We start from the raw sequence: 57,266 nt of genomic DNA on the forward strand, positions 1-57,266 counted from the left end.
TCGCTGGGCAGCTTCCCCTTGCGGGCGGCGCGGTCAACCCAGGCCGCCGCGACGCGGTCGGCCACCGGGCGCGACGCGAGGACCAGGTCGATGCGCATCCCGAGATCCTGGTGGAACATGCCGGCGCGGTAGTCCCAGTACGAGAACAACCGCTCATGTTCCGGCCAACGCGTTCGGACGACGTCGACCAGCCCGAAGGCGGCGAGCCGCTCCCGCTCCGGCGCGGTGACGTGGGTGTGCCCGATGTAGGCGGCAGGGTCGAAGACGTCAGCGTCGGCGGGGGCGACGTTCATGTCCCCGCAGAGAGCGACGTCGGCGGGGCCCTGCGCGACGGCGTCGGCGAGCGCGTCCAGCCAGTGGAGTTTGTAGTCGTAGTGGTCGGAGGACACCTCGCGGCCGTTGGGCACATAGAGGCTGTGCACCCGCACTCCCCCGCACGTGGCGCTGATCGCCCGAGCCTCGGTGGCCCCACGGTAGTCGGGCTGCCCGGCGAAGTTGCGCTCCACGTCGGCCAGGCCGGCGCGCGACAGCAGCGCGACGCCGTTGAACCCGCCCTGCCCGTGGTGGGCCGCCTCGTACCCGAGTTCGGCCAGCGGTCCGTCGAAGAGATCGGCGAACCCGGCGTCGGTGAGCTTGGTCTCCTGGAGGCAGACGACGTCGGGCTGACGTTCCGCAAGCCACGGCAACAGCCGGGGCATCCGCTGCTTGGCGGAGTTCACGTTCCAGGTGGCAATCCTCACAACTGCGAGGCTACCCCGGAGGGGGCGTCAGCGCTCGGCGAGCGCCCGGGCGGGACCGATGAGAAGACGAGCGTCTCCTCGACGTCCGGCGCCTCGGCGGGAAGGTCGGCCGGTACGTCGACTGCCACCCCGGAACCAGCGAGCAACTCCCCCACCGTCGCCGGGTCGGCGTTGGCCTGGCGGATGTGCAGGTCGAGCAGCTGCCCGGCCCGGACGGTGTGCGTGACCCCCGCGTCGTCGAACGTGAACTCACGCTCGGCACGCCGGTACAGGTGCCCGACGATCGGCTCGAGCCTCAGGGTCTCGTGGAGGATCGCGTACCGCTCCGCCTCATCGGCCTGCACGTAACGGGCACGCAGCGCGCCGTCGCGCAGGAGGTGCAGCGCCGCCATCGATCGGCTGGTCGGCCATCGTGCCGCCGGGAATGGACTCGGAGTTGAAGCCCGCCTGCGCGGTGGCGTCACGCTGTCGCAGGATCTGGCGCACCGCCTCGGTCGAGCGCACGCGCCAGACGCCGTCGTGACTCTCAATTCTCGGGGAGGTGGCCTCCCCTGGTTTGACGGAGATCCGTCGGCAAGCGCCCTCGCTCATGCCAACCAGCGTACTCCTCGCCCCACACCCGCCAGGCGAGTCAGGAGTCCTCGACGACCGGCAGACTGCTGAGCGCCGGGCTGAGTGAGAGCTGCGCAGACGCGGCGATGATCCCCGCCAGATAACGGCCCTCGACGTCGTCGAACTCCGCGTTGTGGACCTGGTTCATCAGGGCGGTGACATCCTCACGGACCCGCTCCGCCAGCTCCGCGGTCGGGGTTACGATCACATCGGCGAGGCCGGCGAAGGCCGTGGCTGTGGCCCGGCGCAGCTGGTGGTTGAGCACCCGGTAGTCGTCGCGCTGCACGTCCTGGAGGACGACGCCGACGTCCTGCACCATGAACGCGATGTGCGCCAGCGACCGCGCCCGGTCCTGGAGGGAACGGCGGACGCCCTCGTAGCGGACCGCCCGGGGGTTGCCCTCGGTGGACCGCTTGACCTTCTCCAGCGCCTGCCGCAGCCGATCGCGCTCATTGTCGATCTCGTCGAAGACCGCCTCCAACTGCTCTGCTTCTGGCTCGTCGTGCTCGCGCAGCAACTCCGCGACCCGGCGCAGCTGCACCACAAGCTCCGCCCGCAGCCCCTCAGTCGCATCGCTGAGCGACGTGAGGTTCATCTTCGGCAGCGCCGCGTTGACGCCCAGCCCGATCAGCGCACCGGTCAGGATCTGCCCCACGTAGATGAGGATGTAGTCCTGCGGGGGGTCGCCGGAGAAGATCAGCACGAACAGCGCCGCCGTCGCGACCCAGTGCCGCTGCTCCCCCAGGAAGCGCAGACCCCCCAGGGCGGTGCCGATCACCACCACCGGCGCCACGGTCAACGCGTTGGGCCACGAGATGACCTGCATCAGGGCGGCGACCAGCGCGCCCAGAATAATGGCAGCGGTGGCTCGGAACGCCTCGCGGACCGAGTCGCTGACGGCCGGGTAGATGACCGAGATGCCGCCCAGCGAGGCGTAGTAGGCGTACTCCGCCATCTCGCCGGGGAACCGCGCCCCCACCGCCCAGCCGAGCCCGGCGGCGAGCCCGGACTTGAGCGCCAGCAGGGCGCGCTCGTGCAGCATCACCCGGCGCAGCCGGGCAATCAGTTTCACTGGTGGGGCTGCTCGGCCGCCTCCAGCGCCGCGCGGGCCGCAGACTTGGGATCAACCCCCTCGAAGGACAGGTCCGCGAATCGATCGGCGTTCGACATGATTACTCCTTCGCAGTGGGCTTGGCGGTGGGGAACCGTTCCCAGACCCTATGGGTGGCGAGCAGCTTTGCCAGCCCGGCAACGGCGGCCTCCGGCTCTTCCGTGACGACGCCGATTGCGTCCGCCGGGACACCGGCGGCCTCCAGCACCGCGGTCGCCCCCGGGGCAACGGCGATCGCCTTGCAGTGGCGGAACATTTCGCCGACCATCTTCACCACCCGCGGGTCGAGGGGCTTCCCCGCCGTCGAGTGGCCGGCCTTGGCATCGAACGTGGGCTCGGCGTCCGGCGCGGGCGCAGGGGCCTCCACAACCAGGGCCGCGTCAAACTCGATCGACGCCGCAGTGAGGAACGTGCGATCGACGACGACGTCACCCAGCTTGCCGCCATGGGGCGCGGTGACGAACGGCAGCATGCCCGCGGCCATGACGGCATCCTTAGCCGCCGCGATGGCGGCGGGATCGGTGTCGGCGTCGACGATGAGCGCGATCTTGCGGCCGGTTACCGGCCACGTGCCCCGGATCTGGGACAGCGCCGGGCTCGGCTCGACGTCTGCGGCCGGCGGCACCGTCGGCTCCGGTGCGGGCAGGCCGAGTGCCTTGGCGACCTCGGCGCAGAGGTCGGCGTCGATGTTGGCCAGGCACTGCAGCTGCCGGACGCGGATCGATTCCTCGTAGCACTTGCCGAGCTCGAAGACGTAGGCCCTCGTCAGATGCTGGCGCTCCACGTCGGTCAGCGAGCGGACGAACAGCGTGGCCTGGCTGAAGTGGTCGTCGAAGCTCTCGGACAACTCCCGCACCTTCGCGCCCTCGACGCGCTGCGGGACGTCGATGAACGCGCCGCTCTCGTCGTCGGCGACGGCCGGGTTGCCGCCGTCGAGCGAGTTCGGGCGGTATGGCGCCACCCCGCCGTGGACGGCGTGCTGGTGGAAGCCGTCGCGGAACATGTCGTTGACCGGACAGTGGGCGCGGTTGATGGGGATCTGGCTGAAGTTCGGCCCGCCCAGGCGGGTGATCTGGGTGTCGATGTAGGAGAACAGCCGCACCTGCAGCAGCGGGTCGTTCGTGATGTCGATGCCGGGCACCAGGTTGCCGGGGTTGAACATCACCTGCTCCACCTCGGCGAAGAAGTTGGTGGGGCGGCGGTTGAGCGTCATCGTGCCGATGATCTCGACTGGGCAGAGCTCCTCGGGGACGATCTTGGTGGGGTCGAGCAGGTCGATGCCCTCGAAGGTTTCGTCGTCGCTGTCCGGCATCACCTGCACGCCGAGGTCGTAGGACGGGAAGGCGCCGGCGTCGATCGCGTCGTACAGGTCGCGACGGTGGAAGTCGGGGTCGTTGCCCGCCGTCATCTGGGTCTCTTCCCAGACCTGGCTGTGGATGCCCTGCTTCGGCTTCCAGTGGAACTTCACCAGGCTGGTCTCGCCCGCCTCGTTGATGAGCCGGAAGGTGTGGATGCCGAAGCCCTCCATCATCCGGTACGACAGGGGGATGGCCCGGTCGGACATGCTCCAGGCCACGTGCGCCTGGGCCTCCGTGTGGAGGGAGACGAAGTCCCAGAACGTGTCGTGCGCGCTCTGCGCCTGCGGGATCTCCCGGTCGGGTTCGGGCTTGACCGCGTGCACGATGTCAGGGAACTTGATGCCCTCCTGGATGAAGAAGACGGGGATGTTGTTGCCGACGAGGTCGTAGTTGCCCTCGGAGGTGTAGAACTTCGTCGCGAACCCGCGGGTGTCGCGGACGGTGTCGGAGGAGCCGCGGAACCCGGCGACCGTCGAGAAGCGGACGAAGACGTCGGTCTCGACTCCCTTCTTCAGGAAGGCGGCACGGCAGATCTTCTCCGCCCGGCCGTTCGCGACAAACACGCCGTGCGCTCCGGTGCCCCGGGCGTGCACGACGCGCTCGGGGATGCGTTCGTGGTCGAAGTGCGTGATCTTCTCGCGTAGGTGGTGATCCTGCAGCAGCACCGGGCCGCGGGGGCCGGCCTTGAGGGCGTGGTCGGTGCTGCGCAGCCGCGCGCCCTGCGCGGTGGTGAGGTACTCGGCCTGCTGCGCCTTGGACTCCGGCGAGGCGCCGGTGGGAGCCCCGGTCGGGGTGACCGTCTCGGGTGAACCCTGCGACGGCTTGGGCGGCGGCGGCGCGACGGGAGACGTCGGCTCCTCCACCGGCGGATTCTCGATGCCGGGGCCGGGCGGCGGAGCGGAGAGGGCCGCGTCGTCGGCAGCGGTGACCTTCTTGGCAGCGGGCTTCTTCAAGGGCGACTTCTTCGTGGCCATGCGCGGTTCTCCTTCGTCAGGCCCCCGGACCGCTCTCGATCCGGATGCATCGGGCCTTTCGAGTCTAGGCAGCAGCCCGGCCCATCCGGGGGTACTTGCCGAAGCCGGAGCCCACCCCAAGGGGTGTGTGACGTGGGCCCTCACTTCCGACGGACTCAGGCGTAGCATCGTCAGTACCGGTGGCACCGAGCAGCATCGACGCCCGCCCCAGCGCACGCCGCGCAGCCCTCCCCCCGCCATCGGCAACCACGGGAGGAATCATGAGAAAGCTGTTGACCGTCCTCATCACGGGGGTGCTGGCCGCAGCCTCGCTCCAACCCTTGCCGGCCGCCGCGGCCCCGGTCCCCCAACTCCCAATGGCACGCCCACCTCGACCCGGACACCGGGCTACCGACCTTCACCCCACCCCGACACATCGACCCAACCCACAAACCCAGGCAACACCCCAGATATCTGCTGCGGCAGATTTGTCCCGCGTCAAGTAGTTGGCAGGATTTCTTCTTGTTCAAAGGTGGGGACGGTCGTGCTGGCTCGCCCGAGGTGGACCTCGAGGGGCCGGTTCCAGGCGATCGCCTCGTGAGGGCGCTCGGTGTTGTACTCGATGCGGTAGTCTTCCGCTCGTTCGACCAAGGTCAACGCGTCGGGGATCTCGTCGAGGAACAAGCGTTCGTACTTCAACGTGCCGAACCCGCGTTCGCGTGAGCCGTTCTGCCCGGGGCTCTTGACCCAGGTCCGGACGTGTTGGAGTTCGGGGTGCGAGGTGATGAACAACTCGAAGTCGATCGAGCGGAACGGGCCACCGTTGTCGGTCACGATCGTGACCACGGGCAGCACCTCACCAGTGATCTCATTGATCGGGCAGGCATCGGCCAACGGGTGACCGAACAGGGCCTCGTAGTCAGCCAAGGCGAGCTCGACCGCGGCGATCGCGTCGTGCTTGTTCCCGGTGGGTGAGACATGCCAGGGATGCTCATACTTCGAGTACCAGTCCCGGCATCCTGCGATCCGCCACGTGCCGCCCGTGGTGGTCTCGAACTCGGAGAAGTCCAGTTGCCACACCTGGTTCGGGCCATCAGGCATCTTTGCGAACGCGGCTCTACGGTCGGCGGCGAGTTCACGGCGCTGCTTCTGGTACTGCGACGCCAGCAGTAGCCAATGGCTGAGTGGAGCCGGCCGGTGTTGTACCAGTCGACCCACATCAGCGTGGCCAGTTCGACCTCGTCGACGGTCTTGAACGGTCCGTCGAGCTTGATGCACTCGGTCTTGTAGAGCCCGATCACCGACTCGGCCATCGCATTGTCGTAGCTGTCTCCGACGCTGCCGATGGAGGCCAGCGCCCCGGCCTCGCAGAGGCGTTGGTGGTAGCGGATGGCTGTGTACTGACGCCCGGCATCGGAGTGATGAATCAGCCCATCGACGTGGTGGCCGGCACGGCCGCGGACCCACAGCGCCATCTCCAAGGCGTCGAGCGGCAGTTCGGTCGGCATCCGGTGATGGGTGCGCCAGCCGACGATCCGACGGGAGAACACGTCGGTGACGAACGCGGTGAACACCATCCCCGACCACGTCGGCACATAGGTGAAATCGACGATCCACAACCGGTTCGGAGCCGCAGCGGTGAAGTTGCGTCCCACCAGGTCAGCCGGCCGCGAAGCGGTCTCATCCGGCTGGGTGGTGATGACCTTCTTCCGGCCTCTGACAACGCCTTGCATCCCGTGTTCGCGCATCAGCCGGGCCACCGTGCAGCGCGCCACGTCGACGCCGTCGCGTTTGAGCAGGTGCCACATCTTGCGGTATCCGGCCACGCCTCGGCCCTTCGCCCGATCCGCTTGCACCGCCTCGATGTGTTCCCACACCACCGCATCCGAAACAGTCCGCGCCGACGGCGTCCTGGCTCGGGCGGCGTAATAGGTTGACGGGGCGATCTTGCAACCGTGCTGGGTCAGCACGCGGCAGATCGGCTCGACCCCGAACCGAGCCCTGTGGTCGTCGATGAACTCGACTACCACGGCAGTCGCGGGTCGAGCTCCCGCTGCGCATGAAACTCGACGCCGCCATCAGTATCTCGTTGGCGCGCTTGAGCTCACGCACTTCCTGCTCAAGCTGCTTGATCCGGGCCGCGTCACTGGTGGTCGTCCCCGAGGCCTCGCCCGCGTCGATGCGGGCTTGCTTCGTCCACCCGCGCAGCGTGTCTGGATTGACCCCGACACGCTGCCCGATCCTGATCACCGCCTGGTTCATCGACAACGAAGGCTCCTCCTTCATCGCTTCGCGAACCAGACGGATCGAGCGGTCCCGCAACTCTGGCGGATACTTCCTCGGTGCTGGCATGGTCATCATCCTTTCGTGGAATCAAACCCTCCACCAGACCCGGGGCGGTTCACTGCCTCTGACTGGTGCCCTGCTGGGCTACCGACAAACTGATCACGCCCGGCGGCGGTTCAGACTGCCCTCAGAAGAGGAACTTCCCAGCAGACTCATGACCAGGGCCAGTCCAACCCCCGCACCACCTCTGACGGCATCGGCACACGTAACACGTCGTTCGGGCCCGTCAGGCGAAGCAGGGCTCTCTCCCGGCTGAGTTCCCGAGAAACACCGCCACGTCTGAGTTCAGGAAGTGGCCGCCAGCAGAGCTCAGAACGCCCCCGCACTATGAGCACAGGGACCCAACTCTCCCAGAACGGCAACAGCGGATCGCCCGACCACGCCCACCCGACAGCTACGATCCTGTCGAAACGAACGAACCCCCGACGCGTCAGGATCCCCTTCCGAGTGACGACAACCGCGAACGGCCAGCCACCCACCCACGCTCCACACACGAATAGCAAGGCGAGAGCGGCTGTAAACCATTGGAGACCTTCCAGCCCCAGAAGGACCGCTGCACACCCGAGCGCCCCCCAACCCATCACTTGAGCGGATCCAAAGCTGAACATGAGCCCGGGCTGGCCAACACCGTGAACCATGCGACGCCCCGACCGCTTGGCAGAGGCCGTCTCACTCAGCCAGACCTCCGGCGCCACTATCGCCACCTGCTGCGGCTAGCCCAGCGGTCTGAGCCGCCGCTCACGGCACTATTCGCTCCCCCCCTGTAGGCCGACAACGCCGCCTTGGTCGTCCGGCGGTAAGCAGCGTTCTTCTTACTACCCCAGCGGTGTAAGCCCATGCGTTCGGATTTCGCTCCGCCCATTCGAGACATGAGCGCTCCGTGTCTATCCACCGGATCGGCCCACGCCGGGCCTACCGCCCCCACACCCGACACCAACGCAACCGAAACCGCGCCCCACAGCGCACAACGCAACCACCGCATAACCACAAGTACCTTTGATCTAAGGGCAGGTCTCAACGGTGAGACCCGCGACTGCGCACATCGTGCACCCCCCGAGATACTCTGTCAAACGACGATGCGTCGAATCTCATCCTGATGCGGGATACCCGCCAGTTGGTGGGCGTTCGCAACCGAGGGATGCACGCGCTGTTGGAACGCTATAGCGCAGCGGGGTTAGAGCCTGGTTGGCTCTCGGCTTCTTCTTGGGCCTCAGCGTTCTTCCTGGTGGTGATGTGGTGGGTACAGCGGCTCAGCACTCGGTCAGCGCATCGCGCCAGAGGACCCACGTGAACGATGGTTGGCTTTCTGTCGCCGCTGAAATGTAGGCGGTGTGGAGAGCGGCGAAACGGGCTGCCGGGCGAGATCCGCAGGGCGGGCGTGCTACTGTAGTGAGTAGCAAGACCTCTTGCTCCCCTTTTATAGGGTGAGCGGGGTTGGCCCTTGGTGTAGCTACGGCAGCCAAGGGCTGCTTCAGTTTTCCAGCAAGGTGGTCATCGCTTCGATGTGCGAGAAGTAGCTGCTGTCGCCGCGAACGACCTGCTGACGGTAGGCGCTGCACACCACATCAGGCAACCACAACAGTTGCTCCTCCGCAGGCGTGACCTGAAGCAGGCTGGTGCGCGCAGATATCACACCATCTGCGACAGCTTGGGCTTTCGTCCGCGCGTCCCGGTTGGCTTGGCGTCGCTCTCGGCGCCGCTCCAGGACGAACAGCGACACCGGATCACCCACGGGAGATGAGCCTGTGGCTAGATGCGCCAGCAGGGCAGTCAGTGCTGCAGCACGTGCCTCCTCACCATCGACGTCCCCTGGCTCGATCGCGCGACGATGCGCGATGACGCACCATTCCATCCCCGCCGGATCAGCCAACGCCGTGAGCATGGCATGGGTCCGTAACCGGCCGTCCTCACTACGCAGAGCATCAGTGGTGTGCCACCAACTCGAACCTGCCGCAGCGACAATCTCTGAGCGCAGGAGGTCACGCTGATCGGGCTCCACGACCACAGCGCTCATGATGTAGAACTTGTGCGGGTGCGCGGGATCGACGCTGTAGGACTCGTCCAGATACGCTACGGGACCCGTGTTGGACAGGTAAGCACCGCGGACGGCCGATGTCATCTCCCGCATTCTCACCGCAGCAGCCTACCGGGCGCACTGAAGACGGTCAGCGTGGTGGCAGGGGAAGCTCCGCGCACTTGGATCAGCGGACTCTCGTTTCTCTTTGGCCTTCGGCTTCTTCTTGGGCCTCGACATTCTTCCTGGCGGTGATGTGGTGGCTGCAGCGGCTCAGGACGCGGGCCAGCGCGTCGTGCCAGTGGACCCACGCGAACGATGGTTTGCCTTCTGTCACCACCGAGACGTAGGCGGCGTGGAGAGCGGCGAACTCCTGCTGGATGGCCCGGTTCCGCGATAGTTCGATCAACAGTGTGTCTTGGAGGTGGTAGGTGAGGAACAGCCACTCGAACCACTCCTCCATGGACGCGAACATCGCCGGCGACAACTCGCTGGCTTCCTGCGGGGGTGCCGACGACGCGCCGGTTTCCATCTGGGCTAGCCGCTTGTCGAAGGCGATCAGGGTGTCGGTGACTTGGCGTGCCAGGTCGTCCATGGAGGTCATAGCGATATCCCTTCCACCTGTGGTGTCCGTGCGGCCGCTGACCGCACTCGGCCGAGCGAGGCATTCAGTTGAGCCGGTTTGATCAGCACAGCGCGGGGAAATGGGCCGTTGGCTGGCCCGATGATCTTCTGGGACTCCAGCACCGCCAGCACTTTCTCTGCCATGTCTGCGTCGATGTGGAGGTCGCGTTGCAGCATTGAGGACGACACCACACCTTTGGTGGCTGCATACCGGCACGCGTCCGTGGCTGCATCCGCCACTGCGGCAGTGCCCGCCGGTGTCGGGGGCGGCGGCAATTCCGTGGAATAGTCCGGCGAGGATGCCACCAGGGTGTCGTCGTCGCCGACGACCCACAGTGGGCGCTGCACAGGTTCCTCATCCCACGATGGGGGCTCGGGTGCAGTGTCCACACTGGCCGGGTACAGGTCTAGGTCTTCGCGGGGTGTGGACACGGTTTGCCACCCGGCCGACGACGATGCCGACCAGTCGACGCACTCAGGTTCGGTGGGCACCCACACCGGCTCAGCAGGTTGGCTCACAGCCGCGGCAGCTGCGGCAGCGCCGGTGGCGGCAACGGCGGAGGCGTCGTCGGCTTGGGCTGCGGAACCGGTGTGGTCGGGCCGGGCTGCGGTGCCGGTGGCGGAAGGGGAGACGGCTGGACCGGACCGGGCTGCGGTGCCGGCGCAGCAACCTCAACGGGTTCCGCCGCGGGACCAAACCGGACCATGTTGTTCAACACCCACTGGGTCGACTGGACGTACCGTCCACCGACCGCCGACACGACCGTGGCCTGCGCGTAGGTACGGCAGCCGTTACGGCCCGTCGAGGCGTTGTCGCATTCGGTGCGCCAGCCCCTGCCCGAGGCATCCGTCCAGGAGACGGTGCCACCGACACGGCCATACGCCCCCAACGGGTTGGAGCTCCACACCGAACGAGGCGACGGGGTGTAGGTCAGGTTGTTGAACACCCACCCGTTCGTCTGCACCCAACGGCCACCCGACTTCACGATCTGGGTAGCCCAAATCTCGGTACGGCACCGCTGCGCCTGCGAATACGGCTCGCACGACGTGCGCCACTGACGCCCACCCACCGTGTGCTGGCCAGGAGTGATGTAAATGTCCACGTCCGCGTGCGCAGCCGGGGGTCCAACCACCGCGAGGGTGGTCGTGATGAGGCCCGCCAGGACGGCGAGCACGAGCTTCTTCATGATTGTGTTCCTTTCGGTTAGTTCGGGTGAGAAGGAAGAAGGACTTCCATCGTCTCGAACTGGTCCGACAGGACTGTTGGCGGGGGCTGGTAGCTGGGAGGCTGTGGTCGGTGCCACGGCTGCGGGCGCCAGGTGAAGAGGGTTCTGGGTCATGCCACGGCCTCCGTATCGGTTGTGGCGCCAGCTCGTGCTGCGGCGCAGGCAGGGCAGATCCACAGGCGAGTGTCGATGTCGTCTGCGCCGATGGTGGTCCATCCGAGATCGGTGGCTGCCGCGGCGGCTTCGGCGGCGTTCCAGAACAGGGCCGTGGTGCCGTCGGTGTCTGTCAGGTAGGTCGCGTGACCGGCGGGTTGTTCGTCGGGGAAGATGTTGGCGCACAGCATGACGTGGACTTGCTGGATCACTGGTTTGTCTCCTTCAACGCCGTGATACAGGTCGGGCAGAGCCAGTGCTGCCGGACGGGCAGGCCGGTGGCCGGGTCGGTGGTGACGCTGCGCCAGGAGGCGCAGGCGTCGGCCGGGAGTGCAGCGATGTGGCAGTCGCGATTCCGTGGAATATCGAGGGTGGGGTTGCCGCAGAACACGAGCTCCTCGAGGGCGGTGGTGGTCATGACGCTTCGACCTCCTCGGGGTTGTGGGGGTGGAGCCGTTCTTCCAGCAGGAAGTCCTGGATGCTCACGTTGTGGGGGATCTTCGAGACGCCGGGGTAGCGGGCCACCCACCACGGGATCGGCTCGTTCGCGGTCGGGTCGCCAGCGAAGCGGGCGCGGGCTCGCTCGACCTGCCACAGCGGGTGGAAGGCCGGGCCCTCGTCGGTGAGGGAACGCGGCTTGGGAGGCGCGACGGCGGGGTTGGGAGCAGCTTCCACCGGGATGCCGTCCAGGCGAGCAACGACGAGGCCACCGAGGCGGCGCACTTCACCCGGAAGGCTGTTCCCGGCGAGGATGTCGTGGATCAGGCGAGCCGACCACGCCGCGTCGAGACGTTCCCGCAGCATCGCCGCGACCCGAGCGACAGTGCCGCCGTCGAGGGCCTGCATCGACTCCGGCAGGCAGCTGCGGACCAGCTCCCAATCCGCTGTGTCGGCGGCGGTCACGTCAGCCCGGGGCTGTCGGGTTCGGTCGACGTCTCGAACCGTCCCCTGACCGTCCCTGACCTGAACCGGGCGATCTCCGGAAGGTTGGGGGGTAGGGGGGTTAGGGATGGTGGTTCTAGATGGTGGTTCTTCCTTATATAGGTGCGTCACCAGTGTCGCAGCGGTAGCGTCACCAGTGTCGCACCGGTGCGCCGCTGCGTCACTGGTGTCGTAGTGGACTTCACTAGGGGTTTCGCCCGTGACGGCTTCCGGTGCGTCACCGGTGACGTAGCGGACGCCCACCGCTGCGTCAGATTTGACGTAGCGGACTTCACTAGGGGTTTCGCCCGTGACGGCTTCCGGTGCGTCACCAGTGTCGTAGCGGACGCCCACCGCTGCGTCAGATTTGACGTAGCGGACTTCACTAGGGGTTTCACTTTTCACGACATTGGGGCGTCCGGTGGCTTGGGCGGCTGGTTTCGCGCCGGGAATATTGAGCTCGAACACCGAGTTCGTCTGACGTAGCCCGCCACCCTTGTGTCCGATCATGTAGCCCGGGCGTCGCGTGATGAAGCCGGCTTCCTCCAGTGCCGCCAGGGCCCGCTCGACAGTTCTGCGTCCGCACTCCACCGTCGAGGCAATTGTCTCGATGTAGGGCCAGGCCTCGTCCTCGTCGTTGGCGTAGTTGGCCAGCACGAGGAGGACCGCCTTGTTGGTGGTGCTCCCGACGATGGACGAGAACGCCCAGTTCAAAGCTCGAACGGACATGACTCAGCCCGCCTGACGGAGTTGCTCGAAGGGATCGCTGAGTCGATACACAGCGGGGCTACCGCCGGATGCCGGTCGCAGAAGCCCCAGCCACCCTGGCTCGATGAGACTGCCCAGGTGCCTGCGGGTTGTCAGCTTCCGGAAGGAGCGTCAGCTCCGCAACACGGGCCAGCGGCGGCGCAGTGACCCCGTCATCGTCAGCGTAGTAGGCCATCGTGGCGAGGACGAACTTGCGTTCCATCCCGTATACCGGAGCGCGCAACGCCCAGTTCACATGCCGAGCAATGTTCTTGCGCTCGCTTTGGCGGTCACCCATCACGATCAGCCCTCCACCTGCGTCGGCGAAGACGGGCTACTGGGAGACCCGGCCAGCCGGCCCGCCTCATACTCCTTGATCCGCAGCACGGTCGACGGCGCGAACAGCGCTTGGCGCCCGTTGTAGGCATCCGGCTTATAGGTCACATCCTCCCGCTGAACACGGCGGTAGACGGTTGACGGGTCCAGGCCAAGCTCAGCAGCGAGCTGGGGGACGCTCAGGAACACGATGTCTTGCACGCATTGATCATTGCACAACCTTAGCTTTAACGGCAAACACTGCTATCCGGCGTGTCGACCGACAAAGCCGCCATCTCTAGATATAAGAGCGCTGCTGTGCAAGACTTATTGCATGACGCTGCAGCAACTTGATGTCGGAGTTGTCCCGGAGGTCACCACCGGTGATCGCATGAGGATTTCTCTGAGACACGCCAACCTGTCAGTTCAAGAGATGGCCGACTACCTGGGCGTTGCCCGCACATCGGTGGGGAACTGGCTGAATGACCGCGTTCGAATCTCACGGCAGACGATGCTCTTGTGGGCCATGCGGACGGGCGTGCCGATTACCTGGCTGGAAACGGGTCAGGCCCCGGTCGATGACCGGGGCCTGGAGGAGCGCGCTCGGAGGGATTCGAACCCCCAACCTTCTGATCCGTAGTCAGATGCTCTATCCGTTGAGCTACGAGCGCTTGGGCAAGAAAGAACTATACGTGGTTCTTCGCCGATTCGCCAAAACGGGGCCTCGTCCACGGAAATCTGCGTCACCGCCGTGTCGCATTCCTGCTAGTTCAGGCAGTCGTCGTCAGCCACACTGGAGGCATGCACACCGACGAAGCCGCCTGCCTCAGGGCGATCCGCGCGAAGGACGCGCGCTTCGACGGGGTGTTCTACACCGGCGTCACGTCCACCGGCATCTACTGCCGGCCCTCCTGCCCGGCGCGCACCCCGCAGGCCGGCAACGTGCGGTTCTACCCCACCGCCGCGGCCGCGCAGGCCGCCGGGTTCCGCGCATGCAAGCGCTGCCTCCCGGGGGCGGCCCCGGGGTCGCCGGAATGGGACGTGCGCGGCGACACCGTCGCCAGGGCCATGCGCCTCATCGACGACGGCGTGGTGGACCGGGAGGGCGTCCCGGGGCTGGCCGCGACGCTGGGCTACTCGCCGCGCCAGTTGCAGCGGCTCCTCGCCGACGGGGTGGGCGCCGGCCCCGTCGCCCTGGCCCGCACCCGACGGCGGCCCACGCCGTCGAGCGGGGGCCTGACCTTCGTCGACCTCACCCTCCCCACCCTCCCCACCGCCATCTCGCGGGTGCGGCGCCTGCTCGACCTCGACGCCGACCCCGTCGCCGTCGCCGGCCACCTCGGCCGCGACCCCCACCTGGGCGCGCTCGTGCGGAAGCATCCCGGTTGCCGGATCCCTCGCAGCGTCGACGGTGACGAGTTGGCCGTGCGGATCGTCCTCGGGCAGCAGGTGTCCACCGCTGCGGCCCAGACCCACGGGGCGCGGTTGGTCGCGGCGGCGGGGGCCGCCGTTGAGACCCCCATCCCGGGACTCACGCACCTGTTCCCCACCACCGAGGCCGTGGCGGAGGTTCCCGACTCGGCGCTGGCCTTCCCGGACGCGCGCCGCCAGACGCTGCGTCGGCTGGCCCGCGCGCTGGCCGGGAGAGAACTCGATCTGGGCGTCGGGGCCGACCGCGCCGAGGTATGCGGCATCAGCCTCGGTGGCCACGACTCCTGGCGCCCCTGGCGCAGCTACGCCGCCCAGTACCTGTGGGCCCTCACACCCCACGCCGTCAACACCATCCCGGGCCGTCCGGCCTGCCACCCGGAGGATCAATGAGCACCTACAGCATCATGGACAGCCCCATCGCCGCCCTCACGATCGTCGAGCGCGACGGCGGGCTGGCCGCCATCTACATGACCGAGCACCGGCACGCGCCCGGCCCGGAGACGTTCGGCGAACGGGTGGACGACGCCCTCCCCGAGGTCACCCAGCAGCTGCGAGAGTACTTCGACGGTGAGCGCACCGTCTTCGACCTGCCGCTGAACCCGGTGGGCACGGAGTTCCAGCGCTCGGTGTGGTCGGAGATGGCCGCCATCCCCTACGGCGAGACGCTCACCTACGGCGACATCGCCGCGGCACTGGGTCGCCCGTCGGCCTCACGTGCTGTCGGCACGGCCGTGGGCCGCAACCCCATCAGCATCGTGGTGCCCTGCCACCGGGTGGTGGGCAGCTCAGGAAAGCTCGTCGGCTACGCCGGGGGCGTGGACCGCAAGGAGTACCTCCTGGCCCACGAACGGGGGTTGATGCGATAACTGTCCTTCAGACGGGGTCACCCCCACCGAATGGGGCAGGGTGACCCCACCTGGAGGACATTCACGGGGTCGCGGTGAGCCGCTCCAGGATCTCGAGCGCGCTGGAGACACTGTCGATGGGCACCAGGAGGTGGTCGTGGTGCAGCCCGGCCAGCATGTTGCAGCTGATCCCGGCCCCGGCGAGGGCGGTGGACACGGCGGCGGTCAGCCCCACCGCTTGGAGGGACGAATGCACCTCGAGCGTGATCCAGCCGAAGACGCCGACGAACTGCTTGTCATAGTCGAGCGCCACCTCCTCCTCGAGGACCAGCGTGCGGCCCTCCTCCTCCACGATCACGGCCTGGGCCTCCACCTCGAGCGCCTCCCAGTCGTAGTCGTCGAGGGTGTCGTCGGCCCGGAGCACGTAGACGAAGCGCCCGTCGCGCACGGAGGGAGAGAGGTCGCGCAGCAGCGCGCCGAGATCAGTCAGACCAGCCATGGCTTCAGCCTAGGGCCGCGGGCATGGAGCACAGTGGCGTGGAGCGTCGCGCCGGCGAGGTGCCCCAGAAGACGCAGAAACCCCCGGGACGGGGGGTTCTGGTTCACTGGCGGAGGTGGCGGGATTTGAACCCGCGATCGAGTTGAAGCTCGAAACCCGCTTAGCAGGCGGGCGCCATAGACCGTACTAGGCGACACCTCCAGTGCCGAACCAGCCTAGCCGAGCGGAATGGTGAGCACCAAACAGGCCGGGGTTACACTGGCGCGCAGGACGATTTCAGGGAGATTGCATGAGCGACGAGACGCCGCGCCGGGGCTACGGCCTCGGAGACGAGCCTGACATCGATGCCGCACGAGACCTCGACGGCGGTGAGGACGGCGTCGAAGACACCTCGGTGCTGCGACGCTCCCTCCTGGAGAACAAGAACTGGTTCCGCCCCGCGGCGGGCCCTGCGCCGGTACCCAGCAGGGCCAAGGAGGCGCTCAGCGAGTGGGCCGACGTGCCCTTCGGGCAGGAACCCAAGCCCCGGCACGCCGGCTCCCCCGCCACCGTCACCGACGGCGGCGGCGCCCCCACAGATCCGGGCTCAGGCTCGTCCCGCGCCGGTGACGAGGGCAAGCGCAAGAAGCTGCGCACCTCGCTGCTGCTCACCGTCGCCTCAGCCATCCTGCCCGGCTCCGGCCTACTGGGCGCGCCGGAACGCTGGCAGAAGATCACCGGCGCCGTGACCGCCGTCGGCGCCATCGCCCTGGTGGGCTACTTCGCCAACTGGGCGCTGAACGACACGGCCAGCTTCGCCACCATCGCCGTCGACCCCGATTTCCTCGGCCGTGCCGCACTGTCGCTGATCATGCTGGGCCTGATCTGGGTGGCGCTGATCGCCACTACCCACATCGCCACGCGCCCCGGCGGCCTCGGCCACGGGCGGCGGGTGCTGGGTGCGGTGCTGGTCACCGCGCTCGCGTTCGGCGTGGCGGCCCCGTCGGCGCTGGGCGCGCGCTACTCCCGCGACCAGATCCTGCTGCTCGAGAACGTCTTCGGCCCGGAGAACCCCGGCGACGGCGGTAGCGACGGCGTGAAGTCCACCACGCGCCCCACGCTGGCCACCGAATCCACAGAGGACCCGTGGAAGGACATCCCGCGGGTGAACGTGCTGCTGCTTGGCGCCGACGGCAACGAGGCCCGTGCGGACGAGGTCGAGAAGTACAGCGTGCGCACCGACACGATCATGGTGGCCTCCATCGACACCGTCACGGGTGACACCCTCCTGGTGCAGATCCCCCGCAACGTGCAGTACACGCCCTTCCCCGAGGGCTCGGAGATGGCAGAGGCCTTCCCCCGCGGTTTCCGCGGCGAGCCAGAGGCAGACTGGCTGATCAACTCCATCTGGGCCAAGACGGAACTCGACTACCCCGACCTCATGGAGGGCAACACCTTCCGCGGCGCGGAGGCGCTGAAGTTGGGTGTCGAAGGCATCACCGGTCTCCACATGGACTACTTCATGATGCTCGACATCGATGGACTGCAACGACTCATCACGGCGATGGGCGGCGTGGAGGTCAACATCAACGAGCCGCTACCCATGGGCACCGCCAAGAACTGCCGCGACCCCGAGCGCTGCCTCCAGCCCGGCCCGGATCAGCGCCTCAACGGCTACGAGGCCATGTGGTACGCCCGTAGCCGCGCCACCACGTCGGACTACTCGCGCATGGCGCGCCAGTCCTGCCTCATCGACGCGGTGATCAAGCAGGCCAACCCCGCCACCATGCTGACCAGCTACGAGGGCATCGCCAATGCGGCCTCCCACATGGTCACCACCGACATCCCGCAGCCTGACCTCAAGGCCTTCGTCCAGTTGGCCTTCAAGGTCAAGGACGCCAAGGTGCAGCGCCTGGTCTACTCGCCCGGCAAGAACGGCTACTCCTACGAGAACCCGGATTTCGACGAGATGCGCGAGGCCGTCGAGAACGTCCTCAACCCGCCGGACCCCGAGCCGACGACGGCCGCACCCTCGCCCGTCCAACCCACCGCGGCGCCCACCACCGTGGAGCCCACGGCGGACCCGACGACGGCCTCACCGTCGCCGTCGGCCACCCCTGAACTGCAGGAGGGCGCGCAGACCGTCGCCGACGCCTGCGCCTGGCACGGCTACCCGGAGGGCGAAGAGGAGGGCTGAGGAAGCCCGCCACCTCACCGGATTTCGACACTGCTCGCTGGCGCTCGCAGGCTCAATCAGCGGCTGGGGGCGCTCGCAGGCTCAATCAGCGGCTGGGGGCGCTCGCAGGCTCAATCAGCGATCAGATGCCCTTAACGACGCGGAGGCGTTCGCGGATGTCGAGCACCACGTCGTCGACCTGCTTCGGGTCGTTGCCCGGGAACATCAGGTAGGTGGCCCTGTCCGGGCCGTGCTGGATGGTCACGCGGTTGCCGCTCTGCGTCTGGGTGACCTTGGTGACGTCTCCCCAGTGGCCCTCGCCGTTGACCTCGCGGCCCTCCACGCGGTAGCCGTCCTCCGTGAAGGTGACCTGCACGGCGTTGCGGCCCATGGTGGTGAACGCGGCGGCGAACAGCACGAATCCCGCCGCCATCACCATGCCGCCGAGGATCGCGACGAGGACATGCCACCCGGAACTCAACGCCGCGACCAGCACCACGGCGCCCAGGAGGGTGGCCACAGCGGCGATCGCAAACGCCCGCACGGGTGGCCGGGCCTGGATGAGGTAGGTCGTCTCTGCCATGCCACCGAGCGTACTGCGTCCCTCCGACAGGCAGCGCTCCTCATCCTCGGAGGCGGCCGGCTCAGGAACCGGCCGCAACCCGCTACGATGGAGCGCACTGGCGAGGTCGCATAGTGGACTAGTGCAGCCGCCTTGAAAGCGGCCGAGTGGCAACGCTCCGTGGGTTCGAATCCCACCCTCGCCGCCAGATCGCCCGACGCCGGCTCGGGCTGGAGGACAGATGCCACCCAAGAGCCCACTTCCGCCCCGCCACGGGCTGCAGGCCGCCTGGGTGCGCACCCCGGACCGCGATCCCGCCAACGCGCTGCCCTGGCCCACGATGCGCGACTGGCTCGTCCACAAGCTCGCCCCGTCGCCGGAGGACGTCGACGAGATGCTGTCGCGCGGCGCCTTCGTCGACGACCGGGGTCGCCCCTGGACCGGCGGGGAGGTCTACCGCCCGCACACGTTCGTCTGGTTCCACCGCGAACTGCGCGACGAGGCCGAGGTGCCCGGCGAGCTGACGGTGCTGCACCGGGATGAGCGCATCGTCGTGCTCGACAAACCGCACTTCCTCTCCTCCATCCCGCGCGGTAGGCACGTGGTGCAGAGCGCCGTGGTGAAGGCCCGCCAGTCGCTGGGGCTGCCGGAGTTGTCCGCCTCACACCGGCTCGACCGCGGCACCGCCGGCGTCCTCCTCATGACCACCGAGCAGCGGTGGCGCGCCGCCTACCACTCGGTGTTCGTGGACCGCTCGGCGCGCAAGGTCTACCGCGCCATCGCCCCGTTCGACGCATCGCTGAGCTTCCCGCGGCGCGTCGAGTCACACCTCATCAAGCGCGTGGGCACCATGCAGGCCGAAACCCTGGACAGGGAGCCGAACGCCTTCACGGACATCGACGTGCTCGAAGTGCGCGGGAGCCATGCCCTCTACGAGGTACGCCCCCTCACCGGGAAAACGCACCAGATCCGCGCCCACTTCAACCAGTTGGGCATCCCTCTGCTGGGCGACCCCCTGTACCCCGAGGTACTGCCCACCGGGATCGACGACTTCTCCACCCCGCTGCGGCTGTTGGCGTGGTCGCTGGAGTTCACAGACCCGGTCGACGGGACCCCGCGCCGCTTCGACTCGCGGCGGGACCTCGACTGGCCGTCACGAGACGGTGAACCCACCGCGTAGGTCGAGTGGGGGTCGAGGTTCGGCCCGCACCGAGAGGGCGCTGTTATCGTGACGGCGGAGGTTCCAGATGACGCACCGATTCAAGGCCGTGAAGGTCGCCCTGCTGAGCCTGCTGGTGACGCTGGGCCTCGCCGTCGTGCCCCCCGCGGCGACGGCGGAGGCGCTGGATGTGTACACCACGCCCGGCACCCACTGGCTCAACGGCCGCGAGTGGAAGACGGCCTGCGAGAAGTACTCCTCGACGGTGGAGCGCTGCCGCACGGAGATCAAGGCCACCACGATCGCCTACATCAACGGCCGCTACGTGCAGACCACCGGCTGGACGTTCAACAACCTCACCTACAAGCCTTCAGCGCGGAGCCAGTGGGCCGGCAACGTGCTGGCCACGCCCGGCGAACACACCAGCGGCGGTCGCCGTTGGAAGACCGAGTGCGACACCCAGTGGACCGGCCTGGGCGCCTGCCGCTCGTCGATCTGGATGACCACCTACACCACGGCACCGAGCGGCCCCGGCTACGTGGCGAAGCACTAGTGGGTGTTCAACAACATCGTGCGGTTCACCGACCGCGGCCCCGCCGCCGAGTTCTGCGTCCCCGCGGAATCGACCCGCACCGCGGCCGACGCGGCCGACGCGGCCAAGGCCCTGAGCGTCGCCGAGGAGGCGGAACCCACCGTCGAGCCCGAACCCGAAGACCGGCCCCTGAGCGTGCGCGCCAGCGAACAACAGAGGGCCGCCGAAGAGTCGCCATCACCTGAACCTGAACAGTCGGTGAGCCCATCCCCCGCGACCCTCGAGCCCGCAGCCGCCACCCCCGCGGCCGTGCCCGCTGCGCAGGCCGCAGTGATCACGTCGGTGCAACACGAGGGCTACCCCGGCGGCGCACTGTACGACAGGCTGGGCGACATCCAGGTCAAGGGCACCGCGTCCGCACCCGACGGCACCCAGGTGAAGGTGGAGCTGCGCGATGCGACGGGCAAGGCCAGGTCCTCGGGCACGGCGAAGATGGCCAAGGGCGCCTTCACCGCGTACGTCGCCGGCGGATTCGCGGGCGAGGGGATCATCGCCGTCACCGGCCCCGACGGCGCTGAGATCGCGCGGCAGGTGACGCTCCGCAAGGCGGGCGTCACCGTCACCGGGGATGGCAAGATCGACCCCCTCGGCACCGCGTCGGTCACCGGCAAGGTGGCCCCGGGGATCGGCAACCTGCTGGTGCAGGCGATGGTCTCCACCTCCGGGGGGTGGGTCAAGGCCGGCGAGGCCCGCACCACCTCCGATGGCACCTACAGGCTCGACTACGCCTACGGCCAAGGGTCGCTCGGCACCCAGCAGGTGCGCGTGTGCGTCACCCTCCCGTGGGGCGCGACCATCCCCAGTGCCGGGTCGCTCAGCATCGAACGGGTCCGCGCCGCGAACCCGGTGATCACCAACACCACCGCCGCGGAGGTGGCGCTCACCTACCGCAGTGGCTGCCCCGTCGGCCCCAGCTCGCTGAGCACCATCCGCATCAACCAGCAGTCGATGGACGGGCGGGTCTACCGCGGCGAGATCATCGTGCGGCGTGACCGGGCCGCGGAGGTCGCCGACGTGTTCAAGCGCACCTTCGAGGGCGATTTCCCCGTCTTCCAGATGACCAACCCCAACGAGTTCGGCGCCGACGACATCAAGATGATGGCCGCCAACAACACCTCGGGGTTCAACTGCCGCAGGGTGGTGGGCAACCCGTACGCGATGTCGCCGCACAGCTACGGCTACGCCGTGGACGTCAACCCGGTGCAGAACCCGTACCGAGATCCCAACGGCAAGTGGCATCCCAGCACCGCGCACGTGAAGCGCACCCCGGTGGTGCCCGGCATGCTGACGGCCACGAGCGTCCCGGTCAAGGCGTTCCAGTCCCACGGCTGGAGCTGGTTCTCCGGCTGGGACTGGCACCACTTCGAGAAGCGGTGAGCGCGATGTACCGAGGGGCGCTCGTCCTTGGCGCACTGGCGCTGGGGCTCTCCGGGTGTGCTCCCGCCCCGGGGCCGGCGGTGAGCACGCCGCCTCCTGTTGCCTCAACGCTGGCCGAGCCCACCGTCGACGCGTCGACGGCCGGGCCAGGCAGCCCCGAGGCCTCGCCCACGCAGATAGCGCCGGCGACGGTGACGCCCACGCAGCCACCCACGACTCCCCCGACGGGGCGGGCCGTGCCGCCAGCGGAGCCGCCTCCACCACCCACCGCCCCGGCCCCCAGCACGGCGGGCGGGTTGACGGAGCAGGACGTGCCCAGCGCGGACCACTGGCAGCCCACCGCCAAGCAGGGCAGCGCCGAAGAAGGCTTCATGGGCAACGGCACGTGGGTGCACGCCACCTCCGCGGAGCACTCGGCCTACGCGGCAATCGCGCTGGGGTGCGCCGAGGTGGGCTCCTACCCCCAGCCCACCGCGGCGCTGGAGGGCAGCCTCACGGACGAGGCTGGGCGCCCGGGGATCGGGTTGGCGCTGGAGTTCGCCAACGCCACCGAGGCCGAGGCCTACTTTGCCGAATGGCTGCGCCAGGCGGAGGCCTGCGTCGGCACCGCCACCCAGAAGATCTCCGCCACCGGCGACACCTGGCTCGGCCGCCGCAACCTCGAGACCGTGTGGACAGAGGCCGCCGGCGTGCGCGGAAGCACGGTGCGCCTGCTGATCGTCGATTCGTCCGACGCGGACCTCGGCACCGCCCTCGACGGCGCCAGATGAGGGACGCTGAGAAATAACGGGATTATTCTGACCCAAGGGGCCATATAGGACCCTTAGGCAATAATAATCCCGCTATATCCGTGGTCCTCAGGGGTGGACGAGCACGATCTTGCCCACGTTGCTGCCGCCGGTGAGTTGCTCGTGAGCCTTACGCACGTCGTCGAACGCGATGCGGGTCTCGGGGGACGGCTTGATGCGGCCGTCGGCCAGCATGGGCCACACCTCCGTCTCCACCGCGGCGCAGATCTCAGCCTTCTCCTCGGCGGGGCGGAAGCGCAGCGAGGTCGCCGTGATGGTGGCCTGCTTGTTGAGCAGCATCCCCAGGTTGAGGGTGCCCTTGACGCCGCCCTGGAGCCCGATGACGACGATGCGCCCACGCTTCTTCAGTGCCTTGACGTTGGGCTCGAGGTACTTGGCGCCGATGATGTCGAGGATCACGTCCGCGCCACCGGTGGCCTCCTTGAGTTCCGAGACCCAGTCGCCGTGGTAGTCGAACGCGAAGTCCGCGCCATGCTGGCGGCAGTGCTGGAGCTTCTCCTCGCTGCCCGCAGTGGCCGCAACGATGGCGCCCAGCGCCTTGGCGTACTGCGTGGCGAACGACCCGATGCCGCCCGCCCCGCCGTGGGCGAGGAACACCTCCCCCTCCGAGAGCGCGCCCACGCGCAGGTTGGACAGAACAGTCGCCGCCACCTCCAGCACGCCCGCGGCGGAGACCAGGTCGACACCCGGCGGGGGCGCGATGAGCTGCCCCTCCGGCGCGACGAAGAACTCCGCGTAGCCGCCGCCTGACAGCAGGGCGACCACCTCGTCGCCCTTCTTCCAGCGCTCGACGCCCTCGCCCACCTCTTCGACGACGCCACTGGCCTCGAGGCCGATGATGTCGGTGACGCCGGGCGGGGGTGGGTAGTGGCCCTGGCGCTGCAGCACGTCGGCACGGTTCACGCCGGACGCGACGGTGCGCACCAGCACATCACCGGGGCCTGGCTTGGGGGTTTCGGCCTCGCCGATGGTGAGGGCGTCGACATCTCCGGGGTTCTCAACGATGACAGCTCGCATGTCGTCCACCCTAGTCGCGATCCGCTGGTTGCATCCGAGCAGAGATGGACTTCGGGCGGCAGCAGGAAGGTGTTGTCGTAGACCTCCGCATCGGACTGGCCGGCCTGGACGAACAGACGGGGCCCTCGTTGTGGCCTCAGTTGGTGATCTGGTCTCCGTGCTCGAGCCCGACGGCGGAAGCCGAGGCGGCCGTCGACAGGACGACGACCTACGGGTGGTCGATTGGATCCCAACCTAGCAACGGCACACGGTGTTACCTAGCTGAGGGGCCGGTTGTGCACCCCCGATGACCGCTACTGCGCCCCTAGCCCGAGGCCTCCGTCACGGTCATGGGCGGAAACTCCTGCGCCGGCTCGGTATGCACGAAGCCGGTGAGCCGGTCATACAGGCCGAGGATCGCCGGTTCCAGATGCTGCCAGGTGCGCTCCGAAGCTTTGTCCGCAAGCAGTTCGGCGGGCACAGGCGTTTCCAGGTTCTGCCGTACGGCGCGCAGATAGTCGTTCACGTCGCCGCTGCGGAACACGGTGCCGGTTCCCTCGCGACGCGTGAACGCGCGCATCGCGGCGGCGTCGGCGTGCACCAGCGGCAGCCGGGCGTGGAGGTACTCGAACAGCTTGTTCGGCAGCGCCAGGTCATGATTGGGCGAGCCCTTCGGAATGGCCGAGACCGCCACGTCGGCCCCGCTGAGGTAGTACGCCAGCTCATGCTGATCCACCGGAGGGGCGAAGTGCAGGCGGCTCTGCGCCACGCCAGCAGCGTCGGCGACCTTGCGGAGCTCTGCTTCCTGTGGGTGCGGGTACGGCACGGCCACCAACGCCAGGTGCACGTGCTCCGGCAACTCCTTGAGCCCGTTGATCAGCAGGTCCAGGTTGCGGGCGCGGCTGAGTACGCCGGAGTAGACGAGCAGCTGCACGTCGTCGCCCAGGTGCAACGCCTCCCGGACGGTGCGGGTGCCGGCGAGGGGATACTCCACCGGGTAATGCAGCGCCACCAGGGGGCGGCGGGGCAGGTGGAACCTGGCCTTGAGGTCGTCGGCGAGGGGTTCGGCAACGGTGAGCACGCCGTCGGCATGCACGATTCCGGTGGCCTCCGCGTGCACCAGAGTGTCGTGGCGGGAGCGGGTGCCGCGCTCCACCACGGGCAGCCCGGCCCAGTTCTCGCGCGCGTCGTAGACCATCCGCACGTCCGGGCCGAGGCGGCGCAGCGCCACGCGGGCGGCGTCGAACACGTAGGGGTGGTGCACGTGCAGCACATCGGGCTTCAGCTCCACGAGGAGATCTGCGAGCGTGCTGGTGTGCGCGTCGATGATGGCTTCAGGGCGCTGCGACGGCGGGGTCATCAGCGCGCGGATCCGCGCGGGCGCGTCGCGCTGCAGCTTCGCGACGAGCCGCTCGGGCAGCGACTTCGGCTTGGGTGGCGCGGCGGGCGCATTCTTGAGCGGCACGCGGATGATCCGCACGTCGTTCATCACGGCCTCGCCGGGGGCGGAGCCGGGCTGCTCGACGGAGACGATCGTGACGCGGTAGCCGCCGCGGCTGAGCGTCTGGGCGATCTTCTTGGCGCGGGTGTCGATGTCGACGGGGGCGTGGCGGAACAGCACCACGTGCGGTGGTTCGGCGGCGGAGCCGGGCGCGCGGAACGGCTTCTCGGCGGGCACGATCTGGGCCCGCCCGGTGCGGGGGTCCGCGTCGCGCAGGGCGGCCAGGCGCGAGAATTCGCGCAGGATGATGGCCTCGTTGTGCTGCCAGGAGTAGCGCTCGGCGAGCTCGCGGAGGTGCTTGGCAGAGACCGGCTCGGCAAGTGCCGCGGTGAGTTGGCGGCCCAGGTCCACGGCGTCGTGGGAGCGGAAGACGCGGCCCATGCCGTTGTCGGTGACGAACTGGGCCAGCAGTTTCGCGTCGGAGCACACGAACGTGAGGCCGGCGTGGAGGTACTCGAACAGCTTGTTCGGCATGGCCTGGTCGTGGTTGGGCGAGCCGCCGGGCATGGGGTGCACCGCGATGTCGGCGCCGCTGAGGTAGTGGATCAGCTCGCTCTGGTCGACGGCGGGGAGGAAATGGATGCGGCTGGCCACGCCCAGGGACTCGGCCTGCTCCATCAGTTCCTGTTCCATGGGGTGCGGCAGCGGCATGGTCACGATGCCCAGGTGCGCGTCGGCCGGCACGTGGGACATCGCCTCGATGAGGGTGTCCATGCCGCGGGCGCGGCTCATCACGCCGGAGTACAGGATCAGCGGGGTGTCGTCGCTGAGGCCCGCGGCCTCGCGCACCGTGCGGGGGCCCTGCGGCTCGGCCAGCACCGGGTAGTTGCGCAACTCCAGGGCTGGGCGTTCCAAGTTGTACTGCTCGGTGACGATGTCGGCGATCTGCTGGTTGACCGAGGTCACGTAATCGGCGAACGGCATGAACCGGCGCTGCACCTCGAGCAGGGTGCGGTGGGCCACCGGGTCCCCGATCTCCTTCTCCGGCAGGCCGGTGAAGTTCTCGCGGATGTCGAGCGAGACCCGCACCGGGTGGCCGGCGGAGCGCAGCGCGTCGAGCGCCTCCCAGGCGGCGGGCAGCACGTTGGGATGGTGGGCGTGCAGGATGTCCGGCCGCAGCGAGATCAGCAGGTCTGTGAGCGTGTAGGCGGTGTGGTCCGCGATGGGCAGCGTGGCGCCCAGGTCGAGGTCGTCGTACAGGCCGCGACGCTTACCGTCGGGCCGCAGCGGCGCGGTGACGGTGTCGACGGCGCCACCCACCGTGTGCGCCACCTTGCGACCGATCCGCTCGGCGACGAACGGTGCCATCTGGGCGGTGAGCTTCGCGTAGTGGGCCGCGGCCTTGGCCGAGGACTTGTCGGCGCCCTTGATCCGCTGGGCGTAGACGCCGCGCCGGCGGCGCAGCGCGCGCACCCTCTCGACGGCGGGATCGGGCGCGCCGGGATCTGCGGGCACGTGCTTGAGCAGCGACTCCTTGGGCCGGAACGCCAGCGGCACCCGGATGACGCGGATCTGGCCGTCGAGGAGGAACTCCTCGGACTTCCCACCCGCGGGTTCCACGGAGATGATGATGGGCTCGAAGCCGCCCTTCAGCAGCGTGCCGGCCATGCGCTTGGCACGTGAATCGAAGTCGACCGGGGCGTGGCGGAACAGGACAACGCGGGGCTTGCGATCTGACACGGTGCGCCTTTCTCTCGAGCACCGGCAACTCTACAGTCGTCGCTCAGCCAGATGCCCGTCACTTCACCTTGAGAAATCGAAAACTGACACCGTTATTCGGGGTGATCGCCCCGTTTTCTCAAGGTGAGCCCAGGCAACACCCGCGCAGGTGCGCCCCTGTGCCAGACTGGGCGGGTGAAGTTCATGAGCGTCGTCGGAGCCCGTCCCCAGTTCGTCAAGCTCGGCCCCATCGTGCGGGCAGCGCAGCAGCATGACGACGTCGAGCACATCATCGTGCACACCGGCCAGCACTATGACCCGCTGCTGTCCGACGTGTTCTTCCGCGACCTCGGCATCCCCGCCCCAGACGCACATCTGGGCGTCGGCTCCGGCACGCACGGCCGCCAGACGGGCGCGATGCTCTCGCAGATGGACGGCGTGCTCGAGGAGTACCAGCCGGATTGGGTGCTGGCCTATGGCGACACGAACTCCACCGCCGCCGCCGCGATGGCCGCGGTGAAGATGCACGTCAAGCTCGCCCACCTCGAGTCCGGCCTGCGCTCCTTCAACCGCCGCATGCCGGAGGAGCACAACCGCATCATCACCGATCACCTCTCGGATCTCCTCCTGGTGCCCACGCAGGTGGGCATCGACAACCTCGCCAAGGAGGGCCTGGCGGACCGCGCGCTCCTGGTGGGCGACGTGATGACCGACGTGTGCCTGGCCACCCGAGACGCCGTGGCCGGCGACGCACCCCAACTCCCCGACGGCGTGGACCCGGAGCAGCCGTTCGCTCTGGCCACCATCCACCGGGCAGACAACACCGACGACCCGGAGCGCCTCCGCGCCATCCTCGACGCGCTGAAGGCTGCGCCCGTGCCCGTCGTGCTGCTGGCCCACCCACGTCTCGTCGCGCTGGCAAAGAAGCACGGGCTTGAGCTGTCCAACGGTTCGCTGTTCGCCTCCGAACCCCTCGCCTACCCGCAGATGGTGCGCGCCGTGATGGCGGCCGATGGCGTGGTCACGGATTCGGGTGGCCTGCAGAAGGAGGCCTTCCTCCTGGGCACCCCCACCACCACCATCCGCACTGAGACGGAGTGGACCGAGACCCTCAACGACGGCTGGAACATCCTCGACCCGGAGCTCACGCAGCTCTCCGACGTGATCGTGCGCCCGGTCCCCAGCGGCGACCAGGGTCAGCCCTACGGCGACGGCAAGGCGTCGGAGCGCGTCATCCGGGCCCTCCTCGACTTCGAGGGCTGACAGTCCGCTGGATTTCACCCGCGATGTCGACGGCTACGCGGTGCGCACCCTGTATCACGAGTTCGTCTCGCTCCGACGGAAACCGACGGCGTCTGCCACCGATGAGCTGTTCGAACTGCTCCAGCCCGACGCCGACCCCGCCGCCCCCATCGACCTGGCCCGCGCGGTCAACACGCTGAAACCCGCCGAGCGGGCTGTGATCGTGGCCCGCTACGTGGAGCACCTGCCGGTGGCCGACGTCGCCACGGCGATGGACCGTACCCAGGGATGGGTCAAGGTCACCGCCTCGCGCGCACTCAAGAAACTAACCCCCACCCGCGGACAGGTGGTCCTGGACGGCCAGCCTGTCTCACGGCGCAGCGACCGGCATCGCTCCCTGATGCGCGCCGAGCGGATCGGGTTCGTCTTCCAGGACGCCGCCCTCGACCCGTCGCGGAAGGTGCTGGATTCCGTCATCGAGCCCCCGCTCTACGGCGGCGCCACCCCGCGCGCAGCCAAACGCACGGCCAGGGAACTGATGGAGCGCATGGGAGTGGCCGCCCTCTCAGCCGCCACCGACGGCTCACGCACCCTGGTGATCGCCACCCACGATCCGTTCGTCCTGGAACACGCCGACGAGGTGCTCGCCCTATGAGGCTGCTCACTCTGCTCCGCGAAGCGCTGGCCACCACCTGGGCCAACGAGGTCCCCAGCGCGCTGGTCACGTTCCTGGTCACCGTCATGGTGGCCGCCACATTGGCCACTGTCGGGCGCACCGCCGCCGCAGAAGAACAACTCGAGGCCCGCATGGACGCAGCCGGATCCCGCCTGCTCACCGTGCGCAGCAACGCGCTGCTCGGCGTTTCGATCATCGAACAGACCTCGGCGATGTCGTTCAGCGAACGCGCCGTGGGCACGCTGCCCGCCATCGACGTGGTGTCCGGGCCCGTCGGACCCGGCGCAGACCGGGTGCCGGCGTGGGGCATCACCGGCGACCTCGCAGCCGTGGCCACCCTGACCGCCGGGCGCTGGCCCCGGCCCGGCGAAGCCCTGGTCTCGGCCAGCGCGCAAGGAACCCTCGGGATGACCAGCCCCTTCGGTTGGGTCACCGAAGCCGCCACCAGCGGCGGCGCCGAGTTGGCCGTCGTCGGCTCCTTCATCCCTCGGGAACCGTTCGGCGACTACGACACCGGGCTGATCTACCACGCGGGCGACGCCCCCGCCGGCACACTCTCGGTGGTCCTCACCGACGCTCGCCACGCTGCCCCCGCCCAACAGGCAGTCCTCGGTCTCATCGCGGCCCCGGATCTGGCTGACCTCAACGTCACCTCCCCCATCGGGCTGTCCGAACTGCGACACCAGGTGCTGGGCGACTTCACCCGCTTCGGCCGCACCCTCCTCCTCGGCGTGCTCGGCGCCGGCTCCGTCCTGATCGCCATCGTGGTGCTCGCGGATGTCCTCGTCCGCCGCGCCGACCTCGGACGACGGCGCGCGCTCGGCGCAACCCGCGGCACCATCGTCGCCATTGTCACCGTCCGCACCGTCGTCCCCGCCCTCATCGGCGAAGGCCTCGGGATCGGGGTGGGGCTCTGGCTCACCCACCGTCTGGGCGCAACTCCCCCCACCACATTCGCCGCAGAGGTTGCCATCCTCGCCGTTCTCGCCGCGGCGATCTCCGCCATTGCGCCAGCCCTCTTCGCCGCCACCCGCGACCCCGTCGCCGCCCTCCGCACCAGCAGTACCCATTGCGCTCGCGCACCCGCTACCCCGCCAACCTCCTCCCCTCCGCCGGCAGCTAGGCGGGCTTCTCGAAAACTCCTTCTGTGGATAACTCTGGATCCGTCCGGTTTTGTCAGAGTGGCCGTTTAATATCGGCTGTATGAACGAGATGCGGGATCTGACACAGCGGTACATCGCCGCGCTGTGGGACACCGCGCGCTCACTCGGAACCGACGAAGCCGCTCACGAGGTGTTGGCGGGGCTGGTCGAAGATCTGGCCGAAGCCGAGGCTCAACTGGCCGGGTTGAAGCTGCACCTGCTCCACGAAGCCCGCCTCTCCGGCGCCGACGCCGTGGTGGCCGGGGTGCGGGAATCGGTGCGCACCACCACAGCGCAGGCCACCTCCACGTTGAAACTATCCGTCGAGCTCGGGGAACGCTTCGAGGTGATCGGGTCCGCGTTGAACGACGGCAACATCTCGATGGCGCAGGCCGAGGCGATCGTCTCTGGGCTACGGAAACTGCCCTCGCGGCTCACCGGCTCGGAGTTGGTCCGGTGTCAGGAGACGATCCTGGAGTACACCGACACATTCGGTCCCAGTCAGCTGCGGATCTTGGCGTCGCGGTTGCTGGAGGTCATCGACCCGGAACAGGCCGAACTGGAGGACGCCAAACGCCTCGCAGCCGAAGAACGCTCCGCCCGGCGGTGCCGGTTCCTGCGCCTCTCCCCTGACTTTCATGGCTCCATGCGCATCACCGGACAACTACCCGTGGCCGATGCCGCGCAACTGGCTGCCCAGTTGGATGCGTTGATGCCGTCGATCTCGTCCTATACGGAAACCGGTGAGGTCCCGGGGCCGGATGTGCGACGTGCCGATGCGCTGGTGCTCCTGTGCCAAACTGCGGCGAACGCCGGCACCCTGCCCGCCCACGGCGGGGACCGCCCCACGGTGCACATCACCATGGACTTCGACACCCTCGTCTCCGGCCTAGGCAGCATTGACCTGCTCGGCCATGATTCCGTGGACGGGATCTCCGCCGGTGAAGCACGGCGCCTGGCCTGCAACGCGAACATCATCCCCGTCGTGCTCGACGGAACGTCACGTCCACTGGACGTGGGCCGCGAGAAGCGGTTGTTCACCCCGGCGATGATCGCGGCCCTTGCTGAACGGGACAAGGGCTGTGCTTTCCCCAACTGCCACGTCCCACCGGCGTCGTGTCACGCGCACCACATCGTGCCCTGGTGGGCATGGGGCCCCACCTGCGTCTCCAACGGAGTGTTGCTGTGCCCGCACCACCACAGGATGGTGGAACCAGACCCGAACCAACCGCCAGAATCGCAATGGCAGGTCCACCTCGACGAGGTCACAGGGCTGCCGTGGTTCACCCCACCCAGACACATCGATCCCAGGCGAAGGCCCCGACACAACGCCAGATTCATCCTCCACCACATCAAACTCGAACCCGCCGCTGGGACACCACCATGCCCACCCGAGAGCAGAGAACTCATCCTCAAGGACCTGCTCCAACACGCCTCACCAGCCTGGGCCGACAGCGGCTAGTGCCTTGCGCCTAGCGCGCCAACTCGTCGACCCGTCGGAAAACAACTGGCCTGCTGAGATCGGTTGCGGATGCTCAGGGGCCAACATGAGGGATCTTTAACAAAGCGTTCATTCCGCGGCCATGTAACGACGTCATTGTCTTTACCAAGACGAACCACAGGCACCGAGGAGACGACGAGAACATGACCACCACACCCGACGGGCGGCCGGCGTTCCACGCCCAGTTCTACTCCCACGATTCCGTCGGGTTCGGTCACGTGCGCCGCAACCTCGCGTTGGCCAACGCCCTGGCCCGCGAGCTGCCCGTGCGCACCGGGATGCCCGGCGTCGGCCTCGTGCTCACCGGCGAGCCGGAGGCCGCCCGTTTCCCCCGCCCCAACGGCTTCGACGTGCTCGTCCTCCCCGGCATCACCAAGCGCGGCCGCCAGTACGCACCCCGCCACGCCGGCTTCGCGCTCGATGACCTGGTCGACATGCGCGGCTCCCTCCTCAACGGCCTCTGGGCCGCCGAGGCGCCTGACCTGCTCGTCATCGACCGCCACGTCTTCGGCATCGACGGCGAACTCAAGAAGGGCCTGAAAAAGCTCCGCAAGCGTTCCCCGCACACCAAAGTCGTGCTGGGGCTGCGCGAGGTGCTCGACAGCCCGGAGGTCGTCGCCAAGGAATGGGCCGCCGTCGATCCCCAGTCGCTCGACCGGATCGTCGACGAGGTGTGGGTCTACGGCGACGCCGCCGTGCACAACGCCGCGGCCACCGGCGAACTCCCCCAGCCGCTCGCGCAGAAGGCCTTCTTCACCGGCTACCTCGCCAACGGCCGCCCCACCTCCGCCCAGGCCCCGGAGCACCGCAGCGACGAGCGGCTGATCCTCACCACCGCCGGAGCCGGGTCCGACGGCCTGCCGCTCACCCTGGCGGCCGCCCGCGCCGAGGTTCCCGCCGGGATGCGCCACGTCGTCGTCACCGGCCCGCAACTGCCCCAGGCCCGCCACGATCAGGTGGTCCGCGCCGCCCGCCCCGGCACCGAGGTGCTGCGCTCGGCGGATGTCGCCCAACTCATGGACGACGCGCACGCCGTGATCACCATGGGCGGCTACAACTCGGTGTGCGAGGTGCTGGCCTCCACCGCCCCCGCCCTGATCGTGCCCCGCGTGGTGCCCCGCCTGGAACAGGAGATCCGCGCCCGCAGCCTGGAGAAGGTGGGCGCCGTCGACGTGCTCCACCCCCGCGACCTCACCGCCGAGGCACTCAGCGGCTGGCTGGCCCGCAGCGTGGGCAGCGACGCCCAGAGGATCGCACGCCGCAGCATCAACCTCGACGGCCTGGCCAACGTCGCCAACCACGTCGTGACCACCATGGCGAAGGAGCCCATCCATGTCTGAGACCACCACCGGCAAGAAGATCGGCTACGTCCTCAAGGTCTACCCGCGCTTCTCCGAGACGTTCATCGTCACCGAGCTCATCTCACGCGAGGCCCAGGGCGAGAAGGCGGAGATCTTCGCGCTGCGCCCCACCACCGACGAGCGGTTCCACCCGATGCTCGGCCGCGTGCAGGCGCCCGTGACCCACAGCCGCAAGCCCGGCAAGCTCGAGGAGGGGTGGCAGCGCATCGCCGAGGCCACCGCCGAGGTGCCCGGCTTCGCCGATGCCTTCGCGAAGCTGCTGCCGGTCCTGACGACGCTGCCGTCCTCCGACGTGGCGCAGGCCGTGGAGCTGGCCACGTGGGCCACGCGCCGCGGCATCACGCACCTGCACGCGCACTTCGCCTCGCTCGCGGGCCAGAGCGTGGCGATCGCCGGGCGGCTCACGGGCATCCCGTACTCGGTGACCACCCACGCCAAGGACATCTTCCACGAATCGGTCAACCATGAGGTGCTGCGCTTCATCATCGAGGGCGCCCACCACGTCGTGACCATCAGCGCCTACAACCACCGCTTCCTCGGCGAACTCTTCCCGGACCTCAAGGGCCGGCTGCGCCAGGTGAACAACGGCCTGGACCTGACGCGCTTCCCCTATTCGGATCCGGAGCCCGTGCACAGCCCGATCCGCATCGTGTCGGTCGGCCGGCTCGTGGAGAAGAAGGGCTTCGACCTGCTCGTCGAGGCGGCCGCGTGCCTCCGGGACGAGGGCATCGACGTCGACGTGCGCATCGCCGGCGGTGGCGAACTGACCGAACAGCTCCAGACCCAGATCGACCAGCTGGGGTTGGGCGGCCCTTCGACCTGCCCGGATCCTCCGTCGCAGGGGCAGGCTCAGGGATCGTCCGTGACGCTGCTGGGGCCCCGCAGCCAGGAGGAGATCGTGGAGCTGCTCGGCTGGGCCGACGTGTTCGCCGCGCCCTGCCGCATCGGTGCCGACGGCAACGCCGACGGACTGCCCACCGTGCTGCTAGAGGCCATGGCCGTGGGCCTGCCCGTGGTGGCCGGCGACGTCACCGGCATCGGCGAAGCGGTCCGCAACAAGGGCCCCCGCACCGGCTTCCTCATCCCGCCCGACGACGTGCCCACCCTGGTGGACGCGCTGAAGGCCGCCACCAGCCCCACCCTCGACCGCGCCGCGCTGGCCCGCAACGCCCGCGCCGTCGTCGAATCCGATTACGACAGCCTGCGCCAGGTGGCCAGGCTCAAGGAGGCCATCGCATGAGCCGCATCGCCTACATCTGCGCAGACCCCGGCATCGGGGTGTTCGGCACCAAGGGCGCGTCCGTGCACGTGCAGGAGATCGTGCGCTCGTTCCGCAAGCGCGGCGACGACGTGACCATCTACTGCGTGCGCACCGGCGACGACCGCCCGGCCGATCTCGCCGACGTCCGAGTGGTGCGCCTACCCATCAAGGCCGACAGCACCGAGGAACGCGAACAGGTGGCCGCACGGGTCGCCGGCGAGCTCGCCGAGCGGATCATCGCCGACGGCGCCGACCTGGTCTACGAGCGCTACGCGCTGTTCTCCGACGCCATGTCGCGGGTGGTCGATGCGCTGGGCATCCCCGGCATCCTCGAGGTCAACGCGCCGCTGATCGAGGAACAGAAGGAACACCGCGTGCTGCACGACGAGGCGGCCGCCGAGGCCACCCTCAGCCGCCAGCTGGGCGCGGCCCACCGCGTCACCTGCGTGTCGCGGCTCGTGGCCGACTGGGTGCTCGGGCGCGGCGGCGACGAGAGCAAGGTGGTGGTGGCGCCCAACGGCGTCAACGTGGACCGGCTGCGGCCCACCGGCCGCGGGCCCGGCCACCCCGTCGTCGTGTTCATGGGCACGTTGAAGCCCTGGCACGGCACCGACGTGCTGATCGAGGCCGCCGCCAAGGCGCGCCACCCGTGGCGGCTGCGGATCATCGGCGCCGGTCCCCAGGAGGAGGCGCTGCGCAGGCAGGCCGCCGAGCTGGGCGTGCCCGTCGACTTCGTGGGCGCCGTCGCGCCGGAGGAGATGCCCGCCGCGCTGGCCGGCGCCGCCGTCGGCGTGGCCCCGTACCCGGTGCTGCCCAGCGGCCAGTACTTCTCACCCCTGAAGATCTACGAATACGCCGCTGTCGGCCTGCCCGTGGTCGCCTCCGCGGTGGGCCAGGTGCCCGACATCGTCGAGGGCGGGAAGACCGGCCTGCTGGTGCCGCCGTCGGACCCGGAGGCCCTCGCTTCGGCCATCGACCTGCTCGCAGGCGACTCGGATCTGGCCGCCCGCCTCGGCGCCGCCGGGCGGGAGAAGGTGGAGCGCAACCACACTTGGGATCAGGTGCTCGAGGCGTCGCTGGGTGATGCCGCATGAGTGACTCCACCGAAAGCGGCCTGAAGCGCACGCTGCGCGTGGTGCGGCCGCACCTCGGCGGGCAGAAGCTGCTGATGGCCGGCGGCTCGGTGTCGCTGCTGGCCGAGGTGGTCTTCCGCGTGTTGGAGCCGTGGCCGTTGAAGTTCGTGATCGACGCCGTGTCGCGCTCGCTGGGCGCGGACCTCGCGCAGGACGGGCCGGTCGCCACCGTGCGGCTGCTCCTGCTCGCCGCGCTGGCGACCCTGCTGATCGTCGGCCTGCGGGCGTTGACGAACTACCTCGCCACCGTCGCGTTCGCGCTGGCGGGCTCCCGGATCGCGACGCGGCTGCGCGCGCACGTCTTCGACCACACGCAGCGCCTCTCGGCCGCCTACCACTCCACCCGACAATCGGGCGACACCGTGCAGCGGCTCGTCGCCGACGTCGGCCGCCTGCAGGAGGTCGCCGTCAGCGCCGGCCTGCCGCTGCTGGCCAACATCGCCACGCTCACCGTGATGACCGGCGTGATGTTCTGGCTCGATCCGCTGCTCGCGCTGGTCGTGGTGTGCGCCGCCGGGTTGTTCTTCCTGCAGTCGCGGCGCAGCGGGCCGCGCATCACCTCGGCCGCCCGCAAGACGCGCAAGGGCGAGGGAGCGCTGGCCAACACCGCGCAGGAGACCCTGGGCGCCATCAAGGTGGTGCAGGCCTACGGCCTCGAGCAGGTGGTGCGCGAACGCTTCGGCAGCGCCAACAACCGCTCGCTGAAGGAGGGCGTGAAGTCCCGCCGGCTCGCGGCCGCGCTGGAACGCAAGACCGACGTCGTGGTGGGGCTGGCCACCGCCTCCGTCATCGCGTTCGGCGGCTGGCGCGTGCTCGAAGGCTCCATGACCCCCGGCGACCTCGTGCTGTTCACCACCTACCTCAAGACCGCCATGAAACCGCTGCGCGATCTCGCGAAGTACACCGGCCGCATCGCCCGCGCCACCGCCTCCGGCGAGCGGGTGGCCGATCTGATGGAGACCCGCATCGACATCGCAGACCCGAAGGACCCCGTCGAACTGGAGCATGTGCGCGGCGACATCAGCCTCAGCCGCGTGACCGCCACCTACGACGGCTACCCGGCGCTACGGGGACTCTCGCTGGACATCAGGGCCGGCCAGAAGGTCGCCCTCGTGGGGCCCTCAGGCAGCGGCAAGTCGACGCTCGCCAGCCTTTTGGTACGCAGCATGGACCCGGTCCTCGGCACCGTCAGCCTCGACGGTGTGGACCTGCGGCAGATCCGGGTGGCGGACCTGCGCCGCCACGTGGCGCTGGTGCTGCAGGACAGCGTGCTGTTCACCGGCTCGATCGCCGACAACATCCGCTACGGCCGCCTCGGCGCCACCGACGACGAGGTGGAGGAGGCCGGCCGGCTCGCGCAGCTCGACAGCTGGGTGCGGTCGCTGCCCGACGGGTACGACACCCCCGTGGGCGAGCGCGGCTCCACCATCAGCGGTGGCCAGCGGCAACGCATCGCGATCGCCCGGGCGCTGCTGCGCGACGCCTCCATCGTGGTGCTCGACGAGGCCCTCGCCGGGCTGGACCCGGCCAACGCCGCCGAGGTGCGCGGCGCGATCAACCGGCTCACCGAGGGCCGCACGACGATCAGCATCACGCACGACGCCCCGTCGGCCCTGGCCGCGGACCGCGTGCTCTGGGTGGAGGACGGCTCCGTGCTGCACGACGGCGCGCCGGATCAGTTGCTGGCGGATCCGGACAGCCCGTTCGCGGGGTGGCTGGAGCGTCAGCGCCAGTCGCTGGGTGAGCCCGGCCCGCTGGGTGTGGCGCGATGAGCGTCGACCGCGCAGCGCTGGACCTGGTGTTCAACCCCGAGGCACTGGAGTCGCTGACGGGCGCCGTGCGCGCCGGGCACCTGCGCTTCAAGCCGGGCACCGGCCTCACCGCCACGCTGCTGGACGCGGACGGTGCACCGACGGGCTGGCTGCGGATCCTCGCCGACGGCGCGGAAAAGCTCGACAACGCCCGCCGCCGAGCCGAGCGCCGCTCCCTCACCGTCGAAGCCGCCGTGCTCCCTGAGCGTGTCGCCTGTGAGGAACGAGCAGCGCGACACGACGAAGGGACCACCACAGCGTTCTGGGGGCCGGTCCTCGCCGACCCCGGCCTGGCCAAGGTCCTCGACGAGATCGACGACTCTCCGACGGACAGCTGGCAGGTCCTGCGCTACAACCCGCTGCGTCGGCTTGTCGTGAAGGTCACCGCATCCGACGGCACGCCCGTCGCGGGGCGGCTGACGCACGACAGGCAGGACCGCCTCCGCGGGGCCGCTGAGCGGATCGCCCGCCAGGTGCCCACCGTCGCCCGGTTGCGCGACACGGGCCTGCCCGAGTCCCCGCGGATCACGTGGTGGGCCTGGTGCGATGGCGGCGACCTGAGCCACTCGCCCTCGGAGGACGCAGTCCGGGAGGCCGGCCGGGTCACCGCGCAACTGCACGAGGTCGTCCCCCCGCCCGGCGACGACATCCGCCACCACGTGGCGGGCAACCTGGCCGCGAACGTGGAGCTGCTCACCGCCCTCGACGGCGACCTCGGCGCCCGGCTCGGCTCCACCGTCGAGCGACTCCTCCCCCAACTCACCGCCGAAGGCCCTGCCGTGACCTGCCACGGCGACCTCAGCGCGGACCAGTTCTTCCTGGAGGGCACGCGGGTGCGCCTCGGCGACCTCGACCGCGTCACCGCCGGTCCTCCTGCCTTCGATCTGGGTTCGTTCGCCGCCACCTCGCCCGAACTGTTAGACGTACTCCTCGACGGCTACCAGTCCCTGAGCCAGGCCCCCCAGGGCCTGGTCGAAGGGCCGTCAAGCACTGCAGGCGACCTCGCCGCGTGGACCGCCTACGCCCACGCGATCCGGGCGCTGGAGCCGTTCCGCGCCGCGAACTCGGACTGGCGCGAGAAGATCTCCGCCCGCATCGACACCATCGAGGAGACCCTGTGCAGCCGCTGAGCATCCCGTCGCACCTCGACACGCCCGAAGGCCCCACCACCGTGACGCGAGCCTGGTTCGAGCGGATCGACGAGGGCCTGCGCAGGCTCAGCTTCGAGGGCCGCGACGAGGAGGGCCGGCTCCGCGCCGGCCTGGTCTGGTTCGACGACGACGCCCGCCCGGCGCGCGTCGAGCTGACCCGCTACGGCCGCGACAAGAAGCTCCCCGCCCTGGAACGCCTGCTCGCCGACGGCGAACTCCTCGTGCACCGCGCCGGCCGCCGCGCCGTCGTGCGCACGCCGGACGGCTTCGCCAAGGCGCTGCGTCCGGCCAAGCTGCCGGACGCCGAGGCCCGCGCCCGCGCCTTCCACCACCTGCGCGGCCCCGTGCGCACCCCCGAGGTGCTGCGGGTCGACGACGACGGTGCGCTCACCGTCGGCATCGTGCCCGGGCGCAGTCTCCACGACCTGGGGGTCGACGCCGGCACGTTCACCTGGCGCGAGGGCTGGCGCGCATGGGCGGAGAGTTGGGCGGACTGGGTGCGCACCCCTGGCCTGGGCGACGCGCTCCCCCGCTACACCGTCGACGATGAGGAGCAGACGCTCACCGGCTGGCTGCTGCGGGTGGAATTGGCCCGCCCGAGCGGGTTGGCGCTGACCACGCTGCGGGAGAGGTTCGGTTCGGTGATGGAGTCGCTGCACGGCCTCGAACGCGATGTGTGGCACCTCAGCCACCGCGACCTGCACGACAAGCAGATCCTCGTCAGCTCGTTCCCTGAGCCTGGCGCGCGCGAGCTTGCGAGCGCCGCGTCAGGTCGAAGGGCGGCCGGCCTGATCGACTCCGACACCCTCGCCATGGCCGACCCCGCCGTCGACCTGGGCAATCTACTCGCCCACGTGCGGCTCCGCGAGGCGCAGGGGCTGCTCAACCCGACGCGGACGGAGTTGGCCGAGGCGCTGATCTGCGAGATCGCCGACAACCTGGACGTGCCGGGCCCGGCGCTGCACGCCTGGCGCGACGCGGCGAGCCTGCGGCTGTCGTGCGTCTACGCCTTCCGCCCCACCGGCACCGCCTCTTGACGCTGGTTGAGCCGCCCGCCTCCGAGGGACGAGGAGCGCGGGCGCGTCGAAACCGCCAAGCTTCACGACAGCCAGACTGAGGAGTCACCCGGTTTCGACACTGCTCGCAGAGCTCGCAGGCTCAACCAGCGACGACGACCTCAGCCGAGGCCGATGACCCGGATGTCGACCCCGGGGAAGTCGACCGGGTCCAGGCTGCGCCGACCGTCGACGATCACGCTGACTCCCGGCAGGTCGTCCTTGCCGATCGTGCGGTATTCCACGTGGTCGGTCTGCACGACGGCGTAATCGGCCTCTTCGCCCAGGTGGTACGGCGCGAATCCGTACTTGGCGAGTTCCTCGTCGGTGAACATGGGGTCGTGCACCGCGACGTCAGCGCCGCGCTCGCGCAGTTCCGCGACCACGGGGAACACGCCGGAGAACGCCGTCTCCTTCACCCCGCCGCGGTAGGAGGCGCCCAGCACGGCGACGCGCTTGCCCGTGAGGTCGCCTGCCGCGTCGGCCAGCATCTGCACCGCGTAGGCCGGCATCGCAGCATTGGCGGCACGGGCCGTCTCCACGACGGTGGCGTCGGGATCCGTCCAGAGGTACAGGCGCGGGTAGATGGGGATGCAGTGGCCACCCACGGCGATGCCGGGGCGGTGGATGTGCGAGTAGGGCTGCGAGTTGGAGGCCTCGATGACCTGGTAGACGTCGATGCCGCTCTTGCCGGCGAACTTGGCGAATTCGTTGGCCAGGCCGATGTTGACGTCGCGGTAGGTGGTCTCGGCCAGCTTCGCCATCTCGGAGGCCTCGGCCGAGCCCAGGTCCCACACGCCGTTGCCGCGCGGGAGGTCAGGGCGCTCGTCGAAGGTGAGGACGGCCTCGTAGAACTCCTTGGCGCGGCGGGCACCCTCCTCGGAGAGCGCGCCGACGAGCTTGGGGTACTTGCGCAGGTCCTCGAACACACGGCCGGTGAGCACGCGCTCCGGGGAGAAGACCACGTGGAAGTCCCGGCCCTCCGTGAGGCCGGAGCCCTCTTCGAGCATGGGCTTCCAGCGGTTGCGGGTGGTGCCGACGGGCAGCGTCGTCTCGTAGCTGACGAGCGTGCCGGGCTTCAGGCCCTCGGCGATGGAGCGGGTGGCGTTGTCCATCCACTCGAAATCCGGGATGCCCTCGGCGTTGACGAACAGGGGCACCACGACGACGACGGCGTCGGACTCGGCGACGGCGGCCGCGGTGTCGGTGGTGGCGCGCAGCTTACCTGCGGGCACCAGTTCGGAGAGCTTCTCCTGCAGGTGGGCTTCGCCCGGGAACGGCTCGGTGGCTTGGTTGACCAGATCGACGACGCTCTGCTGCACGTCCGCGCCGATGACCTCGTGGCCGGCGTCCGCGAACTGCACGGCCAGCGGCAGGCCGATCTTGCCAAGTGCTACGACGGTGATCTTCACCTGAGTCTCTCCTCACCCTGCCGGCCTTCGCCGGACACAGCCCACAGCCTACCGCTACGCCACCCGAACCTTCGCCTCAGGCAGCGGCCAGCAACCAGGCCGAGATGCCTTGAAACGTGAAGCAGGTGCGAGTTGTGCAGCGGACTTGCTGCACAACTCGCACCTGCTCAGAAATCTGAGATCAGCTGACGGAGATGAACTGGCCGCTCTTGGCCGATTCGATCATCGCCTCGCACACCTCGACGACGCGGGCGCCCTGCTCCATCGTCACGATGTCTGCCTCCTTGCCCAGGATGGCGTCGCGGAAGTTCTCGTGCTCGGTGCGCAGCGGCTCCGGCTTCGAGATGGCGAAGCGGGTGACGTCGCCCTCGGTGACGCCGCGGAACTGCGCGATGTCGTCCCAGGTGGTGGCCACCTGGCCGTTGGCGTAGAACGTCAGGTCAGCCGTCAGGGTGTCGGCGACGAACATGCCCTTCTCGCCGGTGACGATCGTGAGGCGTTCCTTGGTGGGGGTCAGCCAGTTGACGAGGTGGTTCGACATGAGCCCGCCCTCGAGCTGGCAGGTGGCCGAGACCATGTCCTCGTACTCGCGGCCGGCCTTGCTCATGGTGCGGGCTGCGACCAGCTCGAACTTGCGCTGCGTGACCCAGGCCGTGAGGTCGATGTCGTGTGACGCGAGGTCCTTCACGACACCGACGTCGGCGATCCGCGCCGGGAACGGGCCCTGACGGCGGGTGGTGATCTGGTACAGGTCACCGAGGTCGCCGTTGGCCAACCGCTTGCGCAGGCTCTGCAGAGCAGGGTTGTAGCGCTCGATGTGGCCGGTGGCGCCGATGAGGCCCTTGGCCGCGAACGCCTCGGCGAGCCGCTTGGCCGCGCCGGTGTCTGCCGCGAGGGGCTTCTCGATCAGCGCGTGGATGCCAGCCTCAGCCAGCGCCAGGCCGATCTCCTCGTGGTAGCGCGTGGGCGTGGCGACGACGACGTAATCGGGCTTCTGCTCGATCAGCGCCTCGATGCCGCTGAGCACCTCCAGGTCGCCCGACACGTCGAACGGGTCTCCCGCGGGGTCAGCGACGGCGACGAGCTCAACACCGTCGATCGCGCGCAGGTTGCGGGCGTGGTGACGCCCCATGGATCCGAGGCCGATGAGGCCGGCACGCAACGTCATCAGGCACCAGCCTTCGCGAGGGTGTTGACCGCGGTCACGATGCGCTCAAGGTCTTCCTGCGACAGCGAGGGGTGCACCGGCAGGGACAGGCACTCGAGCGCCGCCTGCTCCGTGTTGGGCAGGTCGACGTCAGCCTGGAAGGGCTTGAGGCGGTGGTTCGGCACGGGGTAGAACATGCCGGAGCCCACGTTGTACTCCTCCTTGAGGGCCTTGGCCAGGCCGTCGCGGTCCTCCGCCACGCGGACGGTGTACTGGTGGTAGACGTGCACCGCGCCGTCGAGCACCGGCGGGACGACCACGCCGTCGAGGTTCGACGACAGGTAGGCCGCGTTGTCCTGGCGCTGCTTCGTCCAGGCGTCGACCTTGGTCAGCTGGACGCGGCCGATGGCGGCGTGGATGTCGGTCATGCGGTTGTTCAGGCCGACGACCTCGTTGTGGTACTGCTGCAGCATGCCCTGGTTGCGGTAGAGGCGCAGGTTGCGCTCCACCTCCTCGTTGGCGGCCGAGACCATGCCGCCCTCGCCGGAGGTCATGTTCTTGGTGGGGTACAGCGAGAACATCGCGAACGTGCCGAACGCGCCGACGGGAGTGCCGTTCAGCGACGCGCCGTGCGCCTGCGCGGCGTCCTCGAAGATCATCAGGCCGTGCTTATCGGCGATGGCCTGCAGTTCCGCCATCTTGGCGGGATGGCCGTAGAGGTGCACCGGCATGATCGCCTTGGTGCGCTCCGTGATGGAGGCCTCGACGGAGGCGGGATCCAGCGTGAAGTCGTCGAGCGCGATGTCGGCGAAGACGGGGGTGGCGCCGGTCAGGGCCACGGAGTTCGCCGTCGCGGCGAAGGTGAACGACGGGACGATGACCTCGTCGCCCGCGCCGATGCCGGAGCTCAGCAGACCCAGGTGCAGGCCCGAGGTGCCGGAGTTGACCGCGACACACGCGCGACCGAGGCCGAAGTGCGCCGAGAATTCCTCCTCGAAGGCCTTGACCTCAGGGCCCTGGGCGAGCATGCCCGAGCGCAGCACGCGGTCTACGGCCTCGCGCTCCTCGTCGCCGACGATCGGCTTGGCCGGTGGGATGAAGTCGTTCACTGAGAAACCTCCACGAGAGTGTTTTCGTCTTGTTCTTGGTACTTGTCGCCGGTCTGGGGGCACACCCACAGGCCTTCGGCGTCACCGGGCTCCAGCGGCACGCCTGCGCGGCCCACCCAGCGGATGCGACGGGCCGGGACGCCTGCCACGAGGGCGAAATCCGGGACGTCCTTCACCACGACGGCGCCCGCGGCCACCATGGACCAGCGGCCCAGCGTGACGGGGGCGACACACACGGCGCGGGCCCCCACGGAGGCGCCCTGCCTGCAGGTCACGCCCACCGGCTCCCAGTCGTCGCCGCGCTTGAGCTTGCCTTCGGGATCGATCGCGCGCGGGTAGTAGTCGTTGGTGAACACCGCTGCGGGGCCGACGAACACGCCGTCCTCCAGCACGGCCGGCTCGTAGACCAGCGCGTAGTTCTGGAGCTTGCAGTTGTCGCCCATCTGCACGCCGGTGCCGACGTAGGCGCCGCGCCCGACGATGCAGTTGACGCCGAGCACCGCCTTCTCACGCACCTGCGCGAGGTGCCAGACGGAGGAGCCTTCTCCGATCACCGCCTCAGGGGAGACGTCTGCGGAGTCAAGGATGCGAACCATGCTGGGTCCCTTCAGTATCGCTGCAAGCGAGCATACCGGCTGGCCGCCCCCGCGTGACATCAGGCTGAACCCCTCGCGGGATAGATTGACGCAAAAGCCAGGGAGGACCCATGAGCAGCGACTTCGCCGTCGAGTACGGAGTTCTGGAAAGCTACAGCGCGCAGATGTCCACCACGACGGGCAACGCCTCGTCCACGATTGAGAGCACCAGGGTCGATTCCCCGTGCAGCGCGATGCCCGGCGGGCTCGCCTCCGGCGCGGCCGGATTGCTGCAGGGCCGTTGGGAGGCCGCCGCGCAGCGCGTGACCACTCACCTACGGGAGCACCCCGAGGGGCTGCGGACGGCCGCGGCCGAGTACCGCCGCATCGAGGACACCAACCAGGGGCTCGTGCGCGAGCAGTTCGGGAGCCTGTGATGGCCGGCTGGGGAGACGGGCTGCGCTGGGCACCGGACGCGATGCTGGCCGAATCGACGACCAACCGCGCCAACGCCGCGACGCTGCGCGCCGACCATGGCGGCGTCCTGGCGTTGCGGACCCCCCTCTGGTTCGGCACGGCCGCCGAGCGGTCCCGGCAGGACATGCGGCTGATGCTGGCCAGGCTCGAGTCGTTGGCGGATCTGCTGGAGCGCCAGGCCGAGCACGTCGGCGAGGCTGCGGACCGGCTCACCACCATCAAGGCCGACATGGCGGCGCTGCAGCAGCAGGCCACCAGGCGCGAGTTCGAGATCACCGGCAGCGGTGGGGTGACCTCGCACGCGAAGCTGCCGGGCAGCCTGGACCCGCGTCGGATCTGGTGGGCCGGCGAGCTCAGCGGCGGCGTGCTGGCCATCTCGTTCCGGCTCACGGGGCTCGACGTGGGGCTGGCCAGCCAGCTGGGCCGCCTGGTCCTCAACGACCTGGCCGACGGTCTGCACCAGGGCGTCATCGACGTGACCAACACCGCCTTCGCCGGCACGCAGGATCTGGTCAGCGACGGCAACCAGTGGCTCATCGACAAGGCCGAGCAGCACTGGCCAGACGCCGTCGGCCCCCTCAGCGCGTGGCAGCGCGGCTCCGAGAAGTTCCTCGACGAGGCGCTCACCCAGCCACGCTGGCTGCAGGAGATGCTCTACACCGGCAGGCTGCCGGACGCCGCTGAACTGCTGGGCGGCGGGCTGTTCCAGCTGGGTCACGGGCTGGGCGCGTTGACCGGCACGGACCTGTTCCACGACGGAATCGGCTACGTCCCCACGCTGCGCGAATCCGTCGACATGGCCGCCCCACGGTCCGTGGCGGACCTGGTGGAGAACATGCAGCTGCCCTACCAGACCAGCGACTGGGCCAACCACGACGACCGCCCGTCGGCGTTGGTGACCGTCGTGCCCGGGGACCCGCCGAAGTTCATCGCCAACATCCCAGGCAGCACCACCGGCATGCACCGCGCCGAGGGCTGGACCGGCGACATCGAGGGCACCGACTGGACGGCCAACCTCAAGGGCGTGGGCACGGGCGACACCGCTGCCACGCAATCGGCCAAGGCGGCGATCGACCTGGCGATCCGCGAGTACGAGGCCCAGCACGGCCCCATCGAGCGGCCCCAGGTGCTGCTGACGGGGCATTCGCAGGGCGGCATCATCGCCTCCAACATCGCCTCGGATCCCGCGTTCACCGCCCGCTACCAGGTGGACGGGCTCATCACCGCCGGGTCGCCGATCAACACCATTCCCATCAGCCAGGACGTGCCCACCACCAACTTCTCCCACACCTTCGACCCGGTGCCGAAGGTGGATTTCGGCGGCATCCACGAACAACCCAACGTCACCGAGGTGCACATCCCGCGGTGGGACACGCCGTTCTCCTCCCACGAACCGGCGCACTACGGCACGGGTGTGCACGACATCGAGGGCTCCCACGAGCACGTGCAGCACCTCAACGAGACCCTCGCCGGCTACTTCGGCGGCGAGGATGCGCAGTGGACCACCCACTACTACGACATCGGAAGGATGCCATGAGCCGCATCGCCCTGGGGGTGGGCCTGCTGGCCGCCACCGCCCTGTTCGGCTGCTCCGCCAACCTCGAGGAACCGGGGAGGTGGGAAGGCGAGATGCGGGTCGCGGCGCAGGAGGTGGCGCCCGAGCCCGTCACCGTGCGCTGGGGCGAACGCGGTTCCCTCGCGGAGATCCGCAACATGGAGATCACCACCGAGGTGGCCGGCGGGCGAGCCGAGGCCGAGGCGCTCGCGGCGGACATCGAGGCCGCCGTCGCCCCCATCGCCGTGACCATGCCCGTCAAAGGCGGGGTCTACATCACCGTCAACGCCATCGACGGCGAGCGGAAATACCGGCACTGGCAGCAGCGCAGCTTCGACCAGCTCGCCGACGACTACCAGTTGCCCAGGGAGAAGTGACGTGGACCAGTTCCCGGGATCGCCGCTGTGGATCGGCGTGGTGCCCACACTGGCGTGGCAGGCCGCCGTCGGCCTCGGCGCCGACGGGGTCGCCTACTCCACCGACGACGACCTGGTGATGCAGTGGCGGGCGGCGGGCATCGTCGACGGCGACGGCAACGTGCAGCCGCGGTGGGCGCAGGCGATGGCCGTGGCGGAAGAGGCCACCGACGGACTGGTGCTGGTGGCGCAGCACGCCGACCTCGCGTTCCTGAGCAACGTGCATCTGGGTGACGGCTCGACAGTGGTCGCGCGCAGCCGCGCCACGGTGGAGGTACGAGGGGGCAGCCCGCACCTGGCCACGATGGAGCCCGTGGTGGAGGTGACGCTGTGCCACGAAGATCGCTGGCCCGACATCAAGCGCGTGCTCCCGCCCGTGCCCGAGTTCACCGTCGAGGCTAACGATTCAGCCGACGGCCCGGCGGCCGAGCCGATGGATCCGGCGTTGTCGCCGCCGTCGGCTCCGGAGTCGTCGCTGACCGTAACCCAGGCCGAGGGCGAGGAAACCCGCTCGGTCCACTGGTACCTCAACGACGGCGAGCTCTACCGGGTCGACCAGACGGGCTGGTACCGGGTCGCCCCCGGCGACATCCACCGCACCCTCGGCCCCTGACCTCTGCCCCGCAGCCGGCCCCCCTTGACTTAAGCCAGCGCGGCGATGCGACGGGCGGCCTCGTCGTAGGGGCTGGGCCGCTGGCGTAGTTCCTCACCCGCGGCGCGGGCGTTGGCGACGAGGGCGTCGCGGTGTTCGGCATCCGTGGCGAAGCGACGTAGGGCCCCGACGACGGCGGGCACTCCGTCGACGATGCTGCCCGCCCCGGTCCCCTCCACCAGTTCACGCACGCGCGGCAGCGGCGTGGCGACGGTGGGCATGCCCATGGCGAGGTATTCGTAGACCTTCGACGGCATGGCGTCGCGGAAGGCCGGGGTGTCAGCCAGCAGGCACAACCCGACGTCGGCGCCGGCGGCGATCCGCCACGACTCGGCAGGCGGCTGGCGGTCGTACCAGGTGATGTTGCGGGCATCGGGCTGGGTGAGCCGCTCGTCGAACCACCCGCGGTCAGCGGCGGCGACGGGGCCGACGAGGTCGAGCCTCCAGGGCGCCGGGTCGTCGACGGTGGCGGCGACGGCCTCGATCATGTCTCGTAGGCCGCGGGTGGTGCGGTTGTCGCCGATGTAGACCGCGCGCATTCCGCTCCCGGGCTCAACCGACGTCGGCGGCATGGGCGGCAGCAGCGTCACGTCGGGGACGTTGCGCATCACGAAGCGGCTGGCGGCCTTGCGCGGCGGCACGTGCTCGTCGGCGACCAGCACCAGATCGGCTCGGGTGATGATCGCGTTCAGCACGGAGACGGCGCCGCGGAGCACTGCGAGCAGCGGCTTCGGCACCCAGGCGCGGTCACGGAGCAGCTCGCGGTAGTCCTCGTGCACGTCGGCCACCCAGCGGCGGCGCAGCACCTTCGACGAGACCCAGGCTGACAGCGCGGTATCCGGATCGATGGTGATGAGCACGTCGCAGCGCGCCTGCCACGGCCAGACGAGGGCCCGCAGCCCCCGCCTCATCTTCCCGGACCTCACGCTGGTTGAGCCGACCGCCCCCGAGCTTGCGAGGGGCACGGTCGTGTCGAAACCCCGCGAGTTTCCAAACAGGCCATCTCCACGCTTGGCGGTTTCGACACCGCTCGTAGAACTCGCGTGCTCAACCAACGTCGAGGGCTCAACCAGCGCGCGGACGTGCACGTCGCAACCCGCGCGCTGCAGGGCCGCGACGGTGCGGTACAGCCGGGCGTCAGCGGCGTCGTGGCCCGTCGTGACGATGGCGACCCGGCTCAGAAGTCCTCCATGATGATGGAGTCGTCGCCCACCTTCAGGAAGTCCAGGTACGCCTGGCACACTTCCTTCGGGTCGCCGCGGCGGATGAGGCGACCCTTGTGCAGCCACACCACCTCATCGGAGAGCTCCTGGATGGTGCCCAGCGCGTGCGAGACCAGCAGCATCGTGCCGGCCTGGTCCATGAGCGAGGCCATCTTCTGGTTGGCGCGGTCCTTGAACGCGGCATCGCCGGCCGAGAGCGCCTCGTCGATGATGAGGATGTCCGGGTCCATGTGCACCGCCACCGAGAACGCGAGGCGGGAGAACATGCCCGAGGAATAGGTGCGCATGGGCATGTCGATGAAGTCACCCAGGTCGGCGAACTCGGCGATCTCGTCGAAGCGTTCGGTCACCTGCGCGCGGGTCAGGCCGGCGGCCAGGCCGCCCAGCACGACGTTCTCGCGGCCCGTGAGGGCAGAGTTGAAGCCGACGCCGAGCGCGAGCAGCGTGGAGACCTTACCGTCGATCTCAATGCGGCCCTTCGACGGCGGGAGGATGCCGGCGACCGCACGCATCAGCGTGGATTTGCCCGCGCCGTTGGCGCCGATGATGCCGGTGCACTGGCCCTTGGGCACGTTGAAGGTGACCCCGCGGATGGCGCGCACCTCGCGGTAGTTGACCTGCTGGCCGCGCAGCCGCTTGACCAGGGCGTTCTTGAGCGTGTTCTTGCGCTCCATGAACACCTTGTACGTGATGTGTAGGTCGTCGATGACGATCGCCGCGCCCTCGTCGGTGCTGGGCGGGGCGACGGAGGCGTGGACCTCCGGCTCGGGGGCTCCTGGTTGGCGCTCCAGGTCTTTGGATTCGTCAGAGGCGGACAGCGAAATCACGCTCCCTCGAGATGAAGTAGAGAATGCCGCCGATGCTGAGCACCAGCGCCCAAGCAGCGGCCACCGCGACGTAGTGCCACTGCGGCCACTCACCGTGCAGGATGTCGCTCCAGAACCCGAGGAGCCCGAAGACGGGGTTGAGCAGGATCCAGTCGCCGGTGCGCTTACCGATCGAGTTGGTGAGGAACTGCTCGCCCGTGTACAGCACCGGGGAGGCGTAGAGCCAGATGCGGATGACGTAGGGCAGGAAGTTGGCGGTGTCGCGGAAGTACACGTGCCAGGTGGCCACGATGGACCCCAGCCCCATGCCGATCAGGGCGGCGAACAGCACCACCACCGGGATCAACAGCAGCGTCCAGGTGATGGGTCTGCCGAACACCACGTGGATGACGGCGTAGACGATCATCGTCGGCACGAAACGCCGCAGCGCCAGATACGTGTTGGCGAAGATCAGCAGCTGCTTGGGGAAGCTCATGTTCAGGATGAGCGAGCCCGCGTTCGTCACCGAGGTGGCGCACGCCTGCACGATGCCCGAGATGAGGAAGAACAGGAACAGACCACCCGCGATCTGCGGGAAATCCGCGCGGGGCACGCCGTTGGCGTCGAGTTGGCTTCCGCCGCCGATGATCATCACGAGCAGGAAGTAGACCGCCGCGAGCAGCAACGGGTTGAGGACCAGCCAGGCCTGGCCGAGGAAGGTGTTGGTGTTGCCCGCCCGGATGTTGGTGTCGCTCATCTCCTTCGCGAAGTCCAGGCGTGCCCACAGCTCCTTGAAGTAGTCGCGCAGGTTGGGGATGCCCGCCTTGTGCGGGGTGTACACCCTCCGCGTGGGCTTCACAGCAGTGTCCTTGGCCACTTAACCTTCTCCCCGGCCGTCCGCGTGCGCGGCTGCCAGCTTCTCGTAGACGGCCCGCAGGCGGGCGGCGTCGGCATCCCAACACAGGGCGGGGCGTGCCGTCTCGACATTACACACGTAGCGCGGGAAATCGGCAACGACGTCGCTGACGGCGCGCGCAAGGTCCTCCGCGTCGCCCGGCGCGTAGAGGGTGCCGAGGTCGTGCTCGCGGACCACCTTGGCCAACTCGCCGATGTCGGTGGCCACCACCGGCAACCCGAGGCTGACTGCGTGGAACAGCTTGTTGGGCAGCGCCAGGCGGTGGTTGGTCCACCTGTCCGAGTGCGTCACCAGCGCCAGCCCTGCGGCCGACATCAGCGCCGAGGCCTCGTCGAGTGGCAACGCCCCCAGCACGGTGGCGCGGCCGGGATCGAAGGAGGTCAACCACGTCTGGTCCGCCGGCCCGCACATCGTGATGGGCAGGTCGACGAGGCGGCTGGCCGCCGCGATGGTCTCGAGCTCGCGGTAGGCGGCGATGCGGCCGGCGTAGACCAGCCCGGTGGGCCGCTCCAGCACCAGCGGGTGGTCGCCGCGCAGCGGGAAGGTGTTGCGCACGACCGTGACGTCGCTCCAGCCATGCACGCCCTTGAGTGCGTCGGCCACGCCGTCGCCCACCGTGATGATGGCCGAGGCGCGCGAGCCGCACTCCCCCTCGATGCGCTTCTCGCGTGCGTCGGCGAGGGGGGTGGGGCGGAACTCGCGGGGCAGGCCCGTCCAGAGTTCGTGGGAGTCGTAGACCAGCGGCACGTCCCGCTCGCGGGCGAGTTGGTCCCCGGCCGCCAGGGCGGTGTAGTCGTGGGCGTGCACCACGTCGAAGTCACGGGTCTGCGCGTCCTTGACCACGCCGGCCGCCCATCGGCCGAAGGCGGAGCGGCGGTGCTCGGGCAGCAGCACCCAGCGCGCGAACCGCAGGTGCGGCGGGAGCTTCCTACCCGCCAGCGACCGCTTGCCCTCGCCGCGGAACACCGACGATGTGCCCACTGAGCTCACCGTGATGCCAGGCCCTGGCTCGAAGTCCTCCGGCACCGAGCGGCCGATGATGTGCACGCTGTGCCCGGCGTCGACGAGGGTGCGTGCCTCGCGCAGCACCCGGGTGTCCGTGGCCACGGAGGTGGCCACCAGCATGAGGATCTTCATCAGCGAACCGGCTCGGCCAGTCCCATGAACTCGGCCAGCACGTGCGCGCTGTGGGTGCCGTCGTGCCAGCGCGTGGCGTACTCGCGGCCCTCGGTGCCCAGGACGGCGGCGCGGGCGGGGTCTGCGATCAGCCCGAGCAGGACGTCGGGCAGTGTCTCCGAGGTGGCTTCGACCACCGGCACGTCGCCGTCGATCCGCTGCCGCACGCGGTCCGCCACGTGGCCGACGACGACGCGGCCCCCGGACATGGCCTCGACGGCGGTGATGCCGTAGTCGCCCAGGCGGATCTGGTCGATCACGATGTCTGCGGCGAGCATCTCGCGGCGCATCTCCTCGCGGGTGAGCTCGCCCAGGCCGCGGTAGACGATCTTCCCCTCCGCCTCGAGCCGGCGGCACACCTCGTCGACGCTCTCGGAGCCCTTCATGGACCGGCGGGACGGGACGTGGAACACGATGGGCAGCCCGTCGTGGGCCATGGGGGCGGCCTCGGTGCGCCATTCATCGGTGTCGACGACGACGGGCAGCCAGGTGGCCTGCGGCAGGTAGTCGAGCAGGTCGTTGGTGGTGACGAACACGGGGCCGTCGAAGCTCAGCACGTGCGGGGTGAGGTCTTCGACCTGGCGTTGCAGGACGGCGGTGAGCTCCTCCGTCGGGTCCCGGAAGGGCGAATCCGGCTCCATCGACGCGTGCAGCCGCGGGTTGCGGATGTCCGAGCCGTGGAACACGAGGCCCTGGCGGATGCCCTTCTTCGCGAACCAGCCCACCTCGTCGTAGAAGTGCGCGCCGAACTTGGCGCCGATGACGGAGCGGCCGGATTCGGTCAGCACGTGCGTGACGCGGTCTTCCAGCTTCGCCATGAGCTGCTTCTGCCAGGCGGGCGAGACCCACTGGCCGTAGGTGACCGTTTCGTCGACGGGGAACGTGAGGGACTGCTCGCGGTGCCGCCACACGGATTCGGCGATGGCCTCGGGGTACTCCCGCATGAGCGCCTTGGCCCACAACTGGGGAAGACCACCGGTGTTGGCACACCCGATGCGGATCCAGGGGCGCGGCTCGAACAGCTTCGAATCCGCGAGGGTGGCGCGCTGGCGCAGCATGTCGCTGCGGATGGCGGTGAGGTTGTCGTGCAGCTTCGTGGGCTGCAGGCCCTCCAGCAGCTTCGGGTCCGTAATGGATTTCGCCACGTCGACGATCACGTGCTCGATGTGCTCGAACGTGTGCTCGGCCACCACCTCGTCGGTCAGCTTGGCCTTGTACTGCTCGAGGTTGCCCAGCAGCTTCTTCGCGGCCTGCACGATCGAAGCCGGGTTGGAGTGTTCGAACACCTCGCCGATGCCCAGCGTGGTGACGCGCTCGGAGAGCCAGTCCATGTTGGAGGTGAGGATTGGCAGGCGCGCCTGAACCGCCTCGAAGTACTTGTTGGGGGCGGCCCAGTTGTGGTTGCCCACCGGCAGGAACGGCATGATCGCCGCGGTGCCGGAGGCCAGGTACTCGGCCACCTCGTGCGTGGGCGCGAACGGCACGAAGTGCACCCGGTTGCGCACGCCGTGCGTGGTGGCGAGGGCCTCAAGTTCATCAGTGTAGGAGCTCTCGCGGCGGGCACCGATGGCCAGGTGCACCCCGGGCAGGTCCTTCAGGGCGACGACGGCGTCGTGCACGCCGCGGTGGTAGCTGAGGCCGCCGGCGTAGACGAGCAGCGGGGCGTCGTCGTCGAGGTGCAGGAAGTCGCGGATGGTGAGCGGCTTGCCGGTCTCCGGCAGGTTCCCGATGGGCGAGTTGGGCACCAGCGGCGGAACCTCCGGCAGGTGGTACTGGTCGCGCAGGAACTCGGCGATGGGCTGGCACACGGTGACCGTCGCGTCGACGGCGGGCATGGCCTCGGTCTCGAGCGCGGGGAAGCCCTCGGTGATGTTGGGGTCGTCGCTGGCCAGGCCGTAGACGTACTCGCGGGCGTCGTAGAGCAGGCCCATCTGCTTGCCCTTGGCCTTCTGCAACTCCGCGACCTCGGCACCCATCGGCAGGAGGTGCACGTCTGTGACGATCAGGGCAGGGTCGAGATCCGCGATGACGTCGCGCAGCGCCTCCGTCATGACGGGCACGTGCGGGAGGGCGGAGCGCCAGTCGAACGGGGCGTTCGGGTCGTCCTTGGGCGGGTTGACCTTCTCGGTGGTCTTGGCCACGAGCTCCTGCGCGGGGCGCACCACCCGCTTGCGGGTCTGCTTCACCACGGCGCCGGCGGTCTCCTCCACGCGGGCGATGGCCTTGGCCACCTTCTGGGGCGGGCGGCGGCGCAACGTGAGGTGGAAGATCTTGCGGACGATCCGGTAGAGGATCGACGGCGGCTTGGGCCCCGTCGCGGGGGCCGGTCCGCCTGCCTTGGCCCTGGCCTGGCACAGGATGTACGGAATGCCGGCGATGACGCCCTCGTTGGGGATGCCGGTGCCGAAGCCCACCATCGTGACGCGGTAGCCGGCGGCCAGCAGCGCCAACGCGTTGCGTTGGGCTCGCGCGTCGATCTCGATGTTGTTGGGTAGCGCGATCACAGCATGGGGTCGCTGCATGCCTGTCCTCCAGCCTGGCCGACGTTACTAGTCGAGCATCCTACCGCCGGACACCGACGGAGCGGGTCTTCACCTGCGGCTACAGTGGCGCCGTGAGCAAAGTTCTGACCTCCCTTCCCGTCGGCGAGCGCGTAGGTATCGCGTTCTCCGGCGGCCTCGACACCTCCGTCGCCGTCGCCTGGATGCGCGAGGCCGGCGCCGTGCCCTGCACCTATACCGCAGACATCGGGCAGTACGACGAGCCCAACATCGAATCGGTGCCCGGACGCGCCCTGGAATACGGCGCGGAGCTGTCCCGGATGGTCGACTGCAAGCCGCAGCTCGTCGACGAGGGCCTCTCCGCCCTCGCCTGCGGCGCGTTCCACATCCGCTCCGCCGGCCGGGCCTACTTCAACACCACCCCCATCGGGCGCGCCGTGACCGGCACGCTGCTCGTGCGCGCCATGGTTGAGGACAACGTCTTCATCTGGGGCGACGGCTCCACCTACAAGGGCAACGACATCGAGCGGTTCTACCGCTACGGCCTGATGGCCAACCCTCAGCTCCGCATCTACAAGCCGTGGCTCGACGAGGCCTTCGTACGCGAACTGGGCGGGCGCGACGAGATGAGCGTCTGGCTCACCGAACGCAACCTCCCCTACCGCGACTCCAAGGAGAAGGCCTACTCCACCGACGCCAACATCTGGGGCGCCACGCACGAGGCCAAGACCCTGGAGGACCTCAAGGTCTCCCTCGAGACGGTGGAGCCCATCATGGGTGTGAAGTACTGGGACCCGTCAGTCGACATCGACACCGAAGAGGTCTCCATCCGCTTCGAGCTGGGCCGCCCCGTCGCCATCAACGGCACCCGCTACGACGACGCGGTGGCGCTGGTCATGGAGACCAACGCCATCGGCGGCCGCCACGGCCTGGGCATGAGCGACCAGATCGAGAACCGCATCATCGAGGCCAAGTCCCGCGGCATCTACGAGGCGCCGGGCATGGCGCTGCTGTGGATCGCCTACGAGCGGCTGCTGTCGGCCATCCACAACGAGGACACCCTCGCGAACTACCAGGCGCAGGGCCTCAAGCTCGGCCGCCTGCTGTACGAGGGCCGCTGGCTGGACCCGCAGTCGTTGATGCTGCGCGAGTCGATCCAGCGCTGGGTGGCCTCCGCGGTCACCGGCGAGGTGGACATCCGCCTGCGCCGCGGCGACGACTACACCATCCTCGACACCCGCGGCCCCCACCTCAGCTACCAGCCGCACAAGCTGTCCATGGAGCGCGTGGCCGACGCCGCGTTCGGCCCCACGGACCGCATCGGCCAGCTGACCATGCGCAACCTCGACATCGCCGATTCCCGCGAGAAGCTCGAGCTGTACGCCCAGCAGGGCACGCTGCTGGCAGGCCACGCCGATCTGATCGGCCAGCTGGAGCGAGGCGGCGCCGAGGCGATCGCGGAGCTGGGTGCGGCTGGCCCCTCGGAGGTCGACGAGGCGGTCGAGCGTTCCTCGATGGATTCCGGCACCGACTGAGCGCCTCCCGGGGCAGGACGCCACGAGACACTAGGCTGGCTGCGTGCCGCCCGAAGTGTCCGTCATCATCCCCTGTTATCAGGCGGTGGGCTACCTGCCCCGGTGCATCGGCTCCCTCGCGGCCCAGAGCCTCGACGCGGACCGCTTCGAGGCCGTCCTGATCTTCAACGGCCCCGATGACGGCGGCGAGCAGCTGGCCGCCGAGTTGCTGCGGAGCTCGGGGATCGCGCACCAGATCCTGCACAGCGACCCCGGCGCCGGCCGCGCCCGCAACGTCGGCATCGCCGCGGCCCACGCGCCCTGGACGACGCTGCTCGACGCCGACGATGAGCTCAGCCCGCAGTTCCTCGAGTTGATGCTGGCCGCCGCCACGGACCAGTCCGTGGTGCCGGTGGCCGGCGTCGTCGACCAGAGCTACGACGGGGTGACCACCCCCTGGTGGTTCAACGCCACCCTCGACGCCGCGGAGGGCCCGCAGAGCCCGGAGGCGTTCTATCCCCACCTCTCCATGAACGCTGGCAAGCTCATCCCCACCGCGGCGCTGCAGCGCCACCGGTTCAATGAGGAGCTCCGCAGCGGTGAGGACATCGTGCTCTACTGCGCCCTCTTCGACGACGAGCAGCTCCAGATGTCCGCCGCACCCGCCCAAGCGGGCGCGCAGTACGTGCGGCATGTCACCGCGTCTTCGGTGAGCCGCCAGAACAGCAGCTTCGACTTCATGGTCACCCAGCGCCTCGCCGTGATCGGCGAGCTCAACCGTCAACTCGACGCGGCCGCGGGGGAACTCGATGGCGTGCGCCGCGTCTCCATCGCCAGCCAGTGCCACTTCATCCGTCGCTACCTGCGGCAACACCCGGAGCAGAAGCCCGAGGTGATCGATGAGGTGACAGGGCACCACTTCCGCCACTTGGCGCCCTACCTGCGTCCCACCCCACCCCGCCGTGTACTGGTGTGCGGGGACTACCTGCGTCCCACCCCACCCCGCCGTGTACTGGTGTGCGGGGACTTCTCCCCCGCCGGCACCGCCGCCTCCCGCGAGGTCATCGGATGGATGGTCGACGGAGGGGAAGAATGGCAGGTGGTCTCCACCGCCTCCACGCAGGGCATGGACTGGGCGTTGACCTGGACCGTCGCCCTGTCCGTGGCCCGGCACGACCGCATCCCGGTCCCGCCTGAGGCCGATTCGGAGCACGCCACAGGAGAGTTCGTCGACGCGGCCCTCGCCTCGCTGGCCGACATGGGCGACCTCGACGTCGTCGCCACGTTCGGTCCCTGGCGTGCGGCCCACATCGCCGGCGCCCTGCACGCGGAACGCACCGGTGCCCGCTGGGAGCCGCACGCCACCCCACCCCTGCACGACGCGGACCTGAACCGCGATATCGACCGATGGAGGACGAGATGAAGAAACTGCGTTCGAGCGCCTACAAGATCGTGCTGGCAGCCTCAGTGCTCCTTGCCCTGGTCGCCGCGGTCCTCGGTGCGGTGGCGGCGGTGCAGGACGAGGCGGAGGTCCTCGGCTGGGCCGTCGCGCTGTGCGCCGCCGCTGTCGCAGGCCTCGCCGTCGCGCTGCACTTCCGCACCGGCCACATCCTGCAGGCGGCCCGCCGCGCCCAGGTCACCGGTCCGGCGCAGCAGGTGGTGGCGCAGGCCGGGCTGGTCGCCGTCGACGACTCGATCCTCACCGAGCTCCAGGAACTCCGCAAGAGCGTCAAGCTGAGCCTGAACAACGAGATGTTCCTGCTCGACGAGATCCAGCGAGTCAACGCCCAGCGCACCGATGACCACTGAGCTGAGCCTTCCGCCGGGAGGGTGGCGCTCCCCCGACGACACCGCACCCACCGTTGCCCTGGTGCGGCGGATGGTCGCGCTGCAGGCCTGGGCCGATGCCTCCCCCAGTTGGCAGGCGGCGCAGGCCGAGGCCTTGATCGACGAGGTGGCCGTGCTGCTGCGCGACCGGGCCTCCGGCTCCGCCGAGCAGCGTCGCGCGGTGTTCGACGAGATCACCATGTGCGCCCCGGGCCCCACCTTCCCCTGGGAGAAGGTGCAGCCCCTGGCCCGCGGGCTTGCGTTCCTCTACCAGTTCGCGCCGTGGGCTGATTCAGGTGCAGTCGTCGCGTCGAAGCGGATGCGAGACCGTGGCGACGTCGTCGATGTCATCTCGTGCAGCGGCGCCAACCGTCGCCGCATCGACCCCACCATCGCCCTGGTGGGCGCACCGTACGTGGGCAAGCTCATCCACCTCGATCTGCTCCAGGCGTGGGCGTCCTGGCCGGAGGTGCGCGCCTTCTGCGCCGAGGGCCTCAAGGCGGCCGAGGACCTGGGCGGCTCCCGCACCCACCTGTACACCCGCGCCATGTGGCCGCCGTCCCACTTCGCAGGGGCGCTCTGCAAGCTGCGTCACCCCGAGGTGCCGTGGATCGCCGAGTTCTCCGACCCGCTGTCCATCGACATCGAAGGCAACTGGCGGCCGGATCCGGAGGTGCCACGCGAGGACTGGTACGACCCGGTCTGGCGCGCCATCGAGGAACGGTGGGGCCCGGTTCCGGAGCGTCGCAGGGGCTTCTTCCCGTTCGCCGAGTGGGTGGCCTACGCGCTGGCCGACGAGGTCTGGTTCACCAACGAGCACCAGCGCGAACTGATGTTGGCCGTCATCGACGACGACGCGTTGCGCGAGGACGTCCGCCGCCGCTCGCACGTGAGCCACCACCCCACGCTCCCGCCGGAGTTC

53 protein-coding genes, 3 tRNA genes, 1 pseudogene and 1 other annotated feature (2 of these 58 running past the window's edge) are annotated in these 57,266 nt (G+C 69.1%); of the genes and pseudogenes, 27 read left to right on the plus strand and 30 right to left on the minus strand.

From position 1 onward, the window contains the following. From BN1186_RS08370 to BN1186_RS08440, 15 genes and pseudogenes are all read right to left on the minus strand, one after another. Positions 1–740: the 5' portion of an exodeoxyribonuclease III gene (locus BN1186_RS08370; RefSeq protein ID WP_040283605.1), read on the minus strand. 121 nt of this gene lie to the left of the window's left edge; the window shows 740 of its 861 coding nt (coding positions 1–740); it begins with the start codon at positions 738–740; its stop codon lies off the left edge, out of view. Further along, positions 737–1,132 (minus strand): hypothetical protein, encoded by a 396-nt coding sequence (locus tag BN1186_RS08375; protein WP_040283606.1) that lies wholly within the window; start codon positions 1,130–1,132, stop codon positions 737–739. The genes BN1186_RS08370 and BN1186_RS08375 overlap by 4 nt, the downstream gene beginning before the upstream one ends. Before the next feature lie 239 nt (positions 1,133–1,371). Next, positions 1,372–2,424, minus strand: a complete 1,053-nt coding sequence (locus tag BN1186_RS08380) for an FUSC family protein (protein ID WP_040283607.1) — start codon at positions 2,422–2,424, stop codon at positions 1,372–1,374. 100 nt (positions 2,425–2,524) lie between these two features. Continuing rightward, positions 2,525–4,795, minus strand: a complete 2,271-nt coding sequence (locus BN1186_RS08385; protein WP_052459959.1) for a catalase — start codon at positions 4,793–4,795, stop codon at positions 2,525–2,527. Positions 4,796–5,272: 477 nt separating this feature from the next. After that, positions 5,273–5,620 carry an integrase core domain-containing protein gene (locus BN1186_RS16040; protein WP_222704310.1) on the minus strand — a complete coding sequence of 116 codons (348 nt, stop codon included), beginning with the start codon at positions 5,618–5,620 and terminating at the stop codon, positions 5,273–5,275. Next, complete coding sequence (locus BN1186_RS08395; protein ID WP_139650973.1) at positions 5,605–6,804, minus strand: IS3 family transposase; 1,200 nt, start codon at positions 6,802–6,804, stop codon at positions 5,605–5,607. The genes BN1186_RS16040 and BN1186_RS08395 overlap by 16 nt, the downstream gene beginning before the upstream one ends. Next, positions 6,712–6,843, minus strand: a sequence feature (AL1L pseudoknot). It overlaps the preceding gene by 93 nt. A gap of 79 nt (positions 6,844–6,922) precedes the next feature. Next, positions 6,923–7,135, minus strand: a pseudogene (locus tag BN1186_RS16495) (hypothetical protein); the annotation flags it as partial. A gap of 1,456 nt (positions 7,136–8,591) precedes the next feature. Then, positions 8,592–9,239: a hypothetical protein gene (locus BN1186_RS08405; protein ID WP_147625367.1), complete on the minus strand. Its 648-nt coding sequence runs from the start codon at positions 9,237–9,239 to the stop codon at positions 8,592–8,594. An 82-nt stretch (positions 9,240–9,321) separates the two neighbouring features. Further along, complete coding sequence (locus BN1186_RS08410) at positions 9,322–9,738, minus strand: hypothetical protein (protein WP_040283609.1); 417 nt, start codon at positions 9,736–9,738, stop codon at positions 9,322–9,324. Next, positions 9,735–10,106, minus strand: a complete 372-nt coding sequence (locus BN1186_RS08415) for a DNA translocase FtsK (protein ID WP_074436978.1) — start codon at positions 10,104–10,106, stop codon at positions 9,735–9,737. Before BN1186_RS08415 ends, BN1186_RS08410 begins: the two co-directional genes overlap by 4 nt. 167 nt (positions 10,107–10,273) lie before the next feature. Continuing rightward, positions 10,274–10,945 carry a hypothetical protein gene (locus BN1186_RS08420; protein WP_040283610.1) on the minus strand — a complete coding sequence of 224 codons (672 nt, stop codon included), beginning with the start codon at positions 10,943–10,945 and terminating at the stop codon, positions 10,274–10,276. Positions 10,946–11,094: 149 nt separating this feature from the next. Continuing rightward, positions 11,095–11,349: a hypothetical protein gene (locus tag BN1186_RS08425; RefSeq protein WP_040283611.1), complete on the minus strand. Its 255-nt coding sequence runs from the start codon at positions 11,347–11,349 to the stop codon at positions 11,095–11,097. After that, entirely contained in the window at positions 11,346–11,555 is a 210-nt protein-coding gene (locus BN1186_RS08430; RefSeq protein ID WP_040283612.1) for a hypothetical protein, read from the minus strand. Before BN1186_RS08430 ends, BN1186_RS08425 begins: the two co-directional genes overlap by 4 nt. Continuing rightward, positions 11,552–12,787, minus strand: coding sequence for a helix-turn-helix domain-containing protein (locus tag BN1186_RS08435; protein WP_074436979.1), 1,236 nt, complete (start codon positions 12,785–12,787; stop codon positions 11,552–11,554). The genes BN1186_RS08430 and BN1186_RS08435 overlap by 4 nt, the downstream gene beginning before the upstream one ends. A 321-nt stretch (positions 12,788–13,108) precedes the next feature. Further along, entirely contained in the window at positions 13,109–13,342 is a 234-nt protein-coding gene (locus BN1186_RS08440; RefSeq protein ID WP_040283616.1) for an AsnC family protein, read from the minus strand. Positions 13,343–13,511: 169 nt separating this feature from the next. On the opposite strand from BN1186_RS08440, the gene BN1186_RS16500 reads away from it, so the two are divergent. Then, positions 13,512–13,760, plus strand: coding sequence for a helix-turn-helix domain-containing protein (locus BN1186_RS16500; RefSeq protein WP_425471491.1), 249 nt, complete (start codon positions 13,512–13,514; stop codon positions 13,758–13,760). On the opposite strand, the gene BN1186_RS08450 is transcribed toward BN1186_RS16500, so the two are convergent. Next, positions 13,719–13,791 (minus strand) — tRNA-Arg (locus BN1186_RS08450). The genes BN1186_RS16500 and BN1186_RS08450 overlap by 42 nt on opposite strands. A gap of 130 nt (positions 13,792–13,921) precedes the next feature. On the opposite strand from BN1186_RS08450, the gene BN1186_RS08455 reads away from it, so the two are divergent. Together BN1186_RS08455 and BN1186_RS08460 are read left to right on the plus strand one after the other, a co-directional pair. Then, positions 13,922–14,941, plus strand: a complete 1,020-nt coding sequence (locus BN1186_RS08455; protein ID WP_040283617.1) for a DNA-3-methyladenine glycosylase 2 — start codon at positions 13,922–13,924, stop codon at positions 14,939–14,941. Further along, a complete protein-coding gene (locus BN1186_RS08460; RefSeq protein ID WP_040283618.1) occupies positions 14,938–15,417 on the plus strand; it encodes a methylated-DNA--[protein]-cysteine S-methyltransferase in 480 nt (159 codons plus the stop codon). The genes BN1186_RS08455 and BN1186_RS08460 overlap by 4 nt, the downstream gene beginning before the upstream one ends. Before the next feature lie 61 nt (positions 15,418–15,478). Here BN1186_RS08460 and BN1186_RS08465 read toward each other — a convergent pair whose 3' ends face one another. Both BN1186_RS08465 and BN1186_RS08470 read right to left on the minus strand, forming a co-directional pair. After that, positions 15,479–15,895: an ACT domain-containing protein gene (locus BN1186_RS08465; RefSeq protein WP_040283619.1), complete on the minus strand. Its 417-nt coding sequence runs from the start codon at positions 15,893–15,895 to the stop codon at positions 15,479–15,481. A gap of 107 nt (positions 15,896–16,002) precedes the next feature. Continuing rightward, positions 16,003–16,096, minus strand: a tRNA-Ser gene (locus tag BN1186_RS08470). Between the two features lie 88 nt (positions 16,097–16,184). On the opposite strand from BN1186_RS08470, the gene BN1186_RS08475 reads away from it, so the two are divergent. After that, positions 16,185–18,071: an LCP family protein gene (locus tag BN1186_RS08475; RefSeq protein ID WP_052459960.1), complete on the plus strand. Its 1,887-nt coding sequence runs from the start codon at positions 16,185–16,187 to the stop codon at positions 18,069–18,071. Positions 18,072–18,192: 121 nt separating this feature from the next. Here BN1186_RS08475 and BN1186_RS08480 read toward each other — a convergent pair whose 3' ends face one another. Then, positions 18,193–18,633: a hypothetical protein gene (locus BN1186_RS08480; protein WP_040283620.1), complete on the minus strand. Its 441-nt coding sequence runs from the start codon at positions 18,631–18,633 to the stop codon at positions 18,193–18,195. Between the two features lie 99 nt (positions 18,634–18,732). Between BN1186_RS08480 and BN1186_RS08485 the strand changes: the two genes are divergently transcribed. From BN1186_RS08485 to BN1186_RS08505, 5 genes are all read left to right on the plus strand, one after another. Continuing rightward, positions 18,733–18,820 (plus strand) — tRNA-Ser (locus BN1186_RS08485). Between the two features lie 132 nt (positions 18,821–18,952). Then, positions 18,953–19,792: a pseudouridine synthase gene (locus tag BN1186_RS08490; RefSeq protein ID WP_218975459.1), complete on the plus strand. Its 840-nt coding sequence runs from the start codon at positions 18,953–18,955 to the stop codon at positions 19,790–19,792. Between the two features lie 67 nt (positions 19,793–19,859). After that, a complete protein-coding gene (locus tag BN1186_RS08495) occupies positions 19,860–20,324 on the plus strand; it encodes a hypothetical protein (RefSeq protein ID WP_040283622.1) in 465 nt (154 codons plus the stop codon). A 3-nt stretch (positions 20,325–20,327) separates the two neighbouring features. Further along, a complete protein-coding gene (locus BN1186_RS08500) occupies positions 20,328–21,740 on the plus strand; it encodes a M15 family metallopeptidase (protein WP_052459961.1) in 1,413 nt (470 codons plus the stop codon). An 80-nt stretch (positions 21,741–21,820) separates the two neighbouring features. After that, a complete protein-coding gene (locus BN1186_RS08505) occupies positions 21,821–22,510 on the plus strand; it encodes a hypothetical protein (protein WP_139650977.1) in 690 nt (229 codons plus the stop codon). Between the two features lie 87 nt (positions 22,511–22,597). Here the strand turns inward: BN1186_RS08505 and BN1186_RS08510 are convergent, their stop codons facing one another. Continuing rightward, positions 22,598–23,566 carry an NAD(P)H-quinone oxidoreductase gene (locus tag BN1186_RS08510; protein WP_040283960.1) on the minus strand — a complete coding sequence of 323 codons (969 nt, stop codon included), beginning with the start codon at positions 23,564–23,566 and terminating at the stop codon, positions 22,598–22,600. Between the two features lie 304 nt (positions 23,567–23,870). After that, the gene (locus tag BN1186_RS08515; protein ID WP_040283624.1) at positions 23,871–26,726 is read right to left on the minus strand and encodes a glycosyltransferase; all 2,856 of its coding nucleotides are present in this window, start codon (positions 26,724–26,726) and stop codon (positions 23,871–23,873) included. Positions 26,727–26,900: 174 nt separating this feature from the next. Between BN1186_RS08515 and wecB the strand changes: the two genes are divergently transcribed. The 10 genes from wecB (at position 26,901) to BN1186_RS08565 (ending at position 39,020) form a co-directional block, all read left to right on the plus strand. Next, positions 26,901–27,968, plus strand: coding sequence for a non-hydrolyzing UDP-N-acetylglucosamine 2-epimerase (gene wecB / locus BN1186_RS08520; RefSeq protein WP_040283625.1), 1,068 nt, complete (start codon positions 26,901–26,903; stop codon positions 27,966–27,968). A gap of 40 nt (positions 27,969–28,008) precedes the next feature. Beyond that, positions 28,009–28,602: a sigma factor-like helix-turn-helix DNA-binding protein gene (locus tag BN1186_RS08525; protein WP_052459962.1), complete on the plus strand. Its 594-nt coding sequence runs from the start codon at positions 28,009–28,011 to the stop codon at positions 28,600–28,602. Then, positions 28,599–29,816, plus strand: coding sequence for an ABC transporter permease (locus tag BN1186_RS08530; protein WP_040283626.1), 1,218 nt, complete (start codon positions 28,599–28,601; stop codon positions 29,814–29,816). The genes BN1186_RS08525 and BN1186_RS08530 overlap by 4 nt, the downstream gene beginning before the upstream one ends. 10 nt (positions 29,817–29,826) lie before the next feature. Next, on the plus strand, positions 29,827–31,227 hold the full coding sequence (locus tag BN1186_RS08535) for an HNH endonuclease signature motif containing protein (protein WP_052459963.1): 1,401 nt from the start codon (positions 29,827–29,829) through the stop codon (positions 31,225–31,227). Between the two features lie 182 nt (positions 31,228–31,409). Further along, positions 31,410–32,606 carry a glycosyltransferase family protein gene (locus BN1186_RS08540; protein ID WP_052459964.1) on the plus strand — a complete coding sequence of 399 codons (1,197 nt, stop codon included), beginning with the start codon at positions 31,410–31,412 and terminating at the stop codon, positions 32,604–32,606. After that, positions 32,599–33,867: a glycosyltransferase gene (locus BN1186_RS08545; protein WP_040283627.1), complete on the plus strand. Its 1,269-nt coding sequence runs from the start codon at positions 32,599–32,601 to the stop codon at positions 33,865–33,867. The genes BN1186_RS08540 and BN1186_RS08545 overlap by 8 nt, the downstream gene beginning before the upstream one ends. After that, on the plus strand, positions 33,864–34,982 hold the full coding sequence (locus tag BN1186_RS08550; RefSeq protein WP_040283628.1) for a glycosyltransferase family 4 protein: 1,119 nt from the start codon (positions 33,864–33,866) through the stop codon (positions 34,980–34,982). Before BN1186_RS08545 ends, BN1186_RS08550 begins: the two co-directional genes overlap by 4 nt. Next, entirely contained in the window at positions 34,979–36,793 is a 1,815-nt protein-coding gene (locus BN1186_RS08555; protein ID WP_040283629.1) for an ABC transporter ATP-binding protein, read from the plus strand. Before BN1186_RS08550 ends, BN1186_RS08555 begins: the two co-directional genes overlap by 4 nt. Continuing rightward, positions 36,790–37,962, plus strand: a complete 1,173-nt coding sequence (locus tag BN1186_RS08560) for a phosphotransferase (protein WP_040283630.1) — start codon at positions 36,790–36,792, stop codon at positions 37,960–37,962. The genes BN1186_RS08555 and BN1186_RS08560 overlap by 4 nt, the downstream gene beginning before the upstream one ends. After that, a complete protein-coding gene (locus BN1186_RS08565) occupies positions 37,950–39,020 on the plus strand; it encodes a hypothetical protein (RefSeq protein ID WP_040283631.1) in 1,071 nt (356 codons plus the stop codon). The genes BN1186_RS08560 and BN1186_RS08565 overlap by 13 nt, the downstream gene beginning before the upstream one ends. Before the next feature lie 140 nt (positions 39,021–39,160). Here the strand turns inward: BN1186_RS08565 and BN1186_RS08570 are convergent, their stop codons facing one another. The 4 genes from BN1186_RS08570 to BN1186_RS08585 form a co-directional block, all read right to left on the minus strand. Next, complete coding sequence (locus BN1186_RS08570) at positions 39,161–40,450, minus strand: nucleotide sugar dehydrogenase (protein ID WP_040283632.1); 1,290 nt, start codon at positions 40,448–40,450, stop codon at positions 39,161–39,163. 181 nt (positions 40,451–40,631) lie between these two features. After that, the gene (locus BN1186_RS08575) at positions 40,632–41,621 is read right to left on the minus strand and encodes a Gfo/Idh/MocA family protein (RefSeq protein ID WP_139650978.1); all 990 of its coding nucleotides are present in this window, start codon (positions 41,619–41,621) and stop codon (positions 40,632–40,634) included. Then, positions 41,618–42,706: a DegT/DnrJ/EryC1/StrS family aminotransferase gene (locus BN1186_RS08580; protein ID WP_040283634.1), complete on the minus strand. Its 1,089-nt coding sequence runs from the start codon at positions 42,704–42,706 to the stop codon at positions 41,618–41,620. Before BN1186_RS08580 ends, BN1186_RS08575 begins: the two co-directional genes overlap by 4 nt. Continuing rightward, on the minus strand, positions 42,703–43,302 hold the full coding sequence (locus tag BN1186_RS08585) for an acyltransferase (RefSeq protein WP_040283635.1): 600 nt from the start codon (positions 43,300–43,302) through the stop codon (positions 42,703–42,705). The genes BN1186_RS08580 and BN1186_RS08585 overlap by 4 nt, the downstream gene beginning before the upstream one ends. A gap of 110 nt (positions 43,303–43,412) precedes the next feature. Here BN1186_RS08585 and BN1186_RS08590 point away from each other — a divergent pair, with 110 nt between their 5' ends. From BN1186_RS08590 to BN1186_RS08605, 4 genes are read left to right on the plus strand one after another with little or no spacing between them, the layout of a single operon-like run. Continuing rightward, positions 43,413–43,718, plus strand: coding sequence for a hypothetical protein (locus BN1186_RS08590; protein ID WP_040283636.1), 306 nt, complete (start codon positions 43,413–43,415; stop codon positions 43,716–43,718). After that, positions 43,718–45,295: a PGAP1-like alpha/beta domain-containing protein gene (locus tag BN1186_RS08595; protein ID WP_040283637.1), complete on the plus strand. Its 1,578-nt coding sequence runs from the start codon at positions 43,718–43,720 to the stop codon at positions 45,293–45,295. Before BN1186_RS08590 ends, BN1186_RS08595 begins: the two co-directional genes overlap by 1 nt. Next, complete coding sequence (locus BN1186_RS08600) at positions 45,292–45,690, plus strand: hypothetical protein (RefSeq protein ID WP_040283638.1); 399 nt, start codon at positions 45,292–45,294, stop codon at positions 45,688–45,690. Before BN1186_RS08595 ends, BN1186_RS08600 begins: the two co-directional genes overlap by 4 nt. A gap of 1 nt (position 45,691) precedes the next feature. Next, positions 45,692–46,342 carry a hypothetical protein gene (locus tag BN1186_RS08605; protein ID WP_040283639.1) on the plus strand — a complete coding sequence of 217 codons (651 nt, stop codon included), beginning with the start codon at positions 45,692–45,694 and terminating at the stop codon, positions 46,340–46,342. A 29-nt stretch (positions 46,343–46,371) separates the two neighbouring features. On the opposite strand, the gene BN1186_RS08610 is transcribed toward BN1186_RS08605, so the two are convergent. The 5 genes from BN1186_RS08610 to BN1186_RS08630 all read right to left on the minus strand — a co-directional run bounded on the left by BN1186_RS08610 (position 46,372) and on the right by BN1186_RS08630 (position 53,024). Then, entirely contained in the window at positions 46,372–47,292 is a 921-nt protein-coding gene (locus BN1186_RS08610) for a glycosyltransferase (RefSeq protein ID WP_052459965.1), read from the minus strand. Between the two features lie 266 nt (positions 47,293–47,558). Then, positions 47,559–48,431, minus strand: coding sequence for an ABC transporter ATP-binding protein (locus BN1186_RS08615; protein ID WP_246043277.1), 873 nt, complete (start codon positions 48,429–48,431; stop codon positions 47,559–47,561). Continuing rightward, positions 48,409–49,287 (minus strand): ABC transporter permease, encoded by an 879-nt coding sequence (locus tag BN1186_RS08620; protein ID WP_052459966.1) that lies wholly within the window; start codon positions 49,285–49,287, stop codon positions 48,409–48,411. The genes BN1186_RS08615 and BN1186_RS08620 overlap by 23 nt, the downstream gene beginning before the upstream one ends. Next, on the minus strand, positions 49,288–50,463 hold the full coding sequence (locus BN1186_RS08625) for a glycosyltransferase (RefSeq protein WP_040283640.1): 1,176 nt from the start codon (positions 50,461–50,463) through the stop codon (positions 49,288–49,290). It lies immediately after the preceding gene. Further along, on the minus strand, positions 50,463–53,024 hold the full coding sequence (locus BN1186_RS08630) for a glycosyltransferase family 4 protein (protein ID WP_082031197.1): 2,562 nt from the start codon (positions 53,022–53,024) through the stop codon (positions 50,463–50,465). The genes BN1186_RS08625 and BN1186_RS08630 overlap by 1 nt, the downstream gene beginning before the upstream one ends. Positions 53,025–53,116: 92 nt before the next feature. Between BN1186_RS08630 and argG the strand changes: the two genes are divergently transcribed. The 4 genes in view from argG to BN1186_RS08650 are tightly spaced (at most 43 nt apart) and all read left to right on the plus strand, a layout consistent with a single transcriptional unit that may run on beyond the window. After that, positions 53,117–54,538 (plus strand): argininosuccinate synthase, encoded by a 1,422-nt coding sequence (gene argG, locus BN1186_RS08635; RefSeq protein WP_040283642.1) that lies wholly within the window; start codon positions 53,117–53,119, stop codon positions 54,536–54,538. A 43-nt stretch (positions 54,539–54,581) separates the two neighbouring features. Further along, positions 54,582–55,940: a glycosyltransferase family 2 protein gene (locus BN1186_RS08640; RefSeq protein WP_082031199.1), complete on the plus strand. Its 1,359-nt coding sequence runs from the start codon at positions 54,582–54,584 to the stop codon at positions 55,938–55,940. Beyond that, the gene (locus BN1186_RS08645) at positions 55,937–56,326 is read left to right on the plus strand and encodes a hypothetical protein (protein WP_040283644.1); all 390 of its coding nucleotides are present in this window, start codon (positions 55,937–55,939) and stop codon (positions 56,324–56,326) included. Before BN1186_RS08640 ends, BN1186_RS08645 begins: the two co-directional genes overlap by 4 nt. Beyond that, positions 56,316–57,266, plus strand: the 5' portion of a protein-coding gene (locus BN1186_RS08650) for a hypothetical protein (protein WP_139650980.1). Its footprint extends 564 nt past the window's final position; the window shows 951 of its 1,515 coding nt (coding positions 1–951); it begins with the start codon at positions 56,316–56,318; its stop codon lies beyond the right edge, outside the window. Before BN1186_RS08645 ends, BN1186_RS08650 begins: the two co-directional genes overlap by 11 nt.

It is taken from the genome of Tessaracoccus massiliensis, assembly GCF_000826065.2.
In the GTDB taxonomy this organism is placed as follows: Bacteria; Actinomycetota; Actinomycetes; order Propionibacteriales; family Propionibacteriaceae; genus Arachnia; species Arachnia massiliensis_A.

What these genes read in the sequence shown, in the direction of transcription:
- BN1186_RS08600 (WP_040283638.1), top strand. Translation starts at nt 45,292, where the DNA reads ATGAGCCGCATCGCCCTGGGGGTGGGCCTGCTGGCCGCCACCGCCCTG.
- BN1186_RS08535 (WP_052459963.1), top strand. Translation starts at nt 29,827, where the DNA reads ATGAACGAGATGCGGGATCTGACACAGCGGTACATCGCCGCGCTGTGG.
- BN1186_RS08645 (WP_040283644.1), top strand. Translation starts at nt 55,937, where the DNA reads ATGAAGAAACTGCGTTCGAGCGCCTACAAGATCGTGCTGGCAGCCTCA.
- BN1186_RS08375 (WP_040283606.1), bottom strand. Translation starts at nt 1,132, where the DNA reads ATGGCGGCGCTGCACCTCCTGCGCGACGGCGCGCTGCGTGCCCGTTAC.
- BN1186_RS08530 (WP_040283626.1), top strand. Translation starts at nt 28,599, where the DNA reads ATGAGGCTGCTCACTCTGCTCCGCGAAGCGCTGGCCACCACCTGGGCC.
- BN1186_RS08595 (WP_040283637.1), top strand. Translation starts at nt 43,718, where the DNA reads ATGGCCGGCTGGGGAGACGGGCTGCGCTGGGCACCGGACGCGATGCTG.
- BN1186_RS08420 (WP_040283610.1), bottom strand. Translation starts at nt 10,945, where the DNA reads ATGAAGAAGCTCGTGCTCGCCGTCCTGGCGGGCCTCATCACGACCACC.
- BN1186_RS08405 (WP_147625367.1), bottom strand. Translation starts at nt 9,239, where the DNA reads ATGACATCGGCCGTCCGCGGTGCTTACCTGTCCAACACGGGTCCCGTA.
- BN1186_RS16500 (WP_425471491.1), top strand. Translation starts at nt 13,512, where the DNA reads ATGAGGATTTCTCTGAGACACGCCAACCTGTCAGTTCAAGAGATGGCC.
- BN1186_RS08480 (WP_040283620.1), bottom strand. Translation starts at nt 18,633, where the DNA reads ATGGCAGAGACGACCTACCTCATCCAGGCCCGGCCACCCGTGCGGGCG.
- BN1186_RS08465 (WP_040283619.1), bottom strand. Translation starts at nt 15,895, where the DNA reads ATGGCTGGTCTGACTGATCTCGGCGCGCTGCTGCGCGACCTCTCTCCC.
- BN1186_RS08550 (WP_040283628.1), top strand. Translation starts at nt 33,864, where the DNA reads ATGAGCCGCATCGCCTACATCTGCGCAGACCCCGGCATCGGGGTGTTC.
- BN1186_RS08555 (WP_040283629.1), top strand. Translation starts at nt 34,979, where the DNA reads ATGAGTGACTCCACCGAAAGCGGCCTGAAGCGCACGCTGCGCGTGGTG.
- BN1186_RS08510 (WP_040283960.1), bottom strand. Translation starts at nt 23,566, where the DNA reads ATGCGAGCTGTCATCGTTGAGAACCCCGGAGATGTCGACGCCCTCACC.
- BN1186_RS08545 (WP_040283627.1), top strand. Translation starts at nt 32,599, where the DNA reads ATGTCTGAGACCACCACCGGCAAGAAGATCGGCTACGTCCTCAAGGTC.
- BN1186_RS08475 (WP_052459960.1), top strand. Translation starts at nt 16,185, where the DNA reads ATGAGCGACGAGACGCCGCGCCGGGGCTACGGCCTCGGAGACGAGCCT.
- BN1186_RS08630 (WP_082031197.1), bottom strand. Translation starts at nt 53,024, where the DNA reads ATGCAGCGACCCCATGCTGTGATCGCGCTACCCAACAACATCGAGATC.
- BN1186_RS08540 (WP_052459964.1), top strand. Translation starts at nt 31,410, where the DNA reads ATGACCACCACACCCGACGGGCGGCCGGCGTTCCACGCCCAGTTCTAC.
- BN1186_RS08435 (WP_074436979.1), bottom strand. Translation starts at nt 12,787, where the DNA reads ATGTCCGTTCGAGCTTTGAACTGGGCGTTCTCGTCCATCGTCGGGAGC.
- BN1186_RS08460 (WP_040283618.1), top strand. Translation starts at nt 14,938, where the DNA reads ATGAGCACCTACAGCATCATGGACAGCCCCATCGCCGCCCTCACGATC.
- BN1186_RS08455 (WP_040283617.1), top strand. Translation starts at nt 13,922, where the DNA reads ATGCACACCGACGAAGCCGCCTGCCTCAGGGCGATCCGCGCGAAGGAC.
- BN1186_RS08590 (WP_040283636.1), top strand. Translation starts at nt 43,413, where the DNA reads ATGAGCAGCGACTTCGCCGTCGAGTACGGAGTTCTGGAAAGCTACAGC.
- BN1186_RS08410 (WP_040283609.1), bottom strand. Translation starts at nt 9,738, where the DNA reads ATGACCTCCATGGACGACCTGGCACGCCAAGTCACCGACACCCTGATC.
- BN1186_RS08430 (WP_040283612.1), bottom strand. Translation starts at nt 11,555, where the DNA reads ATGACCACCACCGCCCTCGAGGAGCTCGTGTTCTGCGGCAACCCCACC.
- BN1186_RS08385 (WP_052459959.1), bottom strand. Translation starts at nt 4,795, where the DNA reads ATGGCCACGAAGAAGTCGCCCTTGAAGAAGCCCGCTGCCAAGAAGGTC.
- BN1186_RS08625 (WP_040283640.1), bottom strand. Translation starts at nt 50,463, where the DNA reads ATGAAGATCCTCATGCTGGTGGCCACCTCCGTGGCCACGGACACCCGG.
- BN1186_RS08490 (WP_218975459.1), top strand. Translation starts at nt 18,953, where the DNA reads ATGCGCGACTGGCTCGTCCACAAGCTCGCCCCGTCGCCGGAGGACGTC.
- BN1186_RS08495 (WP_040283622.1), top strand. Translation starts at nt 19,860, where the DNA reads ATGACGCACCGATTCAAGGCCGTGAAGGTCGCCCTGCTGAGCCTGCTG.
- BN1186_RS08610 (WP_052459965.1), bottom strand. Translation starts at nt 47,292, where the DNA reads ATGAGGCGGGGGCTGCGGGCCCTCGTCTGGCCGTGGCAGGCGCGCTGC.
- BN1186_RS08585 (WP_040283635.1), bottom strand. Translation starts at nt 43,302, where the DNA reads ATGGTTCGCATCCTTGACTCCGCAGACGTCTCCCCTGAGGCGGTGATC.
- BN1186_RS08560 (WP_040283630.1), top strand. Translation starts at nt 36,790, where the DNA reads ATGAGCGTCGACCGCGCAGCGCTGGACCTGGTGTTCAACCCCGAGGCA.